The organism is Streptomyces sp. NPDC087440 (assembly GCF_044744005.1).
In the GTDB taxonomy this organism is placed as follows: Bacteria; Actinomycetota; Actinomycetes; order Streptomycetales; family Streptomycetaceae; genus Streptomyces.
In genome coordinates this window covers 54,151-105,087 of the sequence record NZ_JBIUXN010000028.1, presented here as the reverse complement: position 1 = coordinate 105,087, position 50,937 = coordinate 54,151, and the positions used below count along the sequence as shown (strand labels likewise).

Annotated in this window: 52 protein-coding genes (1 of these 52 only partly in view); 44 read left to right on the top strand and 8 right to left on the bottom strand. The window is 70.9% G+C overall.

Going from position 1 to position 50,937, the window contains the following annotated elements; all coding sequences use genetic code 11:
* The first annotated feature begins 915 nt into the window (after positions 1-915).
* The 19 genes from ACIO3O_RS38065 to ACIO3O_RS37975 all read left to right on the top strand — a co-directional run bounded on the left by ACIO3O_RS38065 (position 916) and on the right by ACIO3O_RS37975 (position 17,402).
* A complete protein-coding gene (locus tag ACIO3O_RS38065; protein WP_401753963.1) occupies positions 916-1,590 on the top strand; it encodes a DUF2958 domain-containing protein in 675 nt (224 codons plus the stop codon).
* A gap of 196 nt (positions 1,591-1,786) precedes the next feature.
* Positions 1,787-2,104 carry a hypothetical protein gene (locus ACIO3O_RS38060; protein ID WP_401753960.1) on the top strand — a complete coding sequence of 106 codons (318 nt, stop codon included), beginning with the start codon at positions 1,787-1,789 and terminating at the stop codon, positions 2,102-2,104.
* A gap of 207 nt (positions 2,105-2,311) precedes the next feature.
* Positions 2,312-4,138 carry a ParB/RepB/Spo0J family partition protein gene (locus ACIO3O_RS38055; protein ID WP_401753957.1) on the top strand — a complete coding sequence of 609 codons (1,827 nt, stop codon included), beginning with the start codon at positions 2,312-2,314 and terminating at the stop codon, positions 4,136-4,138.
* A gap of 169 nt (positions 4,139-4,307) precedes the next feature.
* Positions 4,308-4,769 carry a hypothetical protein gene (locus ACIO3O_RS38050; protein ID WP_401753954.1) on the top strand — a complete coding sequence of 154 codons (462 nt, stop codon included), beginning with the start codon at positions 4,308-4,310 and terminating at the stop codon, positions 4,767-4,769.
* A gap of 64 nt (positions 4,770-4,833) precedes the next feature.
* The gene (locus tag ACIO3O_RS38045) at positions 4,834-5,451 is read left to right on the top strand and encodes a hypothetical protein (protein WP_401753951.1); all 618 of its coding nucleotides are present in this window, start codon (positions 4,834-4,836) and stop codon (positions 5,449-5,451) included.
* A 96-nt stretch (positions 5,452-5,547) separates the two neighbouring features.
* Complete coding sequence (locus ACIO3O_RS38040) at positions 5,548-6,006, top strand: hypothetical protein (RefSeq protein WP_401753948.1); 459 nt, start codon at positions 5,548-5,550, stop codon at positions 6,004-6,006.
* Positions 6,007-6,509: 503 nt separating this feature from the next.
* Complete coding sequence (locus ACIO3O_RS38035; RefSeq protein ID WP_401753943.1) at positions 6,510-7,220, top strand: hypothetical protein; 711 nt, start codon at positions 6,510-6,512, stop codon at positions 7,218-7,220.
* Positions 7,221-7,583: 363 nt separating this feature from the next.
* Positions 7,584-8,174 (top strand): hypothetical protein, encoded by a 591-nt coding sequence (locus ACIO3O_RS38030; RefSeq protein WP_401753940.1) that lies wholly within the window; start codon positions 7,584-7,586, stop codon positions 8,172-8,174.
* A 90-nt stretch (positions 8,175-8,264) separates the two neighbouring features.
* Positions 8,265-8,867, top strand: coding sequence for a hypothetical protein (locus ACIO3O_RS38025; protein WP_401753937.1), 603 nt, complete (start codon positions 8,265-8,267; stop codon positions 8,865-8,867).
* A 103-nt stretch (positions 8,868-8,970) separates the two neighbouring features.
* Entirely contained in the window at positions 8,971-9,570 is a 600-nt protein-coding gene (locus tag ACIO3O_RS38020; protein ID WP_401753934.1) for a hypothetical protein, read from the top strand.
* Between the two features lie 96 nt (positions 9,571-9,666).
* Positions 9,667-10,266 carry a hypothetical protein gene (locus ACIO3O_RS38015; protein WP_401753932.1) on the top strand — a complete coding sequence of 200 codons (600 nt, stop codon included), beginning with the start codon at positions 9,667-9,669 and terminating at the stop codon, positions 10,264-10,266.
* Positions 10,267-10,337: 71 nt separating this feature from the next.
* Positions 10,338-10,955: a hypothetical protein gene (locus tag ACIO3O_RS38010; protein WP_401753929.1), complete on the top strand. Its 618-nt coding sequence runs from the start codon at positions 10,338-10,340 to the stop codon at positions 10,953-10,955.
* 92 nt (positions 10,956-11,047) lie between these two features.
* Positions 11,048-11,530, top strand: a complete 483-nt coding sequence (locus ACIO3O_RS38005) for a hypothetical protein (RefSeq protein ID WP_401753926.1) — start codon at positions 11,048-11,050, stop codon at positions 11,528-11,530.
* A gap of 365 nt (positions 11,531-11,895) precedes the next feature.
* Positions 11,896-12,168, top strand: coding sequence for a hypothetical protein (locus tag ACIO3O_RS38000; protein WP_401753924.1), 273 nt, complete (start codon positions 11,896-11,898; stop codon positions 12,166-12,168).
* A gap of 135 nt (positions 12,169-12,303) precedes the next feature.
* Complete coding sequence (locus ACIO3O_RS37995) at positions 12,304-12,693, top strand: hypothetical protein (protein WP_401753921.1); 390 nt, start codon at positions 12,304-12,306, stop codon at positions 12,691-12,693.
* 289 nt (positions 12,694-12,982) lie between these two features.
* A complete protein-coding gene (locus ACIO3O_RS37990) occupies positions 12,983-13,900 on the top strand; it encodes a phosphoadenosine phosphosulfate reductase family protein (RefSeq protein ID WP_401753918.1) in 918 nt (305 codons plus the stop codon).
* Between the two features lie 53 nt (positions 13,901-13,953).
* Positions 13,954-14,661 (top strand): hypothetical protein, encoded by a 708-nt coding sequence (locus ACIO3O_RS37985; protein ID WP_401753915.1) that lies wholly within the window; start codon positions 13,954-13,956, stop codon positions 14,659-14,661.
* A 74-nt stretch (positions 14,662-14,735) separates the two neighbouring features.
* Positions 14,736-16,451 (top strand): DUF6248 family natural product biosynthesis protein, encoded by a 1,716-nt coding sequence (locus ACIO3O_RS37980; RefSeq protein ID WP_401753913.1) that lies wholly within the window; start codon positions 14,736-14,738, stop codon positions 16,449-16,451.
* Between the two features lie 249 nt (positions 16,452-16,700).
* A complete protein-coding gene (locus tag ACIO3O_RS37975; protein ID WP_401753911.1) occupies positions 16,701-17,402 on the top strand; it encodes a hypothetical protein in 702 nt (233 codons plus the stop codon).
* Positions 17,403-17,576: 174 nt separating this feature from the next.
* Here the strand turns inward: ACIO3O_RS37975 and ACIO3O_RS37970 are convergent, their stop codons facing one another.
* Complete coding sequence (locus ACIO3O_RS37970) at positions 17,577-17,909, bottom strand: hypothetical protein (protein ID WP_401753909.1); 333 nt, start codon at positions 17,907-17,909, stop codon at positions 17,577-17,579.
* Positions 17,910-18,619: 710 nt separating this feature from the next.
* Between ACIO3O_RS37970 and ACIO3O_RS37965 the strand changes: the two genes are divergently transcribed.
* From ACIO3O_RS37965 to ACIO3O_RS37955, 3 genes are all read left to right on the top strand, one after another.
* Positions 18,620-19,153 carry a hypothetical protein gene (locus tag ACIO3O_RS37965; protein WP_401753908.1) on the top strand — a complete coding sequence of 178 codons (534 nt, stop codon included), beginning with the start codon at positions 18,620-18,622 and terminating at the stop codon, positions 19,151-19,153.
* Positions 19,150-19,626, top strand: a complete 477-nt coding sequence (locus tag ACIO3O_RS37960; RefSeq protein WP_401753906.1) for a MarR family transcriptional regulator — start codon at positions 19,150-19,152, stop codon at positions 19,624-19,626. The genes ACIO3O_RS37965 and ACIO3O_RS37960 overlap by 4 nt, the downstream gene beginning before the upstream one ends.
* A gap of 77 nt (positions 19,627-19,703) precedes the next feature.
* The gene (locus ACIO3O_RS37955; protein ID WP_401753904.1) at positions 19,704-20,198 is read left to right on the top strand and encodes a uridine kinase; all 495 of its coding nucleotides are present in this window, start codon (positions 19,704-19,706) and stop codon (positions 20,196-20,198) included.
* Positions 20,199-20,362: 164 nt separating this feature from the next.
* Here ACIO3O_RS37955 and ACIO3O_RS37950 read toward each other — a convergent pair whose 3' ends face one another.
* The 6 genes from ACIO3O_RS37950 to ACIO3O_RS37925 are packed head-to-tail and all read right to left on the bottom strand — an operon-like array spanning position 20,363 to position 26,002.
* On the bottom strand, positions 20,363-21,103 hold the full coding sequence (locus ACIO3O_RS37950) for a coenzyme F420-0:L-glutamate ligase (protein WP_401753903.1): 741 nt from the start codon (positions 21,101-21,103) through the stop codon (positions 20,363-20,365).
* Positions 21,100-22,152 carry a hypothetical protein gene (locus ACIO3O_RS37945; protein WP_401753901.1) on the bottom strand — a complete coding sequence of 351 codons (1,053 nt, stop codon included), beginning with the start codon at positions 22,150-22,152 and terminating at the stop codon, positions 21,100-21,102. The genes ACIO3O_RS37950 and ACIO3O_RS37945 overlap by 4 nt, the downstream gene beginning before the upstream one ends.
* Entirely contained in the window at positions 22,149-23,042 is an 894-nt protein-coding gene (locus tag ACIO3O_RS37940) for a hypothetical protein (protein WP_401753899.1), read from the bottom strand. The genes ACIO3O_RS37945 and ACIO3O_RS37940 overlap by 4 nt, the downstream gene beginning before the upstream one ends.
* A complete protein-coding gene (locus tag ACIO3O_RS37935; RefSeq protein ID WP_401753897.1) occupies positions 23,039-24,277 on the bottom strand; it encodes a methionine adenosyltransferase in 1,239 nt (412 codons plus the stop codon). Before ACIO3O_RS37935 ends, ACIO3O_RS37940 begins: the two co-directional genes overlap by 4 nt.
* On the bottom strand, positions 24,228-25,157 hold the full coding sequence (locus ACIO3O_RS37930) for a Gfo/Idh/MocA family protein (protein ID WP_401753895.1): 930 nt from the start codon (positions 25,155-25,157) through the stop codon (positions 24,228-24,230). Before ACIO3O_RS37930 ends, ACIO3O_RS37935 begins: the two co-directional genes overlap by 50 nt.
* Positions 25,154-26,002 carry a sugar phosphate isomerase/epimerase family protein gene (locus ACIO3O_RS37925; protein WP_401753893.1) on the bottom strand — a complete coding sequence of 283 codons (849 nt, stop codon included), beginning with the start codon at positions 26,000-26,002 and terminating at the stop codon, positions 25,154-25,156. The genes ACIO3O_RS37930 and ACIO3O_RS37925 overlap by 4 nt, the downstream gene beginning before the upstream one ends.
* A gap of 409 nt (positions 26,003-26,411) precedes the next feature.
* Here ACIO3O_RS37925 and ACIO3O_RS37920 point away from each other — a divergent pair, with 409 nt between their 5' ends.
* From ACIO3O_RS37920 to ACIO3O_RS37910, 3 genes are all read left to right on the top strand, one after another.
* Positions 26,412-27,812, top strand: coding sequence for a helix-turn-helix domain-containing protein (locus tag ACIO3O_RS37920; RefSeq protein ID WP_401753891.1), 1,401 nt, complete (start codon positions 26,412-26,414; stop codon positions 27,810-27,812).
* Between the two features lie 984 nt (positions 27,813-28,796).
* Positions 28,797-29,738: a conjugal transfer protein gene (locus tag ACIO3O_RS37915; protein ID WP_401753889.1), complete on the top strand. Its 942-nt coding sequence runs from the start codon at positions 28,797-28,799 to the stop codon at positions 29,736-29,738.
* Positions 29,735-30,016 carry a hypothetical protein gene (locus ACIO3O_RS37910; RefSeq protein ID WP_401753887.1) on the top strand — a complete coding sequence of 94 codons (282 nt, stop codon included), beginning with the start codon at positions 29,735-29,737 and terminating at the stop codon, positions 30,014-30,016. The genes ACIO3O_RS37915 and ACIO3O_RS37910 overlap by 4 nt, the downstream gene beginning before the upstream one ends.
* Before the next feature lie 28 nt (positions 30,017-30,044).
* Here ACIO3O_RS37910 and ACIO3O_RS37905 read toward each other — a convergent pair whose 3' ends face one another.
* Positions 30,045-30,338 carry a hypothetical protein gene (locus ACIO3O_RS37905; RefSeq protein WP_401753885.1) on the bottom strand — a complete coding sequence of 98 codons (294 nt, stop codon included), beginning with the start codon at positions 30,336-30,338 and terminating at the stop codon, positions 30,045-30,047.
* Between the two features lie 312 nt (positions 30,339-30,650).
* On the opposite strand from ACIO3O_RS37905, the gene ACIO3O_RS37900 reads away from it, so the two are divergent.
* The 19 genes from ACIO3O_RS37900 to ACIO3O_RS37810 all read left to right on the top strand — a co-directional run.
* Positions 30,651-33,332: an ATP-binding protein gene (locus ACIO3O_RS37900; protein ID WP_401753883.1), complete on the top strand. Its 2,682-nt coding sequence runs from the start codon at positions 30,651-30,653 to the stop codon at positions 33,330-33,332.
* Positions 33,329-36,010, top strand: coding sequence for a hypothetical protein (locus tag ACIO3O_RS37895; protein WP_401753881.1), 2,682 nt, complete (start codon positions 33,329-33,331; stop codon positions 36,008-36,010). Before ACIO3O_RS37900 ends, ACIO3O_RS37895 begins: the two co-directional genes overlap by 4 nt.
* The gene (locus ACIO3O_RS37890; RefSeq protein WP_401753879.1) at positions 36,007-37,179 is read left to right on the top strand and encodes an NlpC/P60 family protein; all 1,173 of its coding nucleotides are present in this window, start codon (positions 36,007-36,009) and stop codon (positions 37,177-37,179) included. The genes ACIO3O_RS37895 and ACIO3O_RS37890 overlap by 4 nt, the downstream gene beginning before the upstream one ends.
* Positions 37,180-37,226: 47 nt before the next feature.
* The gene (locus ACIO3O_RS37885; RefSeq protein WP_401753877.1) at positions 37,227-37,814 is read left to right on the top strand and encodes a hypothetical protein; all 588 of its coding nucleotides are present in this window, start codon (positions 37,227-37,229) and stop codon (positions 37,812-37,814) included.
* Entirely contained in the window at positions 37,796-40,399 is a 2,604-nt protein-coding gene (locus ACIO3O_RS37880) for an ATP/GTP-binding protein (protein WP_401753875.1), read from the top strand. The genes ACIO3O_RS37885 and ACIO3O_RS37880 overlap by 19 nt, the downstream gene beginning before the upstream one ends.
* The gene (locus ACIO3O_RS37875; RefSeq protein WP_401753873.1) at positions 40,396-41,304 is read left to right on the top strand and encodes a replication-relaxation family protein; all 909 of its coding nucleotides are present in this window, start codon (positions 40,396-40,398) and stop codon (positions 41,302-41,304) included. Before ACIO3O_RS37880 ends, ACIO3O_RS37875 begins: the two co-directional genes overlap by 4 nt.
* A gap of 473 nt (positions 41,305-41,777) precedes the next feature.
* Positions 41,778-42,179, top strand: a complete 402-nt coding sequence (locus tag ACIO3O_RS37870) for a hypothetical protein (RefSeq protein WP_401753871.1) — start codon at positions 41,778-41,780, stop codon at positions 42,177-42,179.
* Between the two features lie 431 nt (positions 42,180-42,610).
* Positions 42,611-43,060, top strand: coding sequence for an ATP/GTP-binding protein (locus ACIO3O_RS37865; RefSeq protein WP_401753965.1), 450 nt, complete (start codon positions 42,611-42,613; stop codon positions 43,058-43,060).
* A gap of 34 nt (positions 43,061-43,094) precedes the next feature.
* Positions 43,095-43,799 carry an SAF domain-containing protein gene (locus ACIO3O_RS37860; RefSeq protein WP_401753869.1) on the top strand — a complete coding sequence of 235 codons (705 nt, stop codon included), beginning with the start codon at positions 43,095-43,097 and terminating at the stop codon, positions 43,797-43,799.
* Positions 43,799-44,650: a hypothetical protein gene (locus ACIO3O_RS37855; protein WP_401753867.1), complete on the top strand. Its 852-nt coding sequence runs from the start codon at positions 43,799-43,801 to the stop codon at positions 44,648-44,650. Before ACIO3O_RS37860 ends, ACIO3O_RS37855 begins: the two co-directional genes overlap by 1 nt.
* Entirely contained in the window at positions 44,640-46,139 is a 1,500-nt protein-coding gene (locus ACIO3O_RS37850; protein ID WP_401753865.1) for a CpaF family protein, read from the top strand. The genes ACIO3O_RS37855 and ACIO3O_RS37850 overlap by 11 nt, the downstream gene beginning before the upstream one ends.
* The gene (locus tag ACIO3O_RS37845; RefSeq protein ID WP_401753863.1) at positions 46,136-47,086 is read left to right on the top strand and encodes a type II secretion system F family protein; all 951 of its coding nucleotides are present in this window, start codon (positions 46,136-46,138) and stop codon (positions 47,084-47,086) included. The genes ACIO3O_RS37850 and ACIO3O_RS37845 overlap by 4 nt, the downstream gene beginning before the upstream one ends.
* Positions 47,083-47,961 (top strand): type II secretion system F family protein, encoded by an 879-nt coding sequence (locus ACIO3O_RS37840; protein ID WP_401753862.1) that lies wholly within the window; start codon positions 47,083-47,085, stop codon positions 47,959-47,961. The genes ACIO3O_RS37845 and ACIO3O_RS37840 overlap by 4 nt, the downstream gene beginning before the upstream one ends.
* A 72-nt stretch (positions 47,962-48,033) precedes the next feature.
* On the top strand, positions 48,034-48,261 hold the full coding sequence (locus tag ACIO3O_RS37835; protein WP_401753860.1) for a hypothetical protein: 228 nt from the start codon (positions 48,034-48,036) through the stop codon (positions 48,259-48,261).
* The gene (locus tag ACIO3O_RS37830) at positions 48,258-48,671 is read left to right on the top strand and encodes a TadE family protein (protein WP_401753858.1); all 414 of its coding nucleotides are present in this window, start codon (positions 48,258-48,260) and stop codon (positions 48,669-48,671) included. Before ACIO3O_RS37835 ends, ACIO3O_RS37830 begins: the two co-directional genes overlap by 4 nt.
* A gap of 36 nt (positions 48,672-48,707) precedes the next feature.
* Positions 48,708-48,941 (top strand): hypothetical protein, encoded by a 234-nt coding sequence (locus ACIO3O_RS37825; protein ID WP_401753856.1) that lies wholly within the window; start codon positions 48,708-48,710, stop codon positions 48,939-48,941.
* 31 nt (positions 48,942-48,972) lie between these two features.
* Positions 48,973-49,458: a TadE/TadG family type IV pilus assembly protein gene (locus tag ACIO3O_RS37820; protein ID WP_401753854.1), complete on the top strand. Its 486-nt coding sequence runs from the start codon at positions 48,973-48,975 to the stop codon at positions 49,456-49,458.
* 92 nt (positions 49,459-49,550) lie between these two features.
* Positions 49,551-49,961, top strand: a complete 411-nt coding sequence (locus ACIO3O_RS37815; RefSeq protein WP_401753852.1) for a hypothetical protein — start codon at positions 49,551-49,553, stop codon at positions 49,959-49,961.
* On the top strand, positions 49,961-50,937 hold the 5' end (the start) of the coding sequence (locus ACIO3O_RS37810) for a LysM peptidoglycan-binding domain-containing protein (RefSeq protein WP_401753850.1). It continues 2,302 nt past the right edge of the window; the window shows 977 of its 3,279 coding nt (coding positions 1-977); its start codon is at positions 49,961-49,963; its stop codon lies off the right edge, out of view. Before ACIO3O_RS37815 ends, ACIO3O_RS37810 begins: the two co-directional genes overlap by 1 nt.

Sequence of the window (50,937 nt, the reverse complement as noted above, 5' to 3'; positions counted from 1 at the left end):
GCGCGCGGTCTGCTCCGCAGACACGACGCGGAGCCGCTACGCGGCTCTCCCCCTCGGTCGCTCCGCTCCCGAGGGTGCCGGTCCACTCCGTGGCCCAGCACTTCCGGGACCGCTCCGCGCCCCGGAAGTCCAGCGCTCCGCGCTGGCAACTCGCCTGCTCCGCAGTCGAGTTGGGCCCGCTGGCGCGGGCGGCTGGTTGCAGGGAAGCGGGGTCGACTGCTGCGCCCCGGTGAGAGTGCGTCAAAGTACAAACCCCGATGGAATGTACCCAGGAAACACACTCCCACCACCCCCAGGAAACCCCCCGGAAAGGCCCGCCTGAAGGTGCGTCAATTCGCCGCCCCGCTCCCTTAGTCCACCGCACCGCACTACCTCCCCGCGCGTTCCTGAAAATCACCGGGACAACGCGACACCTTCCCGCTCCCCTGCCCGGGCAACCGATATTCGGGGAACCTGCAGAAAGCCCCAGAGAACGACAGGAGCGCCCCCCGAGAGGAAAGGTCGGAGCCCACTCCGAGGCCGCCAGCAGGTCACCCAGGACCGCGCACGGGCGCGCCAGCGACCGTGCGCAACTCCCAGCCGCCCCGACCCCCCGAGCGTCCGCCGGTCGTGCTGCCCCGCCCCTTTTCCCAGGGGTAGCAGGACAGGAGGGCGTGAGGGGGGTTGTCAGAGTTTTGAGGGGACCCAACCATGGTGGCTGAACTGCGAAAACGGGCCTTCCCTCGCGATCGGGGGGCAAGGGGTAAGGCAACCCCTAAGGCAGGGGGTAAGGCAAGGGTCACGGCCCCCGGTCGGCGTCCGGTGTGTTGGGGGTGGAGATCCACTCCCGATGCGTGTATAGTTTCTCTTGTCGGAACGGAGCGGCGGCAACCGCCCCACCTGACACCACCCAACGAGCAACAGGAGAACAGCAACTTGACTGCCCAGCACCAGTTCCCCGCAGAGACCAACCAGTCCCACCGGAAGAACGCGTTTTACCCCTCGGTTGAAGAAGTGGCCAGTATTCCGCCGCTGTACGCAACTGAGAACACCCCCGCCGCTGACAAGGTGGTGCACCTCCATTACTCCGTCGGTCGGTGTGACTGGTACATCGCGGAGGTGGACCCCGAGAGCCTTACCGCATTCGGCTGGGCGGAGGTGTCCCCGGGGTGCGGGGAATGGGTCTACTCCAATCTCGCGGAGATGGAGGGGCTGAACGCACAGGGGTACGTGATCGAGCGTGACGTCACCTTCGAGCCGGTACGCGCCGGGGACGTCCCCCGGATCAACGGCACCCCGTCCGACCGCAGCGAGTACCAGTACAGCGCCCCGCTGACCGCCGAGGACGCCGAGCGGCTGGGCGAATTGCTGGGGCTGATCATGGCCACGTGCGCGGAAGTCAGTTCCGGGAAAACGGGGTTGCCTACCGGGTTCTTTCTCCGCTCGTACACGCGCGACGAGGCAATGGACGCGTTGGGGCTCGAATTCCTCAGTCACATTGCGGCAGGGGATTCCGAGGTGACCGCCGCTGGAAAGGCGGGAGGATGGCTCCTGAAGGTCACTTCTGAATCTCTGGCAATCGCGGTGGAATTCCGTCGTTCCCAGCGCTAGGAAGCAGCTTCCGGATTTCCGGAAGGGCGACCGCACCAGGTGCAGCCCTTCCGAATTCATCTGTGGTGGGGGCGCGGCAACGCCCCCACCGACCAAGTTGGAGGAAGCGTTGACCCCGGTCGAAATTCTCACCCTGTCATGTCAGCGGATCACTGCCCTTATGGGTGCCCTCCCCGATGGACATCATGACCTGGTCGTGTCCGCCGAGATCGGCGCGGCACTGGCCGATATGTCGTTCTGGTCGCTCGCGGGGGTGATTGAGGCGGACATTGATTCCACTGTCGATGTTTCGGTGGTTCTGTCTGTCGCGCTTGCGGGCGGGAACGGCGGAATGGTCACCCGTACGTCTTGGGACGGCACGGAAACGGTGCGCGGGTGGCGGGTGACCGCTACCGACGTTGAACCGCTTACCGAAGCCCAGGTGTTCGCCGCGTACTGCACGGACGCCATGACGGGCGAACCGATCCCGCCGGAACACGGTGTGCGCTACGCCGCCGGTATCCCCCTCACGTAGCCACCGCCCGGGGTGAGGCGGCGCGAAGCCGCCTCACCCCGGGACACCCCGGGCGGGTGTGTCTCCCCGCCCCGCCCCACCAGCTCACCGGCGTACGGCCGGTTTCGGGATCAGCCGGCCTTTCCCCACTGCCGCATGCCCGAGAGAGCCCCACGACGGGGGGATTCCCCCCCCGTCGCACATTGCAACCACAGAGGCAGGTACCTCATGACCGCGAAGAAGAAGACCGCCGCCCCGCCCGTCGCACGGGTGTTGCCCTTGACGCAGCTTCGGGACGATCGCAACGTCCGTCAGGTGCTGGGCATCGAGGACGGGTATTTGATCACGTCCGTCCGGGAGAACGGCATCGTTTCCCCGCTCGTGGTGGAGCCCGCCCCGGACGCCCCGGAGATGTTCGACGTCATCCAGGGCAAGCGCCGTCTCGCCGCCGCCCGTCAGGCCGAACTCACCGAAGCCCCGGTGTACGTGCTGGACCCCGCCCGCCGGGAAGCCGGTTTGGCGTACATCGAAATGCTGGTGGAGAACGCCGAGGAGGGGCGCAAGTCGCTTACCGACTTGGAGCAGGCCGACGCTCTGTTTCAGGCGATCGAGGCGGGGATGGCACCGGCCGCCGCAGCCCGCCGCGCCGGACGCAGCGACGACGAGGTCGCCCACGCCGTCACCACCGCACGCAAGGTCAGCGAGCGCACCCGCCGGACACTGGCGGAGGCCGAGGCCTACGAATGGGACCTTTCCAAGTTGGCCGTTCTGGGCGAGTTCGACGACGACGAGGAGGCCGTGACGCGGCTTGTCGGGGCGCACGCCCGGGGGGTGTTCGAGCACCAGGCGACGGCCGAGCGTGACGCCCGCGAAGCCGTGCAGGCCCGGGATGTGGTGCGCGAGGAGTGCAAGACCAATGGTGTGCGGCTGATCGAGTCGGACGAGATCGAGGGTGGGGAGTTCGAGGAGTTCGAGGTCTTGGAATTCCTGTGGGACAAGGAGGGCAACCAGCTCACCGAGGAGGAGCACGCCGAATGCCCCGGGCACGCCGTCACGTGGGACGACGACAGCGACACCCCCGACGCCCTGCTGATCGGGTGCATCACGCCGGACGAGTACGGGCACCTTGGCTACCCCGGCGGGTTGCAGGAGGACGAGCCCGAGGAAGAGCCGGAGCACCCCGAGCCCGCCCCCGACGAGGACGAGGGCGAGGAGCCCGCCAGGGGCCCGCAGGAGGCCGGGGACGACCAGGAGGAGGACGAGGGCGGGGGGGAGGACGACGCGCCCGGGCCGCCGCCCGCGCCCGCGCCGAGGCCCGCCCCGGTGGTCAAGCCGGAGCCGGACAGCATGGCCCGGAAGCTGAAGATGGCCGGGAACGCCGCCTACCGGGCCGCCACCAAGACCCGTCGCGCGTGGCTGAAGGACACGTTGTTGCAGCGCAAGAGCGCCGCGCCCAAGATGGCCGCTTGGGTGACCGAGCAGTTGCTTGCCGCCCGCAAGCCGGTCCAGATGTGGACCGGGGAACTCACCCGCGCGTCCCTGGTGGCGGAGTTGCTGGGGGAGGACAAGCACGCCGACGACCGGACCACGTGGGCACCGGCCGGAGCGACCCCCGGCAAGCTGACCTTGATCAACTTCGCGATCATCGCCGGGTGCTACGAGAAGCGCCTTGACGAGGTCCAGACGTGGCGCAAGGACAAGCCCTCGTGGGACACCAACGACATCCGTGACGACGCACGGGTCTACCTCACCTACCTCGCGTCGATCGGCTACACCCTCTCCCTGGTGGAACAGGCCATCGTTGACGACGTCGAGTTCACCGCCCTGGTAGAGCCCGAGACCGACGAAGAGCCCGCAGAAAACGAACACCACGACGACGCCCCGAGCGAGCCGACCGAGCCCGCAGCCGACCACGGCGCAGAGCCGGACGCAGAGAGCCCGCAGGAGCCGGAGGAGCCGGAGACCACGGCGCGGGATGCCGCCCCGGCGGAGCCGTCCGAGGAGTCCGACGACGGCCCCGAGGACACCCCCGCCCCGGACGACCCGCAGGAATAGCACCCCACCGCCCGGGGTCGCGGTCAGCACGCCGCCCCGGGCATCCCCGGAGTGGCCACTCCCATCAGCCGGAATGACCACTCCACCAAGGGGAGCAAATCGCCAATCACGGTTGAAGGAGGGCTGCAACCCTCCCCCCGCCCCTCCCACGAGCACACGGAGTACCACCATGCGCAAGCACCACTGGTGGAAGGTTACTTACCGCCACAACCAGACGTTCCGCACCATCGGTCTGACGAGTCCCGAGTCCGCACGCCGCATCGCACTCCAGACAGTTCGCGGAGAACGCGGCCCCAACGTCAGCGACGTGGTCATCACGGAGTTCGTCACGGTCGAGACGTTCACCCGCATCGCCGTCTGGGATCTGCCCGCTCCGGGCGACCCCACACCGCTCCCCTTGTGCCCCGAGGGGGCGTACGAGATCCGTCGTTTCTTCCGTATCGACGGACGCGGCCCCGAGGCACTGCGCACGGGTGATGACGTGCGCGACTACATCGATTGGCTGGCCGAGGTACGAGAAGGCAAACGCGCCCTGTACCTCCCGTATGACGTAACCGAGCCGGTGCACGTGCTCGATGTGCGCCTGACCCGCTACGCCCACCGCATTTCCCTGGATCAGCTTTCCGCCTGACTGCCCCTCCGGGGCGGGCACGGCAATGCCCGCCCCGGACAGCCACCCACAGGGAGTAGCCCCGATGCAACTGGACCCCCGCAAACCGTTCCTGGCAGTCGTGTCCGCCACCATCAGCGTCCCCAGTGAGGACAGTTCGGTAGCCCTCACCTACTCGATGCCCGCCGCCCCGTTCGGTACCGCCGCATGGCAACTGCCGGTACTGGTCGGGTACTTGAACCGGCTACGCCGCCAGGGCGACGACCCCGCCCCGGACAGCTTCGCCGCCTACATGGACAGCCGCGCCGAGGCCGCCGTGCCCGGCCCGGCCCGGCCCTACCGGTACGCGCCATGGCACGACCACCGGGTGACTTTGCTGCTGGACGTCTCGATCACCCCGGGCAACACGCTGGGGTGGCCGAAGGTGTCCACGGTCGTCCAAGAGCAGGAGCCCGACGAGCCGTGCGGATGGGCCCGCACGACCCGGTTGCACGGATGCCGCGCAGTGCTGGACCACGCGGTGACCGAGGTCAGCGCCGAGCACGCCCGCCTTGCCGACCGGGCCCGCACCACCCCGAGCGTGCGCACCGTGCGGGACTTGGCCGAGCACACCGGCAGGTGGGTGCGCCAGGTCCGCCAGGCCTACCGAGCAGACCTCACCCTCAGCCGCGCCGCCCAGGTCCGAACCCTGATCAAGGGCTGAACACCCCACCCCCACCACGCCGAACGGCGCGCCCCTCCCCTCCCGCCCCCTGCATCGGACTGACCGCAACCAGTCCACCCGCGAAATGGAGCCCCCATGTCCGCCAGCCGCTACCACCACCCGTTCCCGGGCCCTGTCACCGTGCACTGCGACAGCCCGCCGCCCCTGGTCTTCGCCGTGCAGACCTACGAGTTCGCCGAGGCCTACCGCATTACCCCGCCGCCGGGCACCACGAGCGGCGTGCAGGTCTGGCGCGGGATCACGGTGCGCAGCGCCGTCCTGAACAGCATGCGCACCCCTCCCATCAGTTGGCCGAACAACCACACGGAGTTCTTCCCGGACGGTCATCTGCACTGGACGGCCGGGGTGGCCCCGTGGACCCGGGACCTGCCGATCTGGTCCGCCGAACCGGTGGCCGCCCCAGACTCCTGGGGACCGCCGTGCGCCCAGTGCGGGGCATTCGAGGACGAGCATCCCTCGTACGGGTTCCCGTGGCTGTATCTGCGCAACGGCCAATCGTGCTGCTACGGCCGGTACACGGCCGCAACGGACTGATCCCGCCCCCGCCACCCCTCACTCTGCCGGGGCGTGCCGAGAACCACGCCCCTCCCCTCCCGAAAGGAATACCCCCATGAAGGGTTGCCCCTGCTGCTGCACGGTGTGCGACCGCGGATACATCCGTGACGCCGTATTCGACTCCGACACCCAGCGTTGGGTCCCCCGGGACTACCTCTGTGACTGCAACCGCGCAGAAGCACGCTTGTGCAAGCGGTGCACGTACTGCTCGCACATCGGCCCCGTCTGCGACTGACACCCCCTCACCCCCGGAACGGCGCGCCCGCCGGTGGGCCGATCGCGGAGCGATTGACCCACCGGCCCCCGCCCCCCACCGGCCCGGCAGCGCGGAGCGCTGCGGAGTCTTCCGCCGCGTAGCGGCGGCGCACCGCCTTCGCGGAGCGAAGAGCGCGCCCAGACAGCCCCCGCTACGCCCCCAGGCCCCGCGCCTACCGCCCCGTTGTACCCCTCCCAACTCGCCTTCCATCATTAGGAGTTCTGTCGTGACCAGCATGCCCCCCGCTCCTCGCTTCTCCTTCCCTCAGTGGGTGATCAAGGGGGTTACGGACGACTGCACCACGTGTGACTGTTGCGGCCGCTCGAACCTGAAGCGGACCGTCGCGTTGATGCCGCTGGACGCGGACGGCAACGAAGAAGGCGAGGTGTCGTACTACGGCACCGGGTGCGCGGCCGCCGCGCTGCGCCGCAAGATCACCGATGTCGCGAATACCGCGAGCGCCGCCTGTAACGAGTCTCTGGGCCTTGACGGGTGGGCCTACGAGGTGATCAGCGTGTTCGGGCCGTTCGAGTTCGCTACGGCCATGGAGCAGGGGGATGTGTGGTGGAGCCGCAACCCCCACTGCTGGGAGCAGTCGCCCGGTACGTACATCGCGGAGCTGCTCGCCAAGGCCCGCGCGCAGTTGGCGGACACGACGCTGGGCCCTGCCCGCCCGCACACCGTTGGTGACTTCCGGCCCTATCTGGTGGTGGCCGACGTCCGCGACGGGAGCGTCTACTTCGCCCGTGCGGTGCCTACCGAGCCCGACCGTGCACGCGAGATGCAGCGGGCAGTCATCCGTGATGCCCGCTGGTCCGGACGACGCGACCTGATCACGTTCTCCACCGTCTACGCCCTCAGCGAGGACGGAGCCCGCCAGGTCGCAGGCACCCGCCACCACATCGCCCTGCGCCAGGCCGCCCGTACCAAGCCCTAACCGCACCACCGGCCCCTACCGGGCGGGGCCTCCGCCCGGTAGGCCCCGCCATCCGGCGCGCCCCGCGCCGGCCGGACAGAGCCCGCTTCTCTGTCCGGCCGGGGCAGGGCCGAGCCCCCGGGCCGCCCCGCCCTGCTTTCTGCGGACGGCAATCCGCACCCCACCCACAGCGAAGGAGCACCCGCGTGCTGGACCACCCCGACAACGAGCCCGTCATCCCCCGCATCCCCATCCCCGCCCCCCGCCGCCCCGTCGACCAGCCCCGCATCCCCAAGCCCCGCACCGCCTGACCACCCGCCCCCCCGGCAAGGGGGCGGACGACACCGCCCGCCCCCCTGCAACTCCCGGAAAGGGAAAGCCCCGATGCCCCAGACCCCCACCCCCACCGCGCCTGTCACGCTCGCGAAGCGACCGGCCGTTTACCTCCTGCTGGTTGAGGACTCCGTGCACGTCCCCGGTGACCTCTTGCGCCCCTGGCAGGACGCCGACCGCCACGTCGTCCACATCGAGCCGCAGGCCCCCACCGACGAGGGCCGCGCCGAGCAGTGGCAGAAGCTGGGCGACTACTGCACCACCAGCGGCCACCCCCTCACCCTGCTCGCCTACACCGCCACCAGTCCGGCCCGCGCGGCCTACCTCGCTCGCTGGGACTACGGCCGGACGCTCGCCGGTGAGCAGATGGCCGAGGAACTCGACCGCCACCTCCTGCGCAGGCCCACGGGGGCCCTGCTGGGGTGGGTCGCGATCCGTATCGCGGACGGCACCAGCGACGGCCGCCGCTACGCCGACGCCGAGGACGCCCGCAGGGCACAGCCCCACCCCGAACGGTGTCTGATCTTCCCCCTGCACGCCCACGGCCGGTGGCCGGGCGAGGACTGCACCCGCGCCCTGACCGAGGCCGCCCACCAACTGCACGGCTGCACCACCCGAACCGGCGAAATCACTTGCCGTTAGCCGGACCCGCACCGGGGCGGCGGCACCCCCGCCGCCCCACCCAACCGATCCCCCCGCACACTCCGTCGTTTTCTGCCCTGGAGAGTTTCCGTGCCGACCCCGCTTCTGATCACCGCCCGCCGGACCGCCGCCCTGCTGGGCCCCGGGTGGCGCGCCGCCCCGCACGACACCTGGCACGGCGCAGCCCTGCTCCTCGGGGACCGCCCGGGCAAAGACCCCTACCGCATCCGGATCATCCAGGACGGTCAACGGTTGCGCGCGTACGGGCACTTGGACAAGGCAGAGGATCGGCGGTTGCTGCACAGTGCGGACGCCCCCGAGATCACCGTGACCGCCGACCTCCCCACCCGCCAGGTTCCCCGCAACCTGGCATCCCACCTGCGCCGCCGGTTGCTGCCCGTGTATGCCGCCGCCCTGGACGCGGTGGCCGACGACCGGGCCCGCTACGCCCGCGAGCTCCAGGACCGAGACGCGCTGACCCAGCGCCTGGCGGACCTCCTGCCTCACTCGCGTACCGGCCGCGCCTTCAACAGCGAGCACCGGCGCGAAGTGACCGCGATCAACTACCGCACGAGTTCGCTGCGGTTCACGGCCGAAGTCGCCCACGACGGCAGCCACGTCGACATGACGCTCGGCTACCTGAGCCCCGCCCAGGCCGAAGCCGTCGCCCGCCTGCTCGCCCCCGACCTGTAGCCCCTTCCACCCGGGCAGGGGCAGCACCGCCCCCGCCCGGGCCCCCGCGCCCCGCGGGACCCTGCCCCGCCCCCCTGACCCCTTGTGCCCTTTGGAGTTCTCGATGCCCGCACCGTTGCTCACCACCGCCCGCCGCACCGCCGCCCTGCTCGGGCCCGGGTGGAGCGCCGCCCCTGACCCGCACTGGCCCCGCGCCGTACTGCTCACTGCCCCCCGCCCCGGCGGGGACCCCTACCAGGTGCGGATCTCCGACGAGGACGGGCGGCTGGTGGTCTACGGGCTGACCGACAACCACGGGGACAACCGGCTGAACAGCATCACGACCCCGCAGATCAGCGTCACCGCCGACATGCCCGCCCGCCAGCTCCCCCACCACCTTGTCGCCCACCTGCGCCGCCGGTTCCTCCCCGACTACGACACCGCACTCGAACAGGTCATCACGACGCTCGCCCGCTACCAGGCCCAGGCCGCCGCCCGCGACGCCACCGTCCAGCTCCTCCTGGACGCCATGCCCGGCGCCTGGGTCGGACCGGTCACCGCGAACACCGACCGGCCCACCGTCCACTCCCCCAGCGAAGGGCCGGAGGGGCTAGGTATCACCGCGCACGTCGAGCGCCACGGCACGCGGGTGGGTCTCGGGCTGCGCAACCTCACCCCCGAGCAGGCCGCATGGATCTGCCGCCAGTTCGCCCCGGACCAATAACCCCACCCGGCGGGGTGAGAGGGACGCGGCGCGGCCCCTCTCACCCCGCCAGCCGCCCGCCACTACCGCCCCGCGCACCCGTTGAGGAGCATCCCCATGCTGAACAAGGTTCTCCGGCTTGCCCGCCAGACCGCCCCCCTGCTTGGCACCCGGTGGACCGCCGAACCCCACCACAGGTGGGGGCGCACCGGTGCCGCCCTGGTGCACGCCGACGGTCGGCGCCTCGACGTGCTGCCCGTTGACGGCCGCCCCTCCCATGTGGAGGTGACCGTGCACTACCCGGACGCTCCCCTGCGGGTGTGGGAGCACGAGAAGCCGTCCACGCAGTTCCGGGCCGACCGGCCCCCGGCCGCACTCGCCGACGCCATCACCGCCAAGCTCCTGCCCCTCTACAACGAGCTGTACCCGAAGATCGTCGCCGCGGCGGCCACCGGCCGTCAGGCCGACGAGGAACGACAGGCGTTCGCGCACCAGCTCGCCGCACTCGTGCCCGGGGCCGAAGTCACCCGCACCGACCCCACCCCCTGGATCGAATACCGGCCCCGGCGAGGGTCCATCGAGTCCATGAAGGTCCAAGTCCTCAGCAGGGGTGAGCACATCGTGGAGTTCCGGTACGTCGACGACGCCACCCTCCAGGCCCTCATGACCGCGTACGGCGACGCCGTACGACAGCGGCCGAACCCCACCGCCCCGTAACCGCCGGGCGGGCGCGCCCCCACCCCGGGGCGCGCCCCCCTCCCCTGTTGCTGCATTTGGAGGCAGTCACCATGGCCCACCCTGGCACCCGGCCGTCCCGGCACGGCATCCTGACCCCCCGTTCCTACCTCCCCGGCGGATACGCCCCGGCCGCGTTCAAGGAAACCGTCCTCGGGAAAGACGACACCACCGGCTACCTCACCGGATGGGATGCCGACGGCCTGATCCAGCGCGCAGCCGACCACCCCCGCCGCACCATTCACGCCCTCCTGCACGGAGAGATCCGCATCCGGGACCGCCGCAGTCACCGCGAAGTGCGCCTCCGCCCCGTGGCCCACCCCAAGCGGCTGACAGCCCGCCAGTACACCGACCTTGAACTGATCGAACGTGCGGGAAACGGCGCGCAGCTGCGCTACGACCCCGATGGCACACCGTGCGCCGTCGAGGCCGGATTCTGGCGCATCCCGTACACCCAGACATCCATCCTGCTGGGGCGCGGCTGGCTCTCCCAGCGACCGCACACCGATCAGGTCTACCTCTCCGCCGCGGGCCGCATGGCCATGTCCCACCGATGGCACACCCAGCAGAGACTTCCGGCACGGGTGATGACGGGCCTGTATCTGGACGCGGCCCTCACGGCCGCCGACGAGGCCCGCGTCCGCCTGATCGATCCCGCGTGTCGCGGTTGATCCAAAAGATCAATGCGTGTACAGTTTCTCTCGTAGGAATGAGGGGCGGCAACCCCTCTCCCGCCACCCAAAGGAACATCAACATGCACACCGTGCAGTCACGCTCACAGTTTTGGACGGTGTCCTACCGCTACCGCGGTCAGGCCAAGACGCATACCAGCTCCGCGCTCACGCAGCCCGAGACCGCCGCCCGCAACTGGGCCACGGCAACCAGCTGGACCTGGGTGACCGACGTCGCCCTCACCGAACACCTCACGATCAAGACAGACCGGCCGATCCGCATGGAGGACCTGCCCGGCCCCGGCGAGCCGACGCTCGTACCGCCATGCCCCGCCCCTGTCCACGAGATCCGTCGGTTCTTCCGAGTCCAGGACTACGGCCCTCCCATGCTGCCGACCGGCGACCACGTACGCCGCTTCCTCTCCTGGGTCGCCGACGGCCGGGCACGCCGCACCTCACCCAGCCCCATGTTCCACGGTGACATTCGCTTCCCCGACCCCGTCACGCTCCAGGTCCGGGACATCCGCCTGATCCTCGCTTCGCGACAGATCCCCAGGGACCGACTTCCCGCCTGATCACCCCTCAGCACCCCGGTCGGGCGCGGCAACGCCCGGCCGGACAACCACCCGACAAGGAGTTCCCTCATGTCAGCTGTCCCCTTGCCCTACCGGACCGGCGAGTCCGACGCGGAATGCCGAGTCCCTGTCATCGTCGGCGACGAGCTGATCCTCGGGCTGGCCTACCGCTGGCACCGCACCTGGCACGTCATCACCAGCGGCGGCGAAACGAACCTCAACCGGCCGCCCACCGGCGAAAAGGGCATCACCATGGCCGCGCGCCACCTCATCAAGGCGCACGCCGCCGGACACATCATCCCGGTCCGACTCACCAAAGTGCCGCTGCCCTGCTGTACGGGCCGGTCCCGCTGCTCGACCCGCGGATGCCCGTCAACGACCGCAACGCGGCCAGCGCGCACAAGGCGTTCGCCCAGTACACCCGGCACGACTGGCGCGCCCTCTCCGGGTTTCCCGGCAGCGACAACCACCAGCTGCTCATGTGCCTGAAGCCGAAGTGCGGGTGGATCGGCCCCCGCTACTACTCCCACCTGCGCGGCCGCAACGGCGGACCGCCCCCCGCCCAGCGCCACGAACCCCTCCCCGAGGGCAAGGTCGTTCCCCTGTGGCTGTGGGAACTCACCCCCACGGCCGCGTAGGGGCAGCTGCTGCACAGACCCCGGGCCGCCCCCGCAGCGCCCGGCCCGGGGCCACCCCCGCCCCCCCGCCCGGCGGAAGCGTCCCACGCCCGCCTCCGCCGGGCCTCCTCCCAGAAACCCGCATCGGAGCACACCATGACATCCGACACCGCCATGAACGGCGCCCTGGAGACGCACCACCTCCGCCGCGCCAGCGACAAAGCCACAGAGACCGAACAGCCGACGCACCCACGCGTCGCCGGCACATCAAGCTTGCCCATCCGCAGCCTTCTCGACCTTTCCACCGCCCACCTCCGTGAGGAGACCTGCATCGCCCTCGGTAGCTACGAGGACGTCGTGGCCTACCCGACGACGCACGGATGGCTGATGTACGCCTCCGAGGAAGCCGACTTCACCGAAGGAGACGACTGGCCCCCGGAGTTGCTGCCGATCGTCGAACTCGCACGTGCCAACGGCTGCACGTACGTCCTGTTCGACGCCGATGCACCTGAAACGGACGCACTTCCTACCTTCGACACGAAGTAGACGCGTCACGAAGAGGCCGTCACCGAACCCGGCCCTCGACACGGCTCACGCGAAATCAGCCCCGCCGGACGCGCCCGCACCCGTACGCGCTCTGAGTCGAGGACTCCAGTCCCAACGACGCAAAACGCACCGCCCGGGCCCACGTCCGCGAACAGCACGCCCGACCGCCGCTCCCTGGCCCCGGACCGCCACACCACCCCCTGACACCCCCGCCCGGGCAGAGGCGCGGCCGCGACTCCGCGCCCCCATCGGGTCCTGTCCCTCAGTAACCGACCACCACGGAGGAGACATGCCGAAAAGGCCCAGCACCCCGCCGTGCGCAGCAGCGTGCGGCACCGACCAGAGGGATCTGGTCGCCTCACCCCCCGCCCCCGCCCCCACGGCCGCGCCGGCCGGTGCCTCGCCGACGGGACCCGGCCGAACTGCGGAATTCGACTTCGACGCCCACGACGTCGTTGTCGCCCTCACGTCCGGCGGCAAGGACTCCGGCGCCCTCGTGCACGAGGTCTGCACCCAGGCCGATGCGGCCGGGCAGCTGCACAAGGTGCGCGTCCTGCACTGCGACCTGGGCACCACCGCCGAGGAGCAGCTCGTCGAGTGGCCCGGCGCCGAAGACATCGCCCGCGCTCACGCCGCCCTGTATGCCGCCCTGTATGACGTCCCCTTCGCCGTGCGGCGCAGCGCCCGGTGGCCGTCGCTGTGGGAGCGGATGATGTCCCATGGCCGGTGGCCGGGTCACTGGGCCACCTACTGCCGCAGCGACACCAAGACCGCCGCCGGTCGCGACTACGTCGACGAGGTCGGCCGTGAACTGAATCTGGGGCGGCCGCCGCGGGCCGGGTACGCCATGGGCATGCGGGCCGAGGAGTCCCGGGCCCGCGCGAAGAAACCGGTGCTGGAAGTGCACCGGATGACGGGCAAGGGCACCCTGCGCCGGGTCACCACGTGGCTGCCCGTCCACCACCTCACCACCGCCCAGGTGTGGGACACCCACCAGCACCACGGCATCCCCCACCACGAGGCCTACGACCTGGGCATGCGGCGCCTGTCCTGCCGCGCCTGCCCTCTCGCCGGAGCCAAGGACCTGGTCCGCAGCGCCCAGCTCAACCCCGCGCTGTTCGCCGAGTACGCCGCCGCCGAGCCCGCCATGGGCCAGTTCAAGCCGTCCATCAGCCTGGCCCAGATCATCGAGCGCGCCCGCAGCTGACACGGCACCACACCTCCGGCAGCACACCGTTCATCTCAACCCTGTGAGGCACCATGCACAGCATCCCCCTGCCCGGCACGCGGATTCGCCCCACTGATCCGTTTCCCGGGTACGACGGGCCCGCCTATGTCCTGCTCGCAGACCTGCCCGTCCACGTGCGGTACAGGCGCGTCAACGAGGACGGTGGAACCTTCCCGCCCGCCCCGTTCGGCCAGGGCCTGGCGGGCAGCACGGAGCCGGGCCGGCACGTACTCAATTTCCTCAGCATCAGCCTCAACCGGATGTTCGCGTGCGAGGCCAGCACCATGGACGACGGCGTGATCCGCTACCGGCAGTCCGCCCGTCACTCCGCCACGCGCTTCGAGCCCGACCGGTGCGCGGGCGTGCTCATCCGGCACCCGGAACAGCAGGTGACCACCCCGGCGTACATGGTCACCTTCCCCGGCGGGGACCGCGAGCTGTGGAGCCGGTACGCCCTGCTGCGCGCCCTTGAAATCTGCCGCCGCCCCACCCCCGTCGACTGGCCCGACGGATGGGCCCACCAACTGCCCGACGGCACCGTCCAGTTCGACAGCGGCGGCGACCCCTGGGCCGCGCCCCGGCAGCACACCGCCGTCCCGGTCACCGACCCCGGCGACTTCGGGCCCCCCTGCGCCGACTGCCAGCACTTCGCCAGCGACCACACCACCGGACCGCCCTGGGCCCGCTACCGCCAGGACAAGCAGCCCTGCACCCAGTGGCGCGCCCACCCCAACCGCTGACCGGCCGCCCACGCCGGGGGGCGGCGTCACCACACCCTGCCGCCCCGGCCCCGCCCCCCTTTGTCGGAGGAACCATGACCGAGAACAGTCCGGCACCCGCCCAGCGGGATGTCCTGCCCCCGCCCGTGTACGTGCGCGTCGCCCAGGAGGCCGCCGAGCTTGCCGTTGCCGCCGCGGACAGCGCGATGTTCGCCGCCTCCCGCGCCGCCGGCCGCACGACCGCATTGCGGGAAGCCCGCATGCACACCGCCCACCAGCACGCATGCGACGCCGAGAAGTGGGCGCAGTGGGCCGCCGCTTGGGAGCAGGACGGTGTCACCGAGTCGTCGCTCGCCAACTACGCGGCCCAGGCCGTGAACGCCGCGGTTCATGCCCAGTACGCCGCCCATGTCGAGATGACCGCCGAGGTGCTGCACGCGCAGCTGGAGCGCCCGTTGACCCGAGCCGAGCGCGCCGTGAAGGAACGCGAGGCCCGGCGTGAGGAGGCCGAGGAGGAGGCGCGGGAGCGGGCGGCGACCGGGATGGACGCCGACAACCGGCACACCGACTGGATGAACCGTTTCTACGCTGAGCACTACGTTCCCGAACTGGGGTGGACCGCCGGACATGTTCGGGTGCTGGAGGCCGCCGGAAGCGGCCGCCTGTACTGGAAGGACCACACCGCCCGCCAGGCCCGCACCCACGGCCAGTGGGAGGGCGGGCGCCGGATCAGCAGGGAGCGGGTGAAAGCCCTGTACGCGGCCCGGTTCCTGTGCTGGGCCGCACCCCCCGCCGGCGGGGCGCGGGTCCTGGCTCTCACCCCCATGGGGCGTACCGCGCTGGCGCTCGCCCGCCTGTTCCCGCAGGGGCTGCTCCCCGACGAGCAGGCCGCCTATCTGGCCCGCTTCTCTCGCTCGGCCCGGCGGTGGATGACCAGCGACGAGAAGAAGGCGGCCGCCCACCGGCTGCCACCGCTGGAGCTCGGCGCGCTGCGCGCCTACCGGCCCCCGGTCACTCTCGCTGAACAGCAGGCCCGCGCCGAGCACGAGGCTGCCGACCGGTGGGAGGACGAGGGCGGGTACTGCCCCGGAGTCCTCACCCCGCGCCCGGCACCCGTCCCTCACCCCCCGGCGGCGCCGCCCCAGGTACGCACCGCAGCCGACGCACCGAGGGCGGTTGCCGGGGCGGGCGGTGCAGTGCGGCCGCGGGTTCACCCCCGGGGGCTGCGCGCCCGGCGCGCCCGCCAGAAGGCCGCCGCCCGCCTCCTGACCACCCCCGTCAGCCGCCCCCAGCGCACCCTGACCGCCAGTGAACTCCGCACCGTGCAGCGCATGAAGCTGCTCAACCTCCACGGGGCACTGATCATGGGCATCGTGGACCCCGTCCCCAACCCCTCCCCGATGCCCGAGGACCAAGGCGCTTGGGTGCGCGAGCACGTCTGGCCGCACCACATGCGCAAGGTCGAGGCGAAGTATCCGTTCGGATTCGCCCGCTGGAGCATGTGCGAGCGCGGTACCTGCTGGAACTGCTGGACCAACCGGTGCGACCTCTGTATTCACCGCCAGCAGGACGGACCCACCATCGACAACAACACCGACTGGATCTACAACACCACCGGCCGCGTCATCGCCCAGCTCATCCCCCGTCCCGGCAGCGAACCGTGCGTGTGGTGGTGCCGATGCGCCTGTCCCAAGACCGGACCAGGCCCCGCCCGCCCCGGGCCGAACCCACCGGAGCAAGCACAGCCGGCCGTCGAGGAGCCAGTTGTGGGCGTCAGCGGAGTGGGCCGGGACCGGGAGGCGCTGTTCTGACCGGCGATCTGCCCAGATGAGGGTCGGGCCGGCGTTGACACCACACAAGATGCGTGCATAATTGCCATCGTGTAAAAAGGTGGTGGAGATGGGTGACGGCCGGCAGAAGACACCTCGAAGAGGTGTCAGCCCAGAGCGGCAACCCCGGCTGAACGTCCTGCCGACCATCGTGTTCCACCCAACAGAGGAACACCACGATCCTAGCCGGTACCAGGCGCCCGGTGCCGGCCGCCCCTCCTGGAGACGACCATGCCGACGCCCTCCCGACCGCTGTCACTCACCGTCGACGGGCAGGAGCTGGTCAGCCGCGAATGGATCGCGCAGAAAACCGGGTCCACCAACCGGACCGTGACCAACTGGCAGAAGAAGCGCCTGGAGCAGCCGGAAGATGCCCGCTTTCCCGAGAAACGGCTGACGGCCGACCGGGTCGACTACTACGACCGGACCGAGTTCGAGGCCTTTCACACCGCCTTGGTCGACCGCAAGAAGAAGAAGGTGCTCAGCGCCGACCCGGCCCTGTATACCGGCGACGCTGACGAACTCGTGCCGCTGCCCGCAGCCGCCCAGCTCCTCGGCTTGGACCCCAGCGCCATCCGCAAGTACCTCACCAGCAACCCCGGCTACTTCCCCGAGCCCACCGGAACCGCGACCACCATCGCGGGCAAGATCGTCCGCGCCTTCCGCCGCCAGGACCTGCGCGACTTCGACAACCGCCGCAACGGCGACAACACCGGCGTCTCGGGCCGCAGGCCCGGCACACCCTCCACCCGCCAGGGCACCACCCCCGAGGTCGAGGAACGCGTCCGCGTCGCCCGACAGTTCCTCAAGGAAATCGGCGGCTGGCGGCGCGGCGCCGCCGGCGAACTCGCCGCCCGCGAAGGCGGATCCGCCTGGCAGTGGGACCGCGCCATGCGCACCGCCCGCGCCCAGGCCGAGCAGGACACGCAGTAGTCCAGCCGAACCGCCAAGGAGGTGGCCAGGCAAGCACTTGCAGACCGCCCGCACCTCACGGCCGGAGCGCTCGCTCGTGAACTCGCCAGCCAGCACGGCCAGTCCATTGATACCTGGAAGCGCATCCTCACCCAAGCACGCAAAACCCTTCCCCCGCACGCGTAGAACCCGTCCTCAAACCTCTTGATCACGTACTCGGTCACGAAGGTCGGCCCATAGGTGTTCCAGCTTGGTCACCGCACGCTTGTACGCTTCGGCCTGTCGCGTTCCGTCAACAGCTGGGGCGCGTAGACGGCGAGCCTCGTCCCACGCCTGGACGAAGGGTTGGTGTCCTACCTCGAACGATGTCGAGTCCGGTGCCCAGTCGGCGGGAACTCCGACCTCCTGAGCAATGGCGTCGTGCCGGTAGCGGGTGTCGTCAACGAGGTTCATACCCACAGCCTTCCTTGGTTTCTGAGGATTTAGGAGGGGGTTGAGGGATTCGGGGCGTTTCACCAGATCGCTCACCACGGGAATCGTGTCGTTCTCGTAATCGCGATCCCCCTTCCGTGGTGAGGGATCTGGTGAGGCACGGACGGTTCCCTGGGAGCACCCACTACCCGCACCACGGCCCGCTTGGGAGTGCTCCTGTGAACGTCCGCCGCCCCGCCCTGCACGTCACCCTTCCGACTGGTCGAGCGCACCACGGTGGCGGGCCCGCACCTCAGGTGCAGCAGCCCGCGCGCAGTGCGCTGCGCCGCTTTCACCTTCCCCACGCGGGAAGGTCCCGCACGCCCTCGCCCGGCGGAGCCACCCTTCCAGCGGGGACGACCCGCGCCCAACGAAGGGACGGGGGTCACGGACCCGCACACGGTCACGTACGGGCGGGGACCACCTGCACCACCCACCCTGCTCAGCCACGCTGCTGGCCTTTCGCCCCGCCCGCCCCGTGCGGCCCGTCACGGGGCCGGGGGCCCGCAGCGGGAACCCCGCCCGGGACCAGCCCCGGTCGCGCCGTTCTTTAGAAGATAGCGGCACCGCTCTGACCTGCACGTTCGCGAGAGATGTATTCACCCTGGATGAATACATCTCCCTCTCGCACCCCCGAGATGTATTCACGCTTGCTGAATACATCTCCACCGTCAAGCAGGCAGCCGCGGCCGTGAATACACCACCGCACAAACCCCCTTGGAAGCAATTTCCCCGGCGTAGACCTCCGGAAGAAAGCGCAGGCAGCAGTGGCCCCGGCTGCACAACCCGCCCTCATCGCACGCCCGCTGGGCCCCGCCCCGGCCGCCTCCCCCTCCGCTGGGCAGAGGCTGGTGGAGACCCTGGAGCGGATCTCCCGCAACGGCGGGCACGTCCAGTACGACCCGGCACCCCGGCCGTACCGGCTGCGGGGCGGCACCCACCTGAACGCCTCGCAGGAACTCCACGGCAGCCTCTGGCGGTTCCACCTCTCCGCCACCGCCCGCGACATCCTCGACCACCTGTCCGTCGCCCACGACGAGGACGGCATCACCGCTGTCACCCAGAAGCAGCTCGCCCACTACTTCCGCACCAGCCAGCCCACCATCAGCCGGGCCCTGGCCGAGCTCGCCCGCCACCACTTCATCTGGAAAGCCCGCCGCGGCCACTACCAGCTGCACCCGCTGTACGCGTACCGCTTCTCCAGCCGAAAGCACCGCCGGCTGATCGAACGCCTCGGCCCCGCCACCCTCGAAGCCCACAAAATCGTCGTCCCCCTCCCCCAAGACAAGGACCGGCCGTGACCACTGCGCCTGCTGCCTTCCACAACCCCGCAGCCTGGGAACAGCTGCCCAACGCACGGCTCTCCCCCACCGCACGGGACATCTTCGACGTCCTCCAGGGCCGCCAGGAGCCCGGCGGCCACGTGCGCGTCACGCAGGCCGAGCTCGGGGTCCGGCTGAACACCTCGCAGAGCGCCATCTCCCGGGCCGTCAGCGAGCTGCGCGACACCGGACTCATCGACGCCCGCACCCGGCACGGCCAGCTCCTCATCCACCCCTTGTACGCCGGGTACGAGTCCCTCGCGCACATGGTCAACCACATCCAGGACCCCGACACCCACCTCTGGCCGCTCACCTTCCCCGCCAGCGACATCCGACCGCCCCGCCGCTGCGACCCCCGTACCAGCACCGACTTCGACCCCACCCCCGACGGAGACGGCGGCGAACCCGCCCCCGCGCCCGCCCCACGCCCCCGCCTGCACCTCGCAGGCTGATGCCGGGAACGGCCTTGCCGGGAGCCGCTTTTCACTACCCTCGCGCCGTCAGCTCCAGTTCGGCGTGAGGCCTGTACGTGCACCATCACCCTCGTCTTCTCCTGATCGGCGGAGGGGCCGGGTCCGGGAAGACCTCTCTGGCTTGCGCCGTGGCCCAGCAGCTGCCCGGCACGGGTCTGGTCCACCTCGACCTCTGCTACCACCAGGACACCGCGCGGGCGCCCAGCGTCCCGCGGCTGGACGGACACCCGGGGCGCGCGGTGGACTTCAGTGACCCGCTGGCCCTGGACTCTGACCGCATTGAGGCAGCCCTCGCCGAGCACGCAGACGCAGGCGCGTTGCTGACGATTGTCGAGGGCATCTTCGCCCTGACGCTGAAACAGCTTGCCGCCCGCGCTTCCTGGACGGTGTTCGTCGACACCCCCGCGGACCTGAGAGTGGTCCGCAAGACGATGCGCAAACTCACCGAGGGCAAGGACCCCCTGCCCGGCCTGCGCGGATACACCCACACCGCACGCGCCTTCGAACGCTACGTAGCGCCCGCCCGGCAGACCGCCGGCCTGGTCCTGTAGCGGCACCCGTCTTGGTGTGCCGTGTGCGCTGCCAGCTCACCAACTGCGCAGGAGGCGGTGCAACTGTTCGGCGAGGTCGGGATGGTCTCACCGTCCGGCTGCCTGGAGCAGGTCGGCCGCCACCATCAGGAGCGCGGTGCGCCCGTCCTTGACACTTCGGCGGTTCATTCCGCCGGGCGCGCGTGCAGCATGGAGGCGACTCCCTCATCTCCGGCCGAGAACTCGATACCGCGGAGAACGGCGACGGGCGCGCCGCGGCCGCGCTGCCCGAGCAGGATTCCCGCCGCTGCCGCGACGAGGTCTGTGAACGTCTCCTCCTGACGCTTCTGGGAGCCGTCGGGGCCGGTGTGGGACGTGATGCGAAGTGGGGCGATTCCGGCGGTGCCGATGGAGAGGACCGTTGCGCCGCGCCGGTCGGCGCGGCCGTCGGAGTCTGCGATGACGACGGCAATGGAGGCCCCTGTCGTCGCCTTGAGCGCGTCGCGGAGGGTGCGCGCGGAGGCGTCGGGGTCTGCGGGAAGGAGCCACGCGCCGCCGTCGTCGGCGCGGTCGACTCCGGCGGAGGTGAGCTGGTAGCCGAGCCGGTGCCGGGCGATGATCGGCCCGCTGGGCGTGGCCAGGAAGTGATCGAGGGACTCGTCCAGGATGAGCTGGACGAGTCCCTCGGGCTTCCCCGTCTGCTGTGCCAGTGACCGCGCCTGCGGACTGACGGACACCGAGGCCAGGTCTACGTAGCGCTTCTCGGAGATGGACACCACCTTGGAGGCGACGACCACGATGTCGCCGTCTTCGAAGGTCAGGTGCTGTTCCGCCAGGGTCCGGCTGATCAGCGACGCGAGATCGTCGCCCGCCGTGACCACGGGGAAGGGTTCGAGGCTGAAGGCGGAGTAGGACGAGGTGTTCATGGGGCGTTGCTCCGTGCGGGCTGGTGGTGGGTCAGGTCGGCGGCCAGCTGTCGGTGGGCCTGGACGAGCAGATGGGCACGTGCGGTGGGCGGGGTCGTCAGCCACGTCCTCACCCGGTGGATGTAGTACGGGCGCAGCGCGGCGGAGGCGTCGTGTGGGGAGGCTTGGCCTGTCGTCACCCGGTGCCACGCCTCGGTAACGGGGGCAGGCCACGGATGGGCATCGTAGCGGGGATCGGGCGGCGCCAGAGCGTCGAGTACGTCTTGCATGCGGCTGCGCTGGGGGTGTCCCAACTCGCGTTCTGTGAGCCGGTAGTCGACGGGGGCGGGGCGATACGTACGGGTGGGCGGGCCGGTGAGCGCGAGGAGGACGGGCACCGCCTGGTCGTAGATGTCGGCAAGGTGCGGGAAGGACGCCGCGTGCAGCTTCGGGGCGGATGCGCGTACCGTGACGACGGCCCCGACGCGGGCGGCTGTCAGCAGGAGAAACGCGTCGATGCCGTAGCCGTGGACCGACGTGGCCAGGGCAGGGGGCAACTGGCTGGCGGCGGCTGTGGCGGCTTCGATGGCCCTGGTGTTCATGGCGAGGTCGCCCGCGAGGGGCTGGGGGATGTCGAGTCCGGTAGCGGCGGCGATCAGCGGGCGGGCGAGGTGGTTGGTCAGGTTGCCCTCGTCCCAGAACCGGGGATAGTCGGCGATCGCGTAGGCGTCACCGGCAGTGCACCGCTCCAGGAGGCTGCGGTAGAGCGCCGGGTCTGGGGTGCGGGTATCGGTGTCCGCAATGAGGATCGGCCCTGTGCCGATGCCGAGTTCGGCGAGGGCGTGAAGGACCTGGATGCCCTTGCCGAGGGGCAGCCCGGTGAGGCCGACCTTGCGGGCCGTCGTCGGTACGGCAGCGAATCGGGCTGCGGTTTCGGGGCCGCTAGAGGCGTCGGCGTGGACGATCACCGCGTTGGGGTCGTCGAGTGCGGCGTCGGCGGCCCGTACGACGGCCGCGATGGTCTCGGCCTCGTTGCGGGACGGCAGGATCGCGGCAGCAGGAGGTGTCACGACGTGGTCTCCCTCGTGATGAGGTCGGCGGCCGACTGCGGGTCGGGAGCATGGAGGTAGGCGTACGGGCTGCTCTCCATGCGGGCGATGAGACTGGAGCGCCAGCGCGCGAGCTCCCCGGTGTCGAGCGGCCAAACCGGCCCGTACGGGGCGTGAACGGGGCCGGTCAGCGGGGTGGGCAGGCCGGAGATGTACCGGCCGAGTGCCTCATGGAGACGGAGCTGTTCGGTGCCGTGGAACGGGGTGGCGGGCGCGAGTTGGGCAGTGGGGAGTGCCGGGTGGATGGTGATGCGGACGAACAGGGTGACCGGCACCGGGTGTTCGAGGAATGGGTCGAGCCCGATCACCGGCTTGGGGTGCTGCCAGCGGGCGGGGTCGGCCGGGCGGACGGCCGCCGTGGGCTTCCCCGGCCACAGGGTGACGTGGTCGCGGTCATCGCCGAGCACGACCAGGTCGTCACCGGCGTGCGTCCAGCCGCGTTCGCCGAGCGCCAGGGTCAGCGCCGTCTTGCCCGCGCCCTTGGTTCCGAACAGAACGACGGCCGCCCGGCCGCCCGGGTGCACCGCGGCGTTGGCGTGCACGGTCACCTTGCGCTGGAACTGCCGGGCCCGCTCGGTGGCGGTGTAGACCGCGTACGCGAGAGTGGGACCGGAGGCCGCCTCGTGCGGGAGCCGCAGCCGCACGGTCTCTCCGTGCACGACGACGTCCGGCTCCTGTGCGGTGGTGGCGACGTGGACGGTGGGATGGCCCGGCGGCAGGGGCATCGAGGGGTGAAGCTGCCAGCCCCCGGGGAGGGTGTCGGCCGCCGCGAGGGCCGGCCCCGTGTCCAGGTCTGCGGGAAGGACCAGGGCGGACGTGAGGTGGCCGGTCGTCACGACGGCCCCGGTCATGACGTGCCGCTCTCGCCGAGTTCCGCCAGGAGGTCCTGCACGGGGATCACCTGAGGGAGGTAGCGGCGCCTCTCGACGAGGTCGGCCATCCAGTCCGTGCGCTCCAGCGTCGCGCGCACCACCTCCTGGGCCTGGCGAGCGCCCATGGCTCCGGGGCGGTCGGTGGTGATTTCGATGGAGGCGGGGTCGTTGTAGCGGGCGCCGTTGCGCCACATCACGGCGACCCGGCTGGGCCCGGCATCCCGGGACAGTGCGGCGGCGGCCTCGTCGACGAGCCAGCCGCCGACCTTCCCGACGTGGTAGGCGGCGTTCTTCCCGAAGAGGACTTCGTTGCCCGCCATCTGGTTCGGGGTGATCAGTCCCGAGCGGGCGTTGCCGCGGCCGACCAGGCCGTCTTCGCCGAAGTCCACGGATGACCCGGAGACGGTGAAGTATTGCCCGGACACGGGCCCGCGCCCGGTGTCCTTGCTGTTGCAGACCACCCGGACGGTGTGCTCGGGCAGCCGCTCCACGATGTGCGCGGTCAGTGTGCGGGCGGCGTCGGCGAGGGCTTCGCCGAACTCCTCGCTGCTCGACACCTCGCCGGCCAGCGCGGGCACGCACGTGGTGACCGTGACGGCGGACCGCTCGCGCACGACGAGGGCCTTGATGTCGCTGCCCACCCACGGGTACTGGCGCATCCACGACTCTGTGAGCAGCGCGACCGTCTCCGCGGCCGACCTGCCTGCGGTGGCGACGAGGTAGGCGGTGTCGTTGGAGTACGCCACCGGCCGCTCGGGCAGGTCGTTGAAGCTGCGCGGGCTGAACCACGTCCGGAACTTCGAGCTGTCGGTGGTCTCGTGATGGACCTCCCACTTCACCTGCTCGAAGCCGGGCAGCGCCTCGCGCAGGTAGTCGGCGGCTGCGGCCTGGAGGATGTCGCGGACCGGGATCTGACGCCCTGCGTAGCTGCTGCTGGCGCGTCCGCCGAAGACGACGCGCAGCGGCCGGCCGTACGTGCCGTCCTTCTCCCCGAATCGGGCCCGGCCGCCGAGGACGGCGACCTTGTCGAGGTTGTGGTGCAGGACCGCACCGAACTCGGCCAGGCAGTAGGCGCTGTAGCGGATGGCAGCGAGCTCGGCGATGCCATCGGCGAGGGTGTCGGGGTGGCCGACGCCCTTGCGCTCGACGACCTCGGTGCGCAGTTCATGCGGCAGCGGGGGCAAGCCGTACGACGTGGGCAGAGCGGTAGACACGGTCGATGACCTCCAGGGTGCGGTGCAGCAGGGGCAGCGGGAACAGGGCCGGATGCTGGGGCTGGTCGGCGAGGACGGCGTCGTAGAGGGCGTGCCGCAGCTCCAGATCACCGGGAGCGTCGGCCGGTTCGCCGAGACCGGCGTGCAGGTTGCGGCCCCGGACGGTCAGCCGTCGCCCGTCGGCGCAGTGCACGACGACGTGGTGATGGGGAGCGCCGTTGTCGGCGTCGACGCGGGCCGTGATGGTCAGCAGCTCCCCGCCTTCCAGGGCAAGCTGGGCACTGACCCGGTCCTCGGTCTCCGACCACTGCCGGACGTGGATGACCTGGGCGCGCGAGGCGACGATCGGGGTGTCCGGGAGGAGCCGCAGAGCCAGGGCCAGGCCGTGGATCGCCTGCTGATGCAGAACGCCCCCGGCGGTCGCGTACGAGGTGCGCCAGGTGCGGAAATACGGGCGGTCGCGGCGGCAGGACAGACTGACGTCGATACGCCGTACGGCGGGCGAGGCCGCCAGAAGAGCGGGCAGGCCGGGCGCGAAGTGGGGCTGGAACGCCACGAAGATCCGGGCGTCCTCCTCCTGCACCGGCCGGAGTTCGGCCGGGCTGATGACGACGGGCTTCTCGACCAGGACGCGGGCCCCGTTCCGGGCTGCCGCACGCGCCACCCGAAGGGCGATCCCCGGGGGCGTGGCGACCACCACCAGATCCGGGTTACGGGCGAGGGCGTCCTGCCACCGTAGGAACCGGGGAACTCCCGGAGCGACGTCGGCGTGCGGTGCCGGGTCGGCGACCGCGACCAGATGCGTCCCCGGCCGGGAGCCGAGGGCGGCCATGTGCTTGCTGCCGACCTCCCCGGCACCCACCAGCACGACCCGGGTCACTCCGGATCACCGGGCAGCACGTCGTGGAGGAACGCGGCCCCCTTGGCCAGCGCGACGGCCGGCTCGTCGCGGACGTGGGTCTCCAGCCCGTACAGCAGCCCCGGCCGCTCCTGCGCGAGCACCGGCAGCAGCTCCCGGTAGGGGACGGCGCCGCTCCCCGGCGCCACGAAGGCCTTGTCGCCGTGGCCCTCGTCGGGGCGCGGCAGGAAGTCCTTGACGTGCACGTACTCCGTACGGGGCGCGAGTGTCCGGACGGCGTCCACGGTGCCGTCGCCGACTTCGTGGAGGTTGCCGAGATCCAGCCACAGGCCCAGCCCGGGGAACCTGCCAAGGACGTCGAGCAGCGGCTCCAGGCGGGCGACGGTGCAGACCGGCTCGTTCTCCAGCAGCAGCCGCACCCCCTCCTGCTCGGCCCGCGCCAGCGCGTACGGCAGCAGCGGGTCGTCGTGGAGGGTCTCGGTGAGGGTGTCCTCGACCCGCAGGTGGGAGAAGACCCGCACCCGCGAGGTGCCGAGGACCGAGGCGACCGTGAGGGCGCGGTCCACCCAGTCCGCCCGCTCCCCGGGAGCAACGCGGGTGGGGAAGCCGAAGGAGTCGACCTTCCCGGGGTTCGCGTCGGCCGGGCACCACTTCCAGAGAGGAGAGGCGAGCGCAGCGATGGTCAGTTCGCGGTCGTCGGCGAGCCGGCGCACCTGCCGGAGTTGCCCGTCGTCGAGGACGAGAGCGTTCGCCCCGTATGCCGTGCGGATTTCCAGGTGGGTGACGCCCAGCTCGACGGCCAGGTCCATGCCGACGGCCGGGTCCTGGTCGAGCTCGTCAGGATTGAGCACGATCGTCTTCTGCACAGAAGCTCCTCGGAAAGTTGGTTGCTGGGGTGGGCTCCCGGCCGCCGTCACCCTGAGGTGGCAATGGCCAGGTAGAAGATGGGCGTTAGCCCGTCGGCGGGAAGTTCGGCCGGGGCGGCGGGACGGGGACCGGCGGAGGCGGCGGGGTGGGCGGCGGCGGGGGCGCGGGCTGCGGCATCGGAACTCCGTAGAGGTGGCGAACTGCACCACGGCACACCGCTTCTGACCTGCGGTGACGGTGGTGGCACCAGGCGGCTGCCCGGTCATCTCAGAGTGCTGGCGGCTTCGCCCGGTGCCCATCCGAGCGCCCTATAGGACGGCCCTCTACCTCTCGCCACGACTACCTGACAGCGAGTCACCGAGGCTCTACGCTGGGCGCTCCACCCCGCCGCCCTCCTGGAGGGTCCTCGTGCGAACCAACCCCGCCCTGGGCGTTCCTGACGACCTGTGGGATCAGCCGTCCGTGGAACGTGCCCTCGCCGAGTGCAACATGCAGATCCTCATCCGGCACTTCCGACGGTTCACCGGCGCCAGCCAGACGACGGTCGGCGCGCTGACCGGGCTCGCGCAATCCGACGTCAGCGAGATCGAACGAGGGAAGCGACTGGTCCAGAGCAAGGAGGTGATCGAGCGCATCGCGGCAGGCCTGAGTATCCCGTTCTCCTTGCTCGGCCTCGCCACCCCTGCATCAGCTATCTCCGATGCAGGGCCCTCCCGCCCTACAGTGGGGAAGGGCCCCGGCGGGCGGGGCGACTTGGAGGACGATGTGCGCCGTCGCGACATGATGACCGGCAGCGTGGGAGTCAGCATCGCGCTGCTGACGGGCACCAGCCCCCATGCCGTAGCGGCAGAGCCCACCGCCGATCCGACCGCCGAACTGGAACGCGGTCTCTTCGACGCGGCCCCAGGGCGGCCCGCCAAACTCACGGAGCTGCACGCTGGCCTGGCGAAGGCGCGCGACGCGTTCTCTGACGTTCGGTACGCCGACCTCGGGAGGGGGCTGCCGTCCCTGATCTCGGCAGCGGAGGCAACCCGCGACGCTTCCACCGGCCACCGTCGCGAGCGGGCGCAGGTGGCCGTCGCTCGCGCCTACGTGCTCGCCACGGAGCTTGCGGTCAAACAACACTCCGAGCTGGCCATCGCTACGGCAGATCGCGCTTTGACCGCCGCCCGGGCCAGCGGCAGCCCGCAGGCGCTCAGCGAGGCCGCCCGCGTCCTGGCCATCACGATGCGGCGGGCAGGCCGCAGTCCGGCCGCCGTCGATTTCCTGGCCCGCACTGCCACGTCGCTCGGAGCGGACACCTCACGGTCCACCCCCGAGGCGCTGGCCGCGAAGACGTGCCTGCTGCTCACCGCGGCATACACGGCAGCCTCCGGGCAGCGCCGCAGTACGGCACTCGATCTTCTCGCCGAGGCGGAAGAGAGCGCCGCCCGGCTTCCCGCCGAGGGCCCCGACGTTGGGCTCTTCACCATCGCCGCGAGCCCGGCCGAGTGCGCGATGTACCGCATTAGCACCTACCAGGCGCTCGGCACCCCCGACGACGGCGTGCCCTACATCGCCCGCATCGACCCCAAGCAGCTCTCCAACGTCGAGCGCGTCGCCCGCTACCTGACGGACTCCGCACGGACGTGGCGTCAGCTCGGCGACGGCCAAAAGGCGTTCAACGCCCTGCGTGCCATTGAGCAGATCGCCCCGGAAGAGGTGCGACGTCCTGCGGTACGGACGTTGACGGCGGACCTCCTCTACATGCCCCACCGCATCTCCGAGCTACGCCCCTTCGCCGTCCGTACAGGTGCTGTCCCCGCCTGAAGGTGTCGTGCTCGCGTCTCCCACGCCGGACACCGGCGCCCACACCTGGGCAGCCCGGGACCATGGTGAGCACGGGCTCGGCGAATAACGGGCTAGGAACGGCGCGGTGGACTCAGCCGCGCACCGGCCACTCTCGATGGCCATCGGCCAGTGGCCACCGGCACACGCCATCCTGAGCGGCCGTTCTGTCCACCGACCGGCACGGACACCGGGGCCATAGACCCCAGTCGGCGCGAGCCGTGGTTGGTCCGGCCCCGCGCCGTGGTTGGTCCGGCGCCACCTCATGGTTGGCCCGGCACTGCACCATGGTTGGTCCGGCACGCCCCCGAGGGGGCGGCCAACCAGCGAGCCAACCATGGGTGGCTATGGAGCCTGTTCTCGACCGTGGTGAGGAACCCCTTGGCCATGGTGAGCCTTGCAGCAAGCGGCCACGGATTCCTCACCACGACTGCCTCTGGAACGTGAGTGGCCACGCTGGCCACCGTCGGACGGCGAGCGGGCGTGGCCGCTGCCCCTCAGGGGCGCGGCCAGACGTCATCACGCTCGTTCTGGCCGGTGGCCAACACCCACTTGTCAGCTGTGAGAGCTGCATGGCTGGCTGATGGACCTGGCCACTGGGTCCCTGCCACGCCCGGGCCGGAGGTGGCCATGGTGAGGCACAGCGACCGACGGCTGCGGATTCCTCACCACGGCCAACGGATTCCTCACCACGGCCAGGAGCTATACCTCACCACGCTCTGCGGACACGGCACGGCGAGCTGGCCGCCCTGGTCACTCCGGGGCCCGAGTGACCGCAGAAGAGGCAAGGAGCCATGAGGCGTGGTGAGTTACACGGCGTCTCACCAGATTCCTCACCACGCTTCTCACCAGGGAAAACGAGTCCCTTCTGTTATCTCGGAGGGCACTTTTTGGTGAGCGATCTGGTGAGACACGGGGGGTTGTCTCGGGTGTCAGCACCTGATGCCAACCCCCCTGGGAGTGCTCGTGTCTCCTCGCCTCACCCGCCCCGCCCGCAACCCCTCGCCCCCGAACGAGGAGAGTCCGCTGGTGGCCACCGGGACCGCGCTCGGTCAGGTGCGCCGTCGGGTGTCCGGCCGACGGATGGCCGTCTGGGCCGCGCTGGCCGCAGGTCCCGCCGCCCTTGTTCTGGCCGTTGTCCCTGCCTCGCGGTCAGTGGCCACTGCGTCTGTGCAGAGGGTGGCCACCCCGGTGGCCACTCCCACCCAGGCGGCCACGGGGGTGGCCGGTCACGCCGAACTCTTCCTGTCCTCGTGGCTGGCCAGTGCCGAGGGGCAGACGAGCGAGCCGGCCCGCCGGGTGCAGGCGATGGCCCCCGGGGTCGGGCTGCCGAAGACGGCGGCTCCGGTGACGGTGGTGTCTGCGCTGAGCACGGTGGCCACCGCCCCGGGCCGCTGGGCGGTCACCGTCGCGGCCACCGACCCCAAGGGGGCTGTCCGCTACTTCCAAGTGCCCCTCGCGGCCGTACCCGGTGACCGCCTGGTGGTGGTGGCTGGGCCCGCCGAGGTGGCCGCACCCCCCGCCGCGGACACACCTCCGTCCGCCTTCACGGTGACCGTGCCGACCGGGCGGCCGCTCGCCGCCACGGTCGCCGAGTTCTTCACCGCCTACCTCGGCGGTGGCCAGATCGCCCGGTACGCCGTGCCCGACGTCCAGTTGGCCGCGCCGGTCTCCGTGGTCCGCAAGGCCGAGGTCACACAGATCAGCGCCGAGAGCCAGACGGCGGCTGCCGAGGAGGTGCCCGCGGACGGCACCCGCGTGCGGGTGCGGGTGAGGGTGCGTGCGCAGCAGGACGAGCGGCAGGTGTGGCCGCTGGAGTACGGGCTGACCCTGGCCGCACGGGCCGGCCGGTGGGAGATCGCCGCGCTCACCGCCGTGCAGAGCGCCCCGGCGGGCGGTGCCCGGTGAAGGAACTTGTACTCGCAGGCGCAGCGGACGCCCTCGGTGACTCGCTGATCGCGACCGTGGCCGACTGGGGCGACAAGGGGCTGAAGGCGGCCCTGATCATCATCGTGGTGATCACGGTGGTGCGCCGGGTGTCCCTCAAGGCGGGTATCGGGGCCCTGTTGGCGATGGTGATCGCGCTGTCGATCTATGACTCGCGCACTGCGCTGTCGGACAAGGTGCAGGACGAGGTCAACAACCCGGGCAACGTCGCCGTCCAGCCGCAGAAACAGGGGCAGTGACCACCGCGCCGAGGCGGATCGGGCGCACCTACACTGCGGCCCGCCGCCATCCGACGGTGTTCGGGCGGATCGGCGAGTGGCAGCTGCCCTTCGGCCCGTACACCCCGTTGCAGTTGTCGGTGGCGTTCCTCGGTGCGTTCGCCCTGATCAAATCCTTCAGCTGGTGGGCGTCCGCGCTCGGTCCGCTGCCGATCGTGGCGTGGGCGGTCGCGGTCTGGGCCGTACGCGGAACGCGGATAGCCGGGCGTGACCCGCTCGCCGCCGTCCTGGGCTGGGCAAGCCTGCTGATCCGCCCGCGGGAGGGCCGGATCGGCGGCCGCACAGCCCGCACCTGCAAGTCCCACTCTCTGCATGGCGGATTCGTCATCGAGGCCGCACCCGACACTCCACCGGTCCCAACGACAACCCCAATTCCGGCTCCGGTGAAGCGGAGAGGATCGCCGCGGCCCGTCCCCGCAGCCCCGGCACGGCAGCGGCCCACACGGACGACACCGCACCGGCCGCGCCCGGTGGCCTCCCCCACCGCCCCTGCTTCTCCTTCGTCTTCCTCTGCTGCGCAGTCGGTTGCACCGGGTCCGTTGTCGCCGTTGCAGCAGCTGCTCGCCACCACCGCACCCAGTTCCAGGAGTTCGTCATGAGGGTTCCCATCCGGCACATCAACGGACATCTGCTGTGGTCCGTGCAGGGCACCGTGTGGGCCCTGTGGCGCATCACCCCGGAAGGCGGCCGCTACCAGAACGCGCAGGTCCGCGAGGAAACCCTCGCCAAGGTGACCGCCCTGGTGCGTTCCCTCGCGGGGGCGCCCCGGTTCTTCGGGCTGTGTGCGCAGACCGATCCCGGCGAGGTCGCCTTCCAGATGATCGACGGTGTTCCCATGTCGCCCGGGCCGGGCGGTGAGCAGCACCCGTGGGCCGAGGCCACCGAGGCAGCGTTGGATCTGCTGGACGGGCAGGAGATGCACACCCGCACCCTGTGGCTCGCCGTGCCTCTCGCCTCGTCGTCGAGGCAGGAGGCGGGGGCGGCCGTCGCGTCGATGTGGGCGCATCTGTCGGCGGAACTGGGCCTGCAGGCCGCACCGGTGCCGCGCAGTGAGGTCACCGCGTGCCACCGGCAGGCGGCCCGGATCGCAGCCGCGATCGGGTCGGCGCTGGAACTGCGTCCGGCGACTCCGGCAGAGATTGTGTGGATCGTCCAGCACGCCCTTTACCGGGGGCTGGCGGAGCCGTTGCTCGCGGAGGCCGCCACCAGCGGTCTGTACGGCGGGCGGCTGCGCGGCGGGGTGCTGCGCTCGCCGTCGTACGCCGACCTCGGCCAGGTGCGGCTCACTGAAGGCGGTCACTCCGCCGCTGGCTCCGACGATGGCGGGGACGGGGAGCACAACAGCGACGATGATGCGGATTTCGCATCAGCGAGGCGTGGTTGGGGTGCTCTGCTGCGACCGCGCCACCAGCCGGGTTCGGGTGGTTCGCCGCTGGCACGGCGGTGGTTGGAGGTGGAGACCGAGCACGGCACCGGCTACCAGGCCCACCTGGTGCTCGCCCAACTGCCCCCGGCGGTCTCCGGCGACTGTGCTGACCTGTTCGTGCAGCTGGAGTCGTTGCCGTTCCCGGTGGACTTCACCGTCGACATGGAAGTCCTGACCTCTGCGCAGGCGCGGAAGAAGATCCAGGCGAAGAAGAAGGATCTGGTGGAGCAGGCCGACCAGTACGGGGCGCAGGTCACCGGGATGCCTGCCTCGGTGCCGGAGGCCGTCGGGGATCTCGGCGAGATGGACGCACGGCTGTCCAGGTCGTCCGTGGAGGTCGAAGTCCAGCCGGTGACCGTGCTCACCGTGTGGGGGCCCACGGCGGCCGTTTGTGATGCGCGGGCCCGCGCTCTGGGGGCGGTGCTCGCGCAGGGCGACTACCGGGCGGTGCGCCCCACCGGCCGCCAGGAACAGCTCTTCGCCCTCGGCCTGCCCGGCACCACCCGGCCCGCTGTGCTGCGGGAGTTCGTGCAGGTGCAGCTGTCCGAGGACTGGGCTCTGATGGGGGCTGCCACGGGCGGCGAGGCCGGCGACCCGACCGGCATCCTGATCGGCTTCGACCAGGACTGCGGCACCACCCGCCCGGTTCTCATCGACCCGGCCGATGCCCCCGCCCAGAACGCGAGTGCCTCCCTGGGCGTGGTCGGGGATCTGGGGTCGGGGAAGTCGGTGCTGCTGAAGCTGTTGAAGTCGTCCATCGTGGACCGGGGCGGGCGGGCGATCGTCATCGACCGCACCCCGGTCCGCGAGTGGGCCGCCTACGCCCAAGGGGCCGCCCCCGGGCGGCATCAGATCGTCGACGCGGCCAGCGCCCAGGTCTCCATCGACCCCTTGCGGATCTTCGGCGGGGCGACCGGTGCGCACTACGCCTTGTCCTACCTCACGCTTCAGCTGGGGATCGGGGCGATGTCGACGTCCGGGTCGGTACTGCACCGGGCCGTCGAGGAAGCCGCCGCCGCGCCGCGTCCGTCGATGGCCGGGGTCCTCACCGCCCTCGATCAGATGGCGGCCGCCGACGCGGGGGCCGCAACCCGGCGGGATGCGGCAGTCACGCTCGCGGACCTGCTGCGGATCGTGGCCCGCAATCCCCTTGCCGCGATGGTCTTCGACGAGGACCTGCCGCCGCTCACCCTGGACCACACGCTCGGCTCCGACCTGGTCGTCGTCACCACTGCGGGATTGACGCTCCCGCCGAAGGAGGCGTTCGCGCAGCCCGAAGTGCTGCGCCAGCAGCCGCTGGAGGCCCTCATCGGACGGGCGGTCCTGTACCTGATCGCGGCCATTGCCCGGCAGGCCGCCTTCAGTGACACGTCGCAGTTCTGCGGGGTGTGGGTGGACGAGTGCTACTGGCTCACCTCCTCCGCCGAGGGCACCGCCCTGGTCCACGAGATCCTCCACGACGGCCGCAAACACCTCGCGGGCCTGTTCATGGGCGGCCACGACGCCGAAGAACTCGGCCCAGACCGCGGGCTCCTCGCCTACCGGGTCCTGGCCCGCACCACCAACCGCGAACGCGCCGCCCGCGGAATCGAGTTCCTCGGCCTGGACCCGAAGGACGAGAGCCTGCTGCGCACCGTGACCACCGACCTCTCCCCCGTCGGGCAGAAGGGGCGGGAGGGCGAGATGCTGCTGTGCGCGCCCCGCCAGAACACCTGCCGCCTCAAAGTCGCCATCCCGGATGTCGCCCGCATCCGCCAGCGGATCTCCACCACCCCCACCACGCGGCCCTCCGCTGGCTCGCCCACCGCCCGGCCTTCCTTCACGAAGACCCCCGTGGGGGTGGGCGCATGAGGGCCCGTAGCTGGGGCCGGTTCGACCGGTACACCGTCCGCAACACCGCGTGGGTGTGCCTGCTGGTCTTGGTGTTCGTCGTGGTCGACACCCAGGTCGCGGCAGCTGCCGACGCCAACGGTGCCGGAGCCTCCGGAGGGCTGCTGGGGCCGCTGAACCTGACCACGTCCGAGGGCGCCCCCCTGGACAACTACACGCTGGGCTCCGACCCGGGGATCATCCTCAACTTCGGTGACAACGCCCGCTCCTTCCTGCTGGGAGGTGTATTCGCCGCGGTGCGCATGGTGTGCGGGCTGGCCGGGTGGCTGGTGGAGTTCGTCTTCACCTTCCCCCTGCTCAACCTGCTGCTCGGGCCGGCGCAGGAACTGTCCGACACCTACAACCACCTCGTCGTCGACACCCTCGGGTTGAAGGGCCTGCTGCTGGGGTGGGGGTTCATCTTCGGGCTGATCCTGTTCATGCGCGGCAAGGCCGCCCGCGGGCTGGGCGAGATCATGCTCACCCTCCTGATCGCGGCGCTCGCCGCGTCCGTTCTGATCCGCCCGGACTACCTGCTGGGCAAGGACGGACCGATGAACCAGGTCCACCAGGCCGCCGCCGAAGTCGCCGCGACAACGGTGAACGCCTACGACTTCAACACCCATGGCGACAAACCCTGCGCCGGACTGCCCGCTGCCCAGGCGCTCGCCTGCGACCAGCGTGAGTCCTCGAAGACCGTCCCCGGGGGGAGCCCGCAGGCCAAGGACATCGCGCAGCCGATCCAGGACGTACTGACCAACGCACTGGTGGTGAAGCCGTTCATGCTGCTCCAGTACGGGCGCATCCTGGACCCTCAGAAGGACGCCGCCGCGTACGCGGTGCACCTGCGGTGGGTGACGGGCAAGTACAAGCCCCAGTACGCGGCCGCGCAGAAGGAGAAGAAGGACGACCCCTGCGACAAGCTGTCGGGGCCCGCGAGCGACCACTGCAAGTACGGGCGCGCCAAGGACGAAGCCGAGGCCGAGGGCACCGAGGTCGCCCCCGACCAGGTCCCGGGGTATGAAGCCGACGTAGCGGTCACGCCGGAGAAGATCCTGGGCTACGTCTCCCCCGAAGCTGGCCAATTCCAGCAGTTCACTAAGGACCTGGAGAAGACCGGCCCGGCGGGGAAGGCGGGTGCGGAGTATGCGCGCAGCTCCTCCTGGGAGCGGGTCGGGGCCGCGCTGCTGATGCTGATCGCCGCCGTGTTGATCGGGGCTCTGATCGGGGCGATGGCCCTGGTCATGCTCGGCACCCAAGGCGCCGAACTCGGCGCAGCGGCCACCGGCGGAGTCGCGTTGGTGTGGGGGATGCTGCCCGGCCCCAGCCGGGTGACGGTGTGGAAGTGGGTCATGGTCTTCATGGCCTCCACGTTGCTGATGTTCGCCGTCGCCGCGTTCCTGCCCGCGTTCGGCATCGCCGTGGACGTCATGCTCACCGAAGGCGACGCCCTGCTCCTAGAGCGCCTGCTGCTCCTGGACGTCCTCGCGCTGCTGGGGCTGGCCTTCCACCGCCGCTTGCTGGCGTCGGCGTCCGGGTTCGCGGACCGGCTGGCGACGCGGATGCGGTTCGCGAAGGTCGGCGGCACCCACCTGCCCGGCGACTCCTCCGAAATCGGCGCAGCCCTCGCCACGTACGCAGGCCACGGCGGTGGCGGAGGGGCTCCCGGTGGTCTGCTTGCGATGGGCGGTGGGTTCCGGGCCGGGCTGCTAGGCACCCGGCAGAAACTGATGGGCCGTCTCGCCGCGATGAGCGACGGCACCGGCATGCCCGTCGACTCCGGGCGCCTGCTGGCAGACGCCGGCGCCGAAGCCCGCCGCGGCCTGGCCCCCGCGATGCTCGCCGCGACCGGTGCCGCCCTCGTCGGACGGGCCGCCCACGGACTGCTCATCGGACAGCGCCCGGACAACGAGAAGCTCACCAAGTGGCAGAAGCCCACCGGCCCGGAAGGCCGTGAAGGACCCGACGGCCGCCACGGCACCGGTCCGCGCGACCAGGGGCCTCAGGGATCAGGGCCGCACGGTGGCGGTGCGCCGCTGCGGGTGGACAAGCAGACCGGTGAGGTCCTGCACGACCCCTCCACGGACCGGCCGTTGGTCGGGGTGCGCGCGCACAACCGGCTCGTCCGCTTCCGCGGCTACCGCATCGCCCGACGGGCGGGGATCGTCGGCTACCAGGCCACCTACGGGCTGCCCGCCACCCTGAACCGCGCCCACCAGAAGCGCTCGGAACTGTCCGAGGACGTTCGCCAGCAACTGCGGGTGACCGGGAACCAGGTGCGTGAGGACGGGCGGGAGTGGGAGCCGGTCGGGCAGGTCATCAACGCCTCCGCGACCGCGACCCGCCAGGCCGCCCGCGACGCGGCCATGACCGGAGTCCTCCTCACCAACCGCACCCCCACCCGCGACCACGAGGGCACGGTACGCACCCCGCGCTCCCGGCCCGCGCAGGGCACCGGACGTGCACGCCAGGAGGTGATGGACGCCCTGATCGACGCCCAGCGCTCCACCTGGGAGAACCAGCCCTCCTGGAGCGAGCCGGACACCAGCGCCGACCAGAAGCGGGTCAAGGACGCCCTGTTGAACGCGCGGAAGGCGGCTGCGGAGACGGATCCGCCGTGGTGGCTCGACGACGCCACCCCCGGCGGGGAGCACTCGTGAAGGTGAAACGGAAGCTGGGGTGCCTTGCGGTGCTGCTGGCGGTGGGGGCGGTGTGCTGTGCTGCCCCGCTGTCGGGGACGATGTCCGCTCTCTCAGCGCTCGCCGCTCAGGCCGCCGCCAGCGAGGCCGACGGCGTCGTGGATGACGGCACCGGCGGCGGAGAAGGTTCCGCTGCCGACATCCCGGCCCGGATGCTTACCGCGTACAAGAACGCCGTCAGCAAGATCGGCAGCCAGGTCCCGGCATGCAGGGGGATGCGGTGGCCGGTCCTCGCCGGGATCGCCCGCATCGAGTCCCACCACGCCCAGCGCAAAAGGATTGCCCCCAACGGGGACATCAGCCCCCGCATCCTGGGCCCCCTCCTCAACGGAGCGGGCGTCGGCGAGAACACCACCGTCTTCAAGGACACCGACAACGGCAAATGGGACGGCACCGCCACCGGTGAACGGGCGGTCGGCCCGTTTCAGTTCATGCCCGCCACCTGGAACGGCTCCGGCCGTGACGCGAATGGCGACGGGCAGAAGAACCCGCACAACGCCGACGACGCCGCCCTGGGCGCAGCCGTCTACCTGTGCGGCAACGGCCGTAACCTCGCCTCGCGGGACCAGCTGAAGAAGGCGCTGTTCCAGTACAACAACAGCCAGACGTACGTCCGGGATGTGCTGGGCTGGATCGACACCTACACCGAGGCAGCACGCTCCTCCGGCGGCACGGTGAACGTGTCGGTGACCGGGCGGGCGAAGAAGGTCATCGAGGCGGCGCTCGCCCGGCGTGGCACCCCCTACTCGTGGGGTGGCGGTAACGCCAAGGGGCCGAGCACCGGGACGTGCTGCTCCCCCAGCGGCAAGTCCGGCACTCGGATTCGGGGGTTCGACTGCTCGGGGCTCACCACCTATGCGTACGCCCAGGTCGGCATCCGCCTCCCGCGCACCGCGTCCGCACAGGCCACAGTCGGCACCCGGATACCAGCCTCCGCCGGGACCAGCGCGCTGCGGCCGGGCGACCTCGTCTTCTACGGCTACGTCCCCACCTCGAACGCGACCATCCACCACGTCGGGATCTACCTCGGCAACGGACAGATGATCAACGCCGCCCGCCCCGGCACCCGCGTCCGCATCGACGCCCTCTCATCCATGCCCGACTACGCGGGAGGGGCACGACTCCTGTGACCCGCCGACCATCTTCGCCACGAGCTCGCCGCACTCGCTCACCGCTAGTGCTGCTGGCCGCTGGTATCGCGCTCGTGCTGCTCGGCGTGGCACTGCTCCACGAACCAGCACCACCCCCGCCGGAGCAGCCACCCGCCACCAGAACGGTCCGGACGGTTCCGCACCGCCCACCGCACACCGCCAGCCCGGCGGCAGTCCAGGCGCAGCAGCCGGAGCCGACACAGTCGGCTGCGGCCAACTCACCGGGCGGGCTGCCCGCGCCGGGGGAAGGGCCGCGGGCTGACCCCGCGATCCAACGGGTCCTGCGGGCTGCCATCCCCGATGATCTGCCCGCACCCGCTGCACGTCGGGTCGAGGCGCTGGGCCGGGCGGTGCTGGTCGCCGACGTCACCGGCCGCGGCCGCCACCTGTGGCCCGCCTTCTTCCCGCCCGGCCAGCCGGTCCGCGCCTTCACCCGGGTACGGGTGCAGGCCGCCGCCGCACAAGCAGACGGCGACGGCCGGGCGGTGGTCCACCTGGTGTGGGCCGGTGCGGACCCCGGGGGCACCTACCGCGACGGCCGCCCCCACACCCTCCGCTTCCAGCACACCACCACGACCACCAGCCAAGGAGTTCCGTGGACACCGATTCCGTGACGCTCGCCGAGACGGGTTCTCTTCTCGATACGGTCAGCGCCGTCGTGACGGTGGTGGCTGCCGTCCCGGGATGGATCACCGGCAACCTGTGGTGGCTGCTCGTGCTCGCCGCCGCCACCGCGCTCGCTACCGAGTGGCTGCTGCGACGGCTTGCCGACAAGGCCAGCCAGTCCCGCATGGCCGTCGAGCTCGTTCCCGACGAGACCTTCGACCCCAGCCTGGAACAGATCTTCCGCTACGCCGTCCAGCTCGTGCGCGCCTCCGGCAGCGGACCCTGGACCGTGCCCCGGCGCGCGAAGGCCGTGCGGGTGCGGATGCGCGCCGACGGGCGCTCCCCGTTGTCGTACCGCATCGAGGGCGCCGCCGGGGCCGCCCAGCTGCTGCGCACCACCCCGTACGCACCCGCGGTGACGTGCCGTAAGGCCCCGCCGCTCAAGAAGACGAAGGCGAAGCACACGGTGCGGGCGGAGTTTGTGCTGCGCGGGCTGACGGTGGCCGCGCTGCGGGAGGTGCCGCTGGAGCCGGACCCGTTGCAGCCGCTCGCCGACGCCGTCGCTGACCTGCGCACCGATCTGGGGGACGTCGCCGAGATCTGCCTGGACCTCCAGCGCGCCCCCGCCTGGCACCTCAAAGCCCGCCGGTGGCAGGCCATGGAAGACGCCCGCACCACCGAACACCGCGAAGCACGACGCGCGTCGTCGTGGGTGCGCCGGGATGCCGAACGCGCCGAGGACAGCGTGTGGGGTGTGCTGCGCGAGCTGTTCGGCGGGCGCGAAACGAAGGGCGGGCCGCGGTGGGTGATGCCGCCGGCCCCGCGCCGGGTGGATACGGACAAGGCGCTGGGCAAGCTCACCGGCACCCACCTCGTACGCGTCCAGCTTCTCGTACGGTGCTCCTCCGACATGGAGGGCCGGGCGAAGGCTCGGCTGCGGCAACTCGAAGCCGCCCTCGACGTATTCGGCGGGGAAGCGCGCTGGCAGATGCGCGGATTCCGGCTCGGGCCGTGGCACTACTCCAGTGACAGCGCCCCCGCCCGCAAGAACTTCGACCACCGATGGACCACCGGACAAGTCCGCGCCCCACGCACCAACTGGGTCGCCCTGGGCGAGCTGGCAGGCATGCTGAAGCCACCGACCGTGCACTGCCGACTCCCCTTGTTGGCCACCGCCGTGCCCACCTGGCGCGAGAGCAACGCCGACCTGGTGCTCCAGGGCTGGCACCGCAGCGGCGACGGACGCAAGCGGATGCTCGCCACCCGCGAGGACGAGACCCTCTTCGAGGTCGCCGTCGGCAAGTCAGGGTGGGGCAAAACCGAGCGCGCGCTCTGCCAGGCCGTCGGCCTGGCCCGGGCCGGGCGGGGACTGCTGTTCGTGGACCCGCACGGCGACTCCTGGCATCGCGCCGCTCCCTACCTCGCCCACCCGGCACTCGCCGGGAGGGTGATGCGGATCAACCTTGCCGCGAGCGGTGACCAGGCACAGGTCGGGTGCTGGAACCCGCTGGGCATGGACCAGGGGCAACAGGCCCACCAGGTCGTCGCGCAGACCGTGGACGCGTTCGCGGCCGCGCTCGGCTGGACCTCCGTCAGCGCACCCAGGGCCCTGACCATCTTCACCAAGGCCGTCGAGGCCCTGGTCGCCGTCAACGCGAAGGCCTGCGCCGCACAACAGGCCGCCCAGCAGGCCACGGTGTTCCAGATCCGGGAGCTGCTGTCCGACAAGGGATTCCGCGAGTCGGTCGTAGCGGTCCTGAGCGACGAGGAAGCGGCGTGGTGGCACACCACGTTCGCGACGCTGCCCGCCGACGCACTGCCCGTGGTCCTCAACCCGCTGGACCGGCTGGCCGCCGACCCCGTCACCCGGGCCTTCCTCGGCAGCCCCCTGGGCGCGTACAACATCCGCGCCGCGATGGACGCGGGCATGGTCGTGTGGATCTGCCCGGCAGGCAACGGCCCCACCGACCGCCTGCTGGTCTCCCTCCTTATGCGGGATCTGCTGCGCGCCGGCCTCTCCCGCCGCGACCTCACCGAACGCCGCCGGGTGCCCTTCCGCGCCTACCTCGACGAACTCATCACTTTGGACGGAGCCGCATCCGAGTCCCTCGCCCAAATGCTGGAACAGCTGCGCAAGTTCGGGGTGCGGCTGCACGGCATGACCCAGCTCCTCCAACGCCTGTCGGAACCGGTGCGCGCCTCGCTGGTGCAGAACGCCTCCACACTGACCACCACCGCCGGATCCATGGCCGCCATCCGGCACGTCACCGGGGAATGGGGCGAACGCGTCCCGGCCGAGACCGTGGCACGCCTGCCCCGCTACCACCACTACGCCACCCTCACCGTGCGCGGAGACCGGGTAGGCCCGCTGCTGCTCGAAGGCCCCCGCCTGGAAGACGTCTTCGGCGACGGCGCCAAACCCAGCGAGGTGCAGGCACTGACCAGGACTGCCGACGACATGGCCGACGCGCACCCGCTGAAGTCACTCGCCACCCGGGCCCTCACCCACTCCCTCACCGTCCAGACGTTCCTCACCCGTCACACCACCCAGCCCGCAGGCACCACGCCTGCGGACGGCAAGGAGTACACGTGAGTCCCCAGACACCCGCTGCTCTCTCCGCCCGCGAGACCTACGGCCATCAAGTGCTGGCCGCACTGGCACAGCACCGCATGGCAACGACATCACAGCTACGAGCCCTGCTGGCCACCGGCGGCTCCCGCCAGGCACTCCAACGGGTCATGACCCCTTTGCGCAGGGAAGAGCTGATCGCCTCGGTCACCATGCCCGGCACGCGCGGCGGCGGCCACGCCTGGTACCTCACCGCCGAAGGAGCACGGATCACCCGGGACTGGCCGGAGCTGCGCGGCCGCCCGCGCTACCCGGTGACCGGCAGCACGGCCGCGTCCCTGCGGACCGCGCACACCCTCACCGTCGTCCGCACCCACCTCGCATTCGCCCACGACGCCCGCCAGCGCGGCGACGAACACGGGTTCCTCGACTGGACCCCGGAAGTCGCCCACCAGCTGTCCGACGGGGAACGCCTCATCGCGGACGCCCTGTTGCGCTACACCGTCACCCAGGGCGAGGTCCGCTCCAAGCTGCGGGCCTTCGTCGAAGTGGACCGGGCGACGATGAGCTCAGAGCGCCTGGCGAGCAAGCTCATCGAATACGCGCGCTTTCGCACCTACGAGCCCGTGCAGCCGGGCCGGCGAACCGCCAACGCCGCTCAGGCGGTGACCGGGCCCGCCTGGCAGCGGTGGTACCCGCGCTTCCCGCGCGTGCTGTTCGTCCTCACCGGGGCCGGCCCCCGCGCGCTCGCCAACCGCATCTCCGACCTGAAGGCGATGACCGCCGAGCATCCGATGGTCGCCGCGATGGCCCGCCACGTCCCCGTCGGCGCGGCTGTCCTGGAAGACCTGGAGGAAGCAGGCCCGCGGGCACCGGTCTGGACCCGCCTGGGCGAGCACCACGGGCCGTGCGGATGGACCGAACTGTGAAACGAACTCCCACCACTCCAGGCGACACCGTCACAGGTGCACACGACTACAAGTCGACTTCCCTCACTCAACGGCAGCCCTTTCGTACCGATTGCCCGCTACAAGTCGTTGATACGGGTGGGCAGTTGCGCGATCTGTGCGTAACGTGCCGACTACACGAAACGATCAACACCGCTGCCCCACCAGCAACTCCCCCTGCCCACACCCACCTCACCGATCCCCGCCGCCACTGCCCCGAGGTCCACATGAGCCGAGTCATCCCCCACCCCGGCAAGCCCGGCAGAATTCGCACACGGAACCGGCACACACTTTGCACCCTGGCCACAGCCGCCACCCTCGCCCTGACCGGATGCAGCAGCGCGAGCTCACCAGCCACGCCCGCACCCACGGCAGCAGACGCCAAGCCCAGCGCCAGCACCCCGTCCCCGGCCGCAAGCAGCGCCGCCCCCCTCGCCGCCGAGAAGGCTGCAATCGTGTCGACGTACGACAGGTACCTGGCGCAGATGGCCCAGGCCTACGAGCAGGTTGATTGGAAAAGCACGGACGTACGCAAGTACGTCAGTGGCGAGACATTGAAGCAGGTGCATGCTGACGTGCAGTCGCTGAAGGGTGCAGGCAATCACATGACCGGCGCTCCGACGAGCGACTCGAAGGTCACGAAGATCACCATGACCGGACCGGTGCCCACGGCGACCTTGACCACGTGTCTCGACGTGTCCAAGTGGGACACGGTCGATGCATCCGGAAAATCGCTCCCTCCCATCAAGGGCCAGTTGAAGCGGTACATCGTCGTGTCATCGCTCGAAAAGTGGCCGAACGGATGGATGGTGCTGCGGGAGAAGGCGGAGGCCCGCACATGCGTACCCAACACCTGACTCGGGCCGGTGGATGGGCGACGGCAGCTTGTGTCTTCGCCTTGATGCCAACTGCGGCGTCAGCTGCTCCACTCCCTCTGGGAGGTGGGCTGTGCGCTGGGCGTGCAGGGCAGGTATGTATCACCGCAGACGACACCTCCGCCATCCAAGGGCGGAAGGGCTCCTCCCCCAAGACACCGAACCGCGCGGAACCGGGCAAGGCGCCCTCGGGCCCGCCGACGGTGTGCACAAGTAAGCCGGCAGATCCACAACCACCTGCCGGAAGTCCCGAGCGTGGTTCGATCCAGGGCACGGTGTACTTCCAGGAGTGCACCAAGGGCACCCCCATGGTGAATGTGACCACGCTGGACTGGGTTGCAGCAGGCGATGACGGGGCCGCGCCGGTGCCGGCAGTTGACCCTGTGGTCGTTGCCCATCAAGCGGTGGATTCGATGCTGCTGGAGGGCCCGAAGATCCAGACGGCGCCGAAGCAGGGTGCGGTCGGTCTGGTGGGGATGCCGGTGTGGTTGTGGTCGGCGCAGTCCCCGACGACGACCGGCCCGAATACGGCGTCGGCGACGGCGGGTGCGGTGACGGTATCCGCGACGGCGAAGGTGACGTCGATCGTCTGGACAACCGGTGACGGGCAGACCGTGACCTGTGCCGGTCCGGGCACCCCATACAGCCCGGCGTACGGGAAGAAGCCGTCACCGACCTGCGGGCACGTCTATACGCGTACCTCGGGCAAGCGGCCGGGCGCGAAGTACCAGCTGACCGCCACGTCCACGTGGGCAGTTCAGTGGCAGGTCCAGGGCACGGCGCTGGGCGGGGAGTTCACCGAGACCCGTACCTCCGCCCCGGTGCCGCTGGCGATCGGCGAGGCGCAGGCAGTGGGCAACTGATGCACCACCTCAGAGGCAGAAGGGCAGTACGTACGTGAGCAAGACAGCAACCAAACCTCCGGTGGTGCCCGGGCAACAGCACACCCCGCCTGCGGTGGCGGTGGGGGTGAAGGCGCGGCGTCGCCGTCCTGCGATGGCGGCGCTCGGTGTGGCGCTGGTTGCGGCGGGCGGGCTGGGTGGGTTCCTGGCCTATCAGGAGACCGGGCACCGGACGCCGGTGCTGGCGGTGGCGCGGGCGGTGCAGGCCGGTAACGTCATTAAGGACGGCGACGTGGTGGTCGCGTCGGTGGCGCTGGACCCGGCGCTGAAGCCGGTGAAGGCCGCCGACCGCAAGAGTGTGGTCGGCAAGCGTGCCGCTGCGGCGCTGGTGCCGGGTGCGCTGCTGGCGCAGGGTCAGGTGACCGACCGTGCCCTGGTGCAGGCCGGTGAGCAGTTGGTGGGGATCGGGCTGAAGCCCGCGCAGCTCCCCGCGAGCCGGTTGTCGCCGGGGGATGCGGTGCTGGTGGTCTCGACGCCGTCGGAGGCGGCGCGTGCCGCGCAGGACGCGACCGGCAAGGGGGCGGCAGTACGGTCCCCCAAGACCGTCGCAGCACGGGTGGTACGGGTCGGTGACCGGGCGGCGAACACCGGGGACGTCGTGGTCGATGTCGCGGTGCCCGCCGCCGACGGACCGTCGCTCGCGGCACAGGCCGCGACCGGGAACGTGGCGCTCACCCTGGATGCCGGGAGGGCCGGCTGATGACGGTGATCGCCCTGATGGGCACCCCGGGCTCCCCGGGGGTTACCAGCAGCGCGCTCGCACTGCTGCGGACCTGGCCGCTGGAGGACAACTGGCGGGTGCTGCTGGCCGAGTGCGACCCCGACGGCGGGGCGATCCTGCCGGGGGCGCTCCAGTCCCGGCTGCCCGCCGACCGCGGGCTGCGCCACCTCGCGGTGTCCTCCCGTCTTCAAGGCCAGGACCTGGTGCAGGCGTTCTGGACCCAGCTGATCGCACTCAACTTCGAGGGCGATGCTGCAGGGGCCCGCCGCCGTCTGCTGTTGCCCGGTCTCACCGACCCCGGCCAGGCGTCCAGCCTGGGGGCGGTGTGGGGGCAGCTGGCGGATCTGTTCGCCGGGATCGAGGCGCACCAGCACGATGTGCTGGTCGACCTCGGCCGTACGGGTGCCTTCGGGGCGCCCGGGGTGCTGGCCTTGAAGGCGGACACGGTGCTGGTCGTCGTGCGGAGCACCCTGCGCGGTGTGCACGCCGCGACCTCCCGGGTGGCGGCGCTGCGGCGGCGGATGGAAGGCGAAGACGGGCGCGGTTCCTCGGGGCTGGGCATCCTGCTGATCGCTGAGGGTGCTTACTCGGCCCGGGAGGTCGAGGAGGCGCTCGATGTACCGGTGGTGATGACGCTGCCGTACGCGCCCAAGGATGCAGCTGTGCTGTCGGACGGCGCGGCGGAGGACCGGAAGTTCGCCCGCTGCGAGCTGCTGCGGGCGGCCCGGACGGGTGCAGCTGCGGTGCGGGGCCAGGGCGCGGCGAGGCGGCCGCGGATCACCTCTCCGCTGCATCAGAAGCTGCGGGAGGTGGCCGCCGGTGGACGCTGAACCCCTCTACCCCGAGCCCTACCGGCTGCCCGAGCCCACCCAGGGGAAGGTTCCACCGGCCCGCAACGCGGCAGGCGGGGCGTCCTCTCCTGTTCCGCTGGGCGGTGCGGGGCTGCCGCAGGTCCGCATCGACTACCAGGCCGCCGCCCGGCTCAAGCGGCAGGTGTCCGAACGGCTGCTGGCCGAACACAAGGACAACACGGCGCTCGTGGGGGCAGTCCGGGAGCAGCGCGGGCGTGCCCTGATCAACGAAGCGGTGATGGTGTGGGCCGATGCCGCCGCCCAGCGCCCGGGCGGTATCCGGCCGGGCGAGGAGCAAGCGCTCGCGGGCATGATTTTCGACATGCTCTTCCGGGCGGGGCGGTTGCAGCGGCTCCTGGATGACCCGCGGATCGACAACATCTACATCAACGGACACGACAACGTGACCGTCGATCTCGGCGACGACCAGCTGGTGCGCGTCGAGCCGGTCGCGGACTCCGAGGACGAACTCAAGGAACTCCTGCGGGACTTGGCGCGCACCAGCGGGCAGAGCGAGCGCACCTTGTCGACGGCTAATCCGATGCTGGCGCTGCGGCTGGCCGACGGCTCCCGCCTCCAGGCCCTCGGCGACGAGATCACCGGTGAGCGCACGTTCGTGACGATCCGCCGCCACCGCATCAAGGACGCCACCCTCAATGATCTGATCAGCTACACCACGCTGGACGACACCCTGGCCGCGTTCCTCGCGGCGTGTGTGCGGGCCGAGCGCAACATCATGATCGTCGGCGAGCAAGGGTCCGGAAAGACGTCCCTGCTGCGGGCGCTGCTCCGCGAGATTCCGGCCAATGAGCGGTTCGGGACGTTGGAGACGGAGTTCGAGCTGTGGTCGCACCGCAACGGGTTCCACACGCAGGTGGTGCCGATGGAAGCGCGGGAGTCCAACGGGGAGCGGGTCGACGGGCGGGCCGCCGGTGAGATCACGCTCATGGACCTCATGCACAAAGCCCTGCGCATGTCGCTGACGCGGATCGTGGTCGGGGAGGTGCGCGGGCCGGAGATCACCGCGCTCATGCAGGCTCTGACCAACGGGCGCGGCGGGAACCTGTGCACGATGCACGCCTCCGGGCCGCATGTGGTGTTCGACCGGATCGCCGAGCTCTACCTTCTCGCCCAGGACAACTTTTCCGAGGCGCTCGCCTACCGGCAGATCGCGAACGGGCTGCACTTCATTGTGTTCGTCGCCGTCGACACTGCCGGGGGCGGCAAGCGCCGCTACATCTCCCATGTCTGGGAGATCACCGGCGTCGGCGAGGGCGGACGCCCCGCCTACAACCAGGTCTTCGGCCCGCCCCCGGCCACCGGACAGGGCTGGGAGGTCCCCGAGGCGCGGGCCGTCCCGCGCACCCCGCCGACCCCAGCAACCCTACGCCGGCTCGAAGCGGCCGGATTCGACCCGCAGCTGCTGCACCAGAGCGCGGTCAACCCGTGGCTGGAGGTGGGGGCATGACCGGGATGCTGTGGTGGGCCCTGTGCGGGGCCCTGCTCACCGGCGGCCTGCTCGCCGTCCTCACCGGCATCGTCGGGACGACACAGCCGAAGCAGATCAGCCGGTGTGACAGGTGGCGGGTACGCACAGCCGACGCCACCGGGTCGGGGGCGGTGCCCCTGCGTCTCCTCGTTCCGGCCGCCGGTGTGGTGTTCGTGGTGGTGTGGCTGCTGAGCGGGGTGTTCATGGCCGCAGCTTTGCTGGGCCTGTCGGTGGTGGGCGTGCCGTGGCTGCTGACCCCGGCCGCCTCCACCAAGGCCCGCATCGCTCAGCTCGAAGCGCTCTCCGACTGGGCGCAGCGGCTGGCCGACGTTCTGCATCTGGGGTTCGGGATGGAGCAGGCGCTGGTGACCGGGCGCAAGAACCCGCCCCCTGCCCTGGCGCGGGAGGTCACCGATCTCGCGGACAAGCTCCAGGCCGGGTGGTCGGCGGAGGAGGCGTTGCGGGACTTCGCGGACGCCCTCGACGACATCACCGCAGACAAAGTCTGCGCGTCACTGGCGCTTTCGGCTAGGGATTCGGGGCCGGGGCTGGCGCAGTCGCTGGAGGACCTGGCCGCTTCCGTGCGCGAGGAGGTCGCCTCCCGGCGCAAGATCGAGGCCGACCGTGCCAAGGCCCGCACCGCGGTGCGGTGGATGACCATCATCGCCGTCCTCATCGTCCCGTGCGGGTTCCTCGTCCCCCACTACACCGCCCCCTACGCCACCGCGTTGGGGCAGCTGGTGATGGCGCTGCTGGGCATGGCGTTCGCCGGGGTCCTGCTGTGGATGCGGTCGCTGGCCACCCACCGGCCCGTCGCCCGCTTCCTGATCGCCGACCCCCGCAGCCGCGTCAAACAGGCCGCCGAACCCGAGCCCTCGCCTGTTGCGATGGCTTCCGAGACGGCTGTGCTGGAGGTCCGCTCATGAGTGTCACCGGAATTCTGGTCCTGTGCGGGTGCACCGCCGGTGCGGGGGCGGCCCTGCTGGCCCGGGAAGTGTTCCCGGCGCCGCCGAAGCTCGGGCCTGCACTGCGCCGGTTGAACCCGGCCCCGGTGCGTCCGGGGCAGAGTATGGCCCAGTCGGCGTCCGAGAGCCGGTGGGAGACGTTCGCCGAACGCATCCCGGGCCGGTTTCCCCGCCAGGACCTGGACCTGCTCCAGCGGTCCGCGGAGTGGTTCTTCCTCCAGAAGATCGCGTTCGCGCTCGCCGGGCTGCTGCTGCCTTTGATCGTCATCGGCGGCTGGAGCCTGATGGGCCTGGACGTCGCCCTCTTCCTCCCGTCCCTGTTCGGCGTCGTCGCGGCTGCGGCCCTGTGGTTCGTGCCCGACTGGCAGGTCAACGACCAGGCCAAAAAGGCGCGCATCGAGTTCGCGCACGCGGCGGCCGCGTACCTGGAGCTCGTGGCGCTGCGGATGCGCTCCAACGTCGGCGCCTCCACCGCCCTGGAGGAAGCCGCCGCGATCGGCCGGGGCTGGCCATACAGGCGTCTCCAGGAAGCCTTGGCGCGGGCGCAGGCCGAGAAGGTCTCCCCCTGGCAGGCCGTCGAGGACCTCGGCACCCAACTGCGGCTGCCCGTCCTGGCGGACACCGCCGACATCATGCGCCGCTCCAGCGACGACGGCGCCGCCGTCTACGCCACCCTGCGCGCCCGCGCGGAAAGCATGCGCACCGAACTCCTCACCGACGAGGCCGCCGCCGCCAACGCGGACAGCGAAAAGATGTCCGCCCCCGGTGCGTTGCTGGCGACCGTCGTGATGTTCGCCATCGCCTTCCCCGGTGTCCTCGGCATCTTCAACGCCTGACCCAGGCCCGGGCGGCCCTCTGCGCCACACCATTCCACCGTCCTGTTTCTGCATACCCCTGAAGGAGCCTTCATGTCCCCGTTGCTGCTGAAGACCGCCGTCCGTGCCCAGACCCTGAAGCACGCGATGGACACCCGCCTGGAGAAGCTGCGCGAGCGCGGCGCGCTGAGCGACGACCGGGGCGAGAGCCCCATCCAGACCGTGATCATCGTGCTCGCCGGCCTGACCGGCGCACTCCTCATCGGCGGCGGACTCGCCGCCTTGTACGCCAAGTACAACGGCCAGATGGCCGGGAAGTGACCCATCCCAAGAGGCAGCAGGTCCGGCGGCGGGCGGGAGACCGAGGGGCGTCGGCGATCCAGACCGCGATCATCGTGCCGGTGGTGCTGACCGTGTTCATCACCGCCCTCCAGGCCGCCTTGTGGGGGTACGCCCGCAACCTCGCCCAGAGCGCCGCCCGCGAAGGCGTCACCGCCGGGCGGATGTACGGGGCCGGACCCGGCGCAGGGGCAGCGCAGGCGCGCAGCGTCCTGGCGCGGCGGGCGGGCACCAACCTCACGGGCCATGCGGTCTCCACGGCGGGCAGCGGCCCGGACCTGATCCGGATCACCGTGACCGGGCGCGCCCAGTCGCTGGTCCCGGGCATCCCGGACTGGCCCGTCACCGCCGAGGCCTCTGGTGAGGTCGAGCGGTGGACCGTCCCTCAGTAAGAAGCTGCGTCACATCCCTCAAGGGAGGATCGCCTCATGGTGCATGACGACCGCGCACCGTCGCAGGACATCAAGCTGGCCGCGACACCTGCGTCGCAGGTCAACGTGGGTGAGGACGAGATGGAGGTTGTCCTCACGCGAGCGCGTGCTCTGGAAGAGGCCGACCTCATCGAGTTGCTCATGGAACCACGCCGCACGTACCCCCCGCTCAGCCGGGACAGGGCAGAGCTTCTAGTGCACAGAGCAGCCCGGGCAGCAACAGAGCAGTGACCGTACGAAATGGGAGAGGAGCGCAGGGGGCGTGAGCCGACATGCAGGCCGCAGCGGGGCGCACCGGGTGCGGTGGGCCCGCAAGCGGATGGCCGGGGACCGGGGCAGTGCCCCGATCGAGGCGGTGATCGTGGTCCCGGTGCTGATCGCGTTCGGGCTGCTGTTCGTCGCCGGGGCCCGCCTGGCGATGGCCGCCCAGGCCGTCGACACCGCCTCCGAACACGCCGCCCGCGCCGCCTCGTTGGCCCGCACCGTGGGCGCTGCGCAGGGTGAGGCGCAGCGGGCGGCCGCGCAGTCGCTGGCCGGTGACAGCCAGCCCTGCACCGCCACCACCGTGCAGGCCGACACACAAGGACTGGCTGTGGCGGTCGGGCAGGCCGCCACCGTCACCGTCAGCGTGTCCTGCACCGTCCCCCTCGGCGATCTTTTCCTGTTCGGCGGAGGGCCCGGGGTACGCACCCTCACCAGCGAGTTCACGTCCGTCGTGGACGCCTACCGGCAACGGGAGGGCACATGATCACCTCTTCCTGGCTCTGCGGGTGGGCACGTAGGCGGCAAGTGCTGCGTTCGCGGTATCGGCGGGTCGCCGCACGGTCGGATGAGGGCAGTGTGTCGATCTTCGTGGCGATCGTGACGGTGCCGCTGCTGCTGCTCGGCGGGCTGCTGGTCGTCGACGCCACCGGGAAACTCCGCGCCGACGAACGCGCGGATGCCGTCGCGATGGAGGCCGCCCGTGCGGCCGCCCAGGCCATTGACGGCGCCGCGCTCCTCGGCCAGGGGAAGACGGCCGCCGACCCGGCCACCGCCACCGGTGCCGCACAGGGCTATCTCGCCCGCGCAGGTGTCACCGGGCAGGTCGCTGTCGCCGGGGGCGGCACCCGCATCACGGTGACCGTCGACGACACCTACGCCACGAAGTTCCTGTCCCTGGCCGGGGTCAACTCCCTGGCCGTCAGCGGGCACGGCCAGGCCGCGCTGCTGCACGGGGTGCTCACCCCCCAGGCCCAGAAAGGCCCCTGATGACCCCTACCACTTCCCGAACCCGCCGGCGCGGTACGGCGGCCGTGATGCGGGCGCTGCTGAGCCTGGTCGCCGTGCTCGTCCTGGTCGGCGGGCTGCCGGTGCTGCTGTGGCACGCCACCACAGCAGCCTGGACGCCCGGCATCGACGCGCTGGGGCAGTTGCTGAGCAGTGCTGACACGGTGCCGGTGTTCCTGCTCGCGCTCACCGTTCTCGGGTGGGCGGGATGGGCGGCGTTCACGCTCTCGCTGGTCCTGGAAGTCCCGGCCCAGCTGCGGGGGATGAGGGCGCCCCGGCTTCCCGGCCTCGGTGCGGGGCAGCGGGCGGCTGCCACGCTGGTCGGGGGGATTCTGCTCCTGCTGCCCGCCGGAACCGCACTCGCCTCCCCCGCTCAGGCCACCACGACCGTCTCCGCACCGCACAACGCCACAACTCCGGCCCCCAGCACGCTCAAGAATCCCTCCGCAGAAGCCTCTTCCCCCGCCGGGCAGGAGGCGCCGACATACACGGTGCGCGACGTGCGCCCGGCGGAGAGTCTGTGGTCCATCGCGGAAGACCACTTGGGGGACGGGTCCCGGTATACGGAGATCGCCGATCTCAACGAGGGCCGCACCATGAGCGACGGGCGGATCTTCCGTACGGATGCCCCCATCCAGCCCGGCTGGACGCTCCGCATGCCCGCCCCGCCCAAGACCCCCGCAGTGCCCGCACCTCACCCGCAGGGCACCAGCGGGAAGACGGCCACGTCGTCGTACACGGTCAAGGCGGGAGACACGTTGACCGCGATCGCCGAGGACGAGCTCGACGACGCCGACAAGTACACCGACATCTACACGGCCAACAAGAAGACCCTGGCCGACCCCGACCACATCTACACCGGCCAACACCTCACCCTCCCCACCACGCCCGAGCCCACAGACACCACACCCAACCCCACGCCCGCCCCGGAACGGCCGGTGCCTGCACCCGACCCGTC

What these genes read in the sequence shown, in the direction of transcription:
- ACIO3O_RS38055 (WP_401753957.1), top strand. Translation starts at nt 2,312, where the DNA reads ATGACCGCGAAGAAGAAGACCGCCGCCCCGCCCGTCGCACGGGTGTTG.
- ACIO3O_RS38050 (WP_401753954.1), top strand. Translation starts at nt 4,308, where the DNA reads ATGCGCAAGCACCACTGGTGGAAGGTTACTTACCGCCACAACCAGACG.
- ACIO3O_RS38045 (WP_401753951.1), top strand. Translation starts at nt 4,834, where the DNA reads ATGCAACTGGACCCCCGCAAACCGTTCCTGGCAGTCGTGTCCGCCACC.
- ACIO3O_RS38040 (WP_401753948.1), top strand. Translation starts at nt 5,548, where the DNA reads ATGTCCGCCAGCCGCTACCACCACCCGTTCCCGGGCCCTGTCACCGTG.
- ACIO3O_RS38030 (WP_401753940.1), top strand. Translation starts at nt 7,584, where the DNA reads ATGCCCCAGACCCCCACCCCCACCGCGCCTGTCACGCTCGCGAAGCGA.
- ACIO3O_RS38020 (WP_401753934.1), top strand. Translation starts at nt 8,971, where the DNA reads ATGCCCGCACCGTTGCTCACCACCGCCCGCCGCACCGCCGCCCTGCTC.
- ACIO3O_RS38015 (WP_401753932.1), top strand. Translation starts at nt 9,667, where the DNA reads ATGCTGAACAAGGTTCTCCGGCTTGCCCGCCAGACCGCCCCCCTGCTT.
- ACIO3O_RS38010 (WP_401753929.1), top strand. Translation starts at nt 10,338, where the DNA reads ATGGCCCACCCTGGCACCCGGCCGTCCCGGCACGGCATCCTGACCCCC.
- ACIO3O_RS38000 (WP_401753924.1), top strand. Translation starts at nt 11,896, where the DNA reads ATGCCCGTCAACGACCGCAACGCGGCCAGCGCGCACAAGGCGTTCGCC.
- ACIO3O_RS37995 (WP_401753921.1), top strand. Translation starts at nt 12,304, where the DNA reads ATGACATCCGACACCGCCATGAACGGCGCCCTGGAGACGCACCACCTC.
- ACIO3O_RS37990 (WP_401753918.1), top strand. Translation starts at nt 12,983, where the DNA reads ATGCCGAAAAGGCCCAGCACCCCGCCGTGCGCAGCAGCGTGCGGCACC.
- ACIO3O_RS37985 (WP_401753915.1), top strand. Translation starts at nt 13,954, where the DNA reads ATGCACAGCATCCCCCTGCCCGGCACGCGGATTCGCCCCACTGATCCG.
- ACIO3O_RS37980 (WP_401753913.1), top strand. Translation starts at nt 14,736, where the DNA reads ATGACCGAGAACAGTCCGGCACCCGCCCAGCGGGATGTCCTGCCCCCG.
- ACIO3O_RS37975 (WP_401753911.1), top strand. Translation starts at nt 16,701, where the DNA reads ATGCCGACGCCCTCCCGACCGCTGTCACTCACCGTCGACGGGCAGGAG.
- ACIO3O_RS37950 (WP_401753903.1), bottom strand. Translation starts at nt 21,103, where the DNA reads ATGAACACCTCGTCCTACTCCGCCTTCAGCCTCGAACCCTTCCCCGTG.
- ACIO3O_RS37940 (WP_401753899.1), bottom strand. Translation starts at nt 23,042, where the DNA reads ATGACCGGGGCCGTCGTGACGACCGGCCACCTCACGTCCGCCCTGGTC.
- ACIO3O_RS37900 (WP_401753883.1), top strand. Translation starts at nt 30,651, where the DNA reads ATGAGGGTTCCCATCCGGCACATCAACGGACATCTGCTGTGGTCCGTG.
- ACIO3O_RS37895 (WP_401753881.1), top strand. Translation starts at nt 33,329, where the DNA reads ATGAGGGCCCGTAGCTGGGGCCGGTTCGACCGGTACACCGTCCGCAAC.
- ACIO3O_RS37865 (WP_401753965.1), top strand. Translation starts at nt 42,611, where the DNA reads ATGCTGCTGGAGGGCCCGAAGATCCAGACGGCGCCGAAGCAGGGTGCG.
- ACIO3O_RS37855 (WP_401753867.1), top strand. Translation starts at nt 43,799, where the DNA reads ATGACGGTGATCGCCCTGATGGGCACCCCGGGCTCCCCGGGGGTTACC.
- ACIO3O_RS37845 (WP_401753863.1), top strand. Translation starts at nt 46,136, where the DNA reads ATGACCGGGATGCTGTGGTGGGCCCTGTGCGGGGCCCTGCTCACCGGC.
- ACIO3O_RS37840 (WP_401753862.1), top strand. Translation starts at nt 47,083, where the DNA reads ATGAGTGTCACCGGAATTCTGGTCCTGTGCGGGTGCACCGCCGGTGCG.
- ACIO3O_RS37835 (WP_401753860.1), top strand. Translation starts at nt 48,034, where the DNA reads ATGTCCCCGTTGCTGCTGAAGACCGCCGTCCGTGCCCAGACCCTGAAG.
- ACIO3O_RS37825 (WP_401753856.1), top strand. Translation starts at nt 48,708, where the DNA reads ATGGTGCATGACGACCGCGCACCGTCGCAGGACATCAAGCTGGCCGCG.